Genomic DNA, 40,682 nt, shown 5'->3' with positions numbered 1-40,682 from the left:
ATATATTTGGCTGCCCAATTGATTTTTTATGCCTCAGTTTCTAACTGAGCCAGCTTTTCTTAGTCTAAACTCCAGTAAGATAAACCTCATGGGATCGATCGACTGAAGTTTGTCCCGATGGCGCGCTAGGAAATCCCTGTAGGGAAGATCGATCATCGGTGCGGTTGATAGCAGCTTGGTTCTGCCAAAGTTGATCGCCTCATATCCAAACGCCAAAAGTTATCTTTTACTTTTCATGAGCGCTGGTCGTTTATTCAGAAAAATTAATGGGCTGAAAAATCACAAATCCCAACTCATAATTTATCCGCTGGTGGCGAGAACGTACTAGAGCATAACATTGATTTCCAAAGATAGGGAAACCGCCCAGCAAATTTAAATCTTATGTCGGTGTATCCTTCAGATGTTAATAACTTGGTCAGCGTCTCTACTGAAAAAAATTTAATGTGACCGTTATCCCAAAGAACGGTAAAATGTTTATCTAGTTGGCCAGAAACCGCTAAAGCCAGATTTTTTAAATAGCCGTGATAGGGCGTGGAAATAATTAGTTTTCCTCCCGGATTGAGGCATTTTTTTGCAGTTCTTGCTAGTTCTTTAGGATAAAGCAAGTGTTCGATTACTTCAATAGCTAAGACAACATCAAATGACTTCAGAATATCGGTATCTGGGAGGTCGTAAATATCTGCTTGGATAAACTGACACTCGGGGAAACTTTGACTGGAGATGGCAATTCCGGGCGCAGAAGTGTCAACGCCGACAACTTCGCAGCCGTGCTCTGCGATAACGTGACTGAGGCTGCCATTGCCGCAGCCGAGATCCAAAACTCGGAGTTTTGTCTTGCTGGTCTGCTGAAGTGCCGCCAGCATTTCTAATAGGGGAGATATCAAATAAGCGTGATGATATCTCGGACGGTTGTTTGTGTAATAATACGTATAATTGCTAAAGTTTTTTTTCATCGATTAAGCTATGGAGATTATTGCCGAGACCGCGAATTTACGGAGCGTGGGTACACTGTTTGCGCCAAGGTTCCCTACATTAGGGTTGTCAAAGTCGATCGGCAGGTCGATCGTCTCATTCTTTTTGTTTGATCGGTGAATTTTGTCACCGAATCAACCGGAGGGCAAAAGAAATCTTTCACAGGGTGCAAAATCTTGCATCGCCCATCTCTGGCCCATCTCTCGAAGGCATTCGCAAAAAAAAGTCCGATCGAGCAAGAATTCTCTATGTACACTAGCCGGAAACGGAACTTTTTGCCTGTTAATTTGGGGCGAGTGCATCGATGCGATTCTAGCTTCAAGCAACTGCGGTATGTCCACCCGACGCTTTTTGCAGCCTGAAAAATTGGCCTAGGGGCGATCGGATGCCAGTCGCTCCGAGAATTGAGTAGGGAAGTGTGACCGAAATCACAGGCATTTGCCAAACAAATTGCTGATCATCTTTGGACCCACACACTTAGAATCGAGATTACTACAGTGGCTTCTATAATTGTGTTTAAATGTTGTTCTGAAGCTGTGTTGTCCAGTCAGCAGAGCACCCTAGACAGATTCATGCTTTCGGTCTGGTTTATTTCACTTTAATGGTCGCTGTTGGGTGTTGCACCTTAATTTAGATATTTCCTATGGTTAAGTTAGGTCAATCCTCCTTTCGCCGTATTTTACTGTCGCGGATTTTGTTGCTCAGCGTACCTGTTCTACTGGTGGGGGAGTATGTTACCTATCGCAAGGCACGCTCGACGCTTCTGGAAACTGCTCGTCAAAACTTGACAGAAAGTGCAGTCAGAAAAGCAGAAACTATTGAACAGTGGGCGAAATCGCTGAAGTCGAATCTGATCGGCGCTTCGGAAAGCTCGATGTTGCAGTCGGTAAATCCGAAGGATTATCAAAAGTTTATCGCCCAATTAGGGCAGCGGTTGCCAGCGCAGGTTGATTGCTTGCAATTGACTAATTTAAAGACAAATCAAGTGATAGCAAGCACTTGCGGGCCGCAGCCGATTCAGTCGCTGCCGGCAAAATTTTGGCCGCCCGTACAGCAGCAGCAAACGCTGCTGGACGACAAGAGCGTTTACATCAGCCTGTCCTTGCCTCAGCAGCGACAGGGGACAGCAAACGATCGGAAGGGGGCTTTGGGGGCTGAGGATTTTCCAGATGCGGGTAAAGGAGGCAGCGATAGCCAAGCGAGTTTGGTGTTGAGCGCTCCTGTTTACATTCGTCGGGGCAATACCCTGCAGTTGAGTTATGCTTTGAGTTTGCAGTCGGCATTGCCTGTGCAAACGAGCGCTCCCAAGGGTTCTTTAGCCGGCTATACGGTGGCGATCGACCAAGATGGGACGATTTTGGCGCACCCTAATATCAACCGCGTGGGCCGCAATATCGCCCAAGAGGCAGATGCCGATCGACTAAAAAGTATTGTCAAAAGGGCAATCGCAGGCGGAACTGCTTTTCTCCATCTATTTTCCTTTGAAAGAAATGGTGTAGAGTTGCTAGCAGGATACGCCGCTATCCCGAGTCCTTCAACTACACAGGAGAACAGCAAGTGGATTATTTTAGCTGTCTCTCGTTTAGATTACGCTCTGTCAGGTTTGGAAGAGATTCAGCAAGTTTTATTTAATTTAATTGTAGGCTTGGTTGCTGCTAGTATCATCGCGACTTTATATCTGTCTCGCGACTTGGCGCGTCCTGTGGAAAAACTGAGAGACTACGCGATGAAAGTAGATACGGAAGCGTCGCAGACAGTGCCCCAAGATTTCCAAATTAGGGAATTTAATCAACTATCAGAAGCACTCAACAGCATGGTGCAGCGCCTCAGATCCTGGGCCAGAGAATTGGAAGTCGCAACCAAAGAAGCGCAAGTTGCCAATCAATTAAAAAATGAATTTTTGGGGAATATTTCTCACGAATTGAGAACGCCGCTCAACGGGATTATTGGTTTTATTCAAATTGTGCGGGACGGCTACTGCGATGACCGAGATGAAGAAATGGAATTTTTACAGCGGGCTCACGACTCGTCCATGCAATTGCTCAATATCATTAATGATATTTTGGACATTGCTAAAATAGAATCCGGCACGTTCTCGATGATGTTAGAAGTAGTTGACATTACTCAGGTACTTGAAGACGCGATTGATTTGCAAGCGAGTCAAATAGAGGAAAAAGGCTTGAAGTTAAGTTTGCCAGCTCCTCACGATCCGATTATTGTTCATGCCGATCCAGAGAAGCTAAAACAGGTGTTTTTAAATGTTTTGAGCAATGCCGTTAAGTTTACAGAGTCGGGCAGCATTAATATATCGGTGCGGCTAGAATCTAGGACTAATTCTGGTAGTTTTAACGGCAGTGGTGAAAGTACGACGGGTCCTAGCGGTCAAAGCGATTGGGTGGTGGTGACAATTAAAGATACGGGAATTGGTATCGATCCCGAGCACCAGCAGAAATTGTTTCAACCTTTTGTGATGGCTGATGGTTCTACAACTCGCAGGTTTGGCGGTAACGGTTTGGGCTTGGCTATCTCGCGAAGGATAATGGAATCTATGATCGGAAGCATTACCCTGCACAGCGCGGGCGTGAATCAAGGTACTACGGTGATGATTTCTTTGCCTGTCAATCAGCAGTCAAGTTTTTATTTTCACAGCCCGGACTTAGTAACGGAAAAGGGAAATTTCAAAAGTTGAGGAGTGATTTTCCCAATCTAAAATCTAAAATCTAAAATCTAAAATCTAAAATGGTTTTAGGGGCTGTCCGCCGAGTTCGAGGGATTTGCTCAAAGTGCTGAGAATGCGGATTAATTCGACGGAGGCCGGGCCCGAAGAGGTAAGACAGGGGGTATTTGTTTGCACGCAGTTGAGGAAGCGATCGCACACTCGCCTCAGCGGTTCTACTTGTTCTAAACTCAACACTTCGCGGTGTCTGATGCCGGTTGGCTGTGGCGCGATCCTCTTCGTTGGCGTAGCCCCCGTAGGGGCGGGCTTCGCGATCGCACTTTCAAAACAGTTATTCTCTTCGCCTCCCCAATCTGGATTGCCGCGCTGCACAATCAGGGGAGTTTCTGGCGACATTTCATCAAAAATCAAGGTTCCCAAACTGCCAACAACTGTTAAGCGCCGTTGTTTGTCGGGATTTAGCCAGCACAGGTGAATAAATGCTTGAAATCCGTCGGGATAGGTGAGCGTTACCCAAACTAAATCTGCTAGTTTTTCTGCAGGATTAGTAGTCACCAGCGAAGGAGCAAATTGATTTTCAATTTCTGCTGCTTCTTGATTTATTCCTTCTTCCTTCTTCCTTCTTCCTTCTTCCTTCTTCCTTCTTCCTTCTTCCTTCGGAAAAACAGTACCCATCGCCCTTACTTCAATTGGCGTTTGTTCCAGCCAAGTATTGAAAATAGCGATATCGTGAACTGCCAAGTCCCAAAGGGCATCAACGTCATGGCGCACGGGTTCAAAATGGGTGCGCTGGGCGTAACCGTAGCGCAATTTTCCGAGTTGATGCTGTTGAATAATTCTTTGGCCTCGATCGACTGCTGGATGAAACAGATAAGTGTGGTCAACGAAGAGTTGCCGCTGCTGTTTTTCCGCTAATTGGCAGAGTTCTATGGCTTCAGTGAGGTTGAGGGCGAGGGGTTTTTCTGCTAAGACGTGGTAGCCTTGTTTCAGCGCTGCTGCTGCGAGGGTGTAGTGTGTGGAAGCTGGAGTAGCGATCGCCACAGCTTGCAGTCCCGGCAGGGCTTGCACTTGAGACCAATCGGTAGCTAGAATCACCGAGGCATCCAGATTGAATTTTTTTTGAACGACCGCCAATGAATCTCGATTCGGGTCTACCACCGCTAAAACTTGGCTGTTGGGATGTTCGAGAAAGTTGCGAATTAGGTTAACTCCCCAGCGACCTGCACCCAATACAGCTATTCCGATTTTCATTGATTATAATTGCAAAAATCGCAAAGTAATTATAGCATAATTTGTTATTATTATCTATGTTTTTACTCCAAAAAATCACTGTTGACTGTTGCTAGTAGTTATGTAGTAGTTATTGATTATTGGTTATTGGTAGCAGCTAACAAATAACCAATAACTGATAACACGAGTCAACAGTCAACAGTCAACTGACTATTAACTAATTTATTGAAAGCTACCTGAGCCGCTGCTTGTTCGGCGGCTTTGATCGATCGACCTTTTCCCTCTGCTACCAACTTTCCTTGAATGAGAACTTCTGCTGTAAAACGATCTTCCCCGCCCTGCACTGTCCCGGTTTCTTGGACGCTATATTTGGGCAAAGTTTTGTATTTGCCTTGAGTCAACTCTTGGAGAGCAGCTTTGTAGTTTTGGCGGGCAGGATCGCTGCGGATTTCCGCAGCTAGGCGTTGAAAGTGAGAATCTAGCCAAGGGCGAATTAATTCTAACGTCTGGGTACTCAAATAAAGCGCAGCCAGTACCGCTTCCAAAGCATCTGCCAGACGGGGTTCAGCCCCTGTTTTGTCCGAGGCGGCACTGCTGGAAACAATTAAATAGCGATCGAACCCGTAACTTTCAGCGATTTTAGCAAGAATGCGATCGCTCACCAAGATCGATCGAATAGCAGCAAATTCCCCCACTGTACAGTCTGGATAAATCTCAAACAACAATTCCGACGCAGCCAGCCGCACAACTGCATCCCCGACAAACTCTAGTTGCTCGTAATTGGCCTTAGCTGACGCACTCGCATGAGTCAAAGCTAAATCGAGGAGATGCCATTTTATCGAAGCATTCTTCGTCAGTCCCAATTTTTGAATTAATGTTTCAAGTTGCTTTTGGCGACCCGGATAAATCATACCATTTTAGATTTTAGATTTTAGATTTTATAATTAATTGCCAATGACGGATGACTATCCGGGCTTGGAGCTTGTCTAAAGTTGTATATTTTTTTGAAAAATGTCTCAAATTCATATCACTAAAAAGCTTTTTATTCAAAAACCCAATAGTCCTTGTGGTGCTTGTACTCCGCTCTGTTAAGGTGGTGAATAAGTGCCTCAAACGCTGGAAATATCTGCTTCGGGCGATCGATAAATCTTCTTTATTTGATAGATTATTAGCAATAAATAACATATCAAGAATAAAGCTCAACGCTTACGATAACGCAAACACCTTAATTACACCTTGACTAATCTGCCCCTAAGCACCTTACCAAAATTTGGGTGGGGAAAAAGTCGGACATAAGCCGGGTTCTGTTCTCTCAACTGCAAGCAGTTTTCGAGGGCAGTTATCTATCTGGGGCGCCTGTTACCAGACGCCTCAAGCGGTACCAAAAAACGGAACTGGTAAAAAACCAACCATAGTTCCTCCGACCTTGCTCCCAACTGGGGTTTACCGAGCCAGCACCTCTCGATGCTGCTGGTGCGCTCTTACCGCACCTTTGCACCCTTACCAAATTAGTTTTTGCTTCCCAGTCAAAAATCCTCAGTTACTTACTAATGACCAATGACTGCTGACTAATGACTAATTGGCGGTATCTTTCTGTGGCACTATCCTCACGATCGCTCGCACTGGGCGTTACCCAGCAAGTTTGGTTTTTCGGGAGCCCGGACTTTCCTCAGACAAGCTTTCGCTAATCCGCAACCGCCTGCGCCTACTTTTTCCCCAGATTTATTGTACGCGATCGTTCGTCAATCAATTTGGGATTTGAGATAGAAGATTTTAACTTGTCGCCCGCTTAATTTGGACATTTGTGTTTATTCAAACTCTTGTACGGTCGGCTCGAAAGCCCGCCCTACAATTAAATTACCATGCAAATCCCCTTAAATTCACTCACGGATGAATCAGGGGGCGGAAAAGTTGGGAATTACGAGCCAAGGATTTATGGCACCGATTCCACTAGGGGCAGGAAACCTTTTTACCTAACATAATTTTTAATTATTCAATCTTCAATCCCAAATCTAAAATCTTCAATTCAGTTACTTTAATGAGTCATCTTTGATGGTAGAAAAATTATCAAACCAGCCACGCCGCCAGAAGAAGTAAACTAAGCCAGAGGCGATCGCTAGCATAATTCCCCAACAAAGCGGATAGCCAAAATACCAATTTAGTTCCGGCATATTCCAGGGAGATTTCTCTGTATTGAAATTCATTCCGTATACTCCCGCAACAAAAGTTAGAGGAATAAAGATACTCGAAATCACCGTCAGCAATTTCATGATTTCATTCATTTTATTACCAACCGAAGACAAGTAAACATCCATCAAACCAGAAGACAACTCTCGATAGGTTTCGACCATATCCATCACCTGCACCGTGTGATCGTAACAGTCGCGCAGGTAAATTCGCACCTCGGGACTAATCAAATCACTGCTATCTCGAATTAAAACATTAATTGCATCCCGCTGCGGCCAAATGGCGCGGCGCAGAGTCAGCAATTCTCGCCTGATTTTATATATTTTTTCCAGGGTTTTGCGGGTGGGGTTTAGAACAACTTCATCCTCTAATTCTTCAATCCGCTCTCCATAAACTTCTAATACAGGGAAGAATCCATCTATAATCGAATCTAACAGAGTATAAGCCAGATAATCTGCTCCATGTTTGCGAATCATTCCTTGTCCTTTACGAATGCGATCGCGCACTGGTTCAAAACAATCATAGTCCGGTTCTTCCTGAACAGTTAACAGGTAATGCTTGCCCAAAATAAAACTTACTTGTTCTTTATGAAAAGTATCTGATTCTGGATGGAGCATCACCATCCAAGCAATGATTAAAATATGTTCTTCATAGTCTACTACTTTCGGTCGCTGGGGAACATTAACTACATCTTCCTGAGCCATTAGGTGTAAATTAAACACTTCGCCCATTTGTCGCCAAGTTTCTTTGTTTCCCAATCCCAACATATCAACCCAAGAAACCGATGCTGTATCTAAATACGCAGCAGCTTTTTGAGGATTTGCCAATTTTGCGCGAGTTGCGGCTGTTTCGCAATAGTCAATTAATACAATCTCCGGAGGCGGCGCATCGGGTTCTAAGTCGAGAGTTCCCGGCGGAGCCCCCGGATCGTCATAAAAATAGTCAACATAGGAATCATCATCATCATCTTCTTCTTTAATTTGTTTTGCAACGGCACTAGAAGTATGTATGCTTTTGTATACCATGCTAATATTCCTGACTTTAGAACCTTTAATTAGATTATCATTTTTCTGGTGCAACTACCAATTACCAATGACTAATTACCTCTGCCGAATGGGAATCTCGATCGCAAATTCAGTTCCCTCTCCCGGCGCGGAAATGCACTGTAGCGTCCCTCCGTGTCTTTCCACCACAATCTGATAGGAGATAGACAGTCCCAATCCCGTACCTTTGCCTACTGGTTTAGTAGTAAAAAACGGGTCAAATACTCGACATTTAACAGACTCTACCATGCCACACCCGTTATCGGAAATTACGATCGCCACCCCATTGTTCTCCAACACCTCAGTGCGAATCCGAATCCACGGCAATGTGTCGCAAGTTAAAGGTAAACTAGCAAAATCTTGGCCTTCCTCTTCCGAATAACTCCCCAGTTCCAACTTCCTATTCCTGACATCGGCTAAAGCATCAATAGCATTATTTAAAATATTCATAAACACTTGATTTAACTGTCCCACGTAGCACTGTATCGGCGGTAATTTTCCATATTCTTTAACTATTTGAATAGGACGATTCCTGCCATTTTCTTTGAGTTTGTGTTGCAAAATTAACAGAGCGCTGTCTATTCCCTCGTGAATATTAACACGCTTGAGATCGGATTCTTCCAGGCGGGAAAAATTACGCAAAGACAGAACTATTTGACGAATTCGCTCTGCTCCGGTTTGAATAGAAGTCAGCAGGTGCGGGAAATCCTCTTTCATGAATTCCAGTTCTATTTCTTCTGCCAAATCTTGGATAACAGCAACAGGTTCCGGGTAGTGTGCGTGGTACAAACTGCACAGTTCCAGCAAGTTTTTGGCATACTCACTAGCGTAAGTGATATTACCATAAATAAAACTGACAGGATTATTGATTTCGTGAGCAATTCCCGCCACTAACTGTCCCAAACCCGACATTTTTTCGGCTTGAATTAGTTGAGCTTGAGTCCTGCCTAATTGTTTCAATGTTTGCTCTAGCTGGCGATTTTTATGTTTTAATTCAGCTTCGGCTTGTTTGCGCTTGGTAATATTGCGCGCTAGAATAATAATTTGATCAGAATTAAACGGCAACAGTCGGGCTTCATAAGTTGTTTCTCCTTCCGCCATGGAAAGGGAATATTCTATATCGATTGAATTTCGTGTTTCGGAAACTTCAAAGATTGCTTGGGCAAATTGGCAGGCGACGTTGTGTGGCAATACGTCGGTCATTCGTTGACCCATAAAATGTTCGGGAGGTACGTATAAACTCGAAGAAGTTCCTGACAAATAATCCACGATTATACCGTCAGCATCTAGTCGAAAATACAAATCAGGCAAAGCGCGAAAAACTGCTTCTAACTCTAAAGTTTTTTGGCGCAATGCTTCCTCGGCGTAGTAGCGATCGCTAATATCAAAAATCACCCCGTCCAAATAGCAAACGTTCCCATCTGCGTCAAACACAGGAGAACCCTTATCCCACACCCATTTAACCGTGCCGTCTGATGCTAGCAAGCGGTATTCCAAGTTATAAGACTCTTTCTTTTCTATGCCTTGCCGAATAGTTGCTTCTACTTTTGCCAAATCTTCCGGGTAAATAATGCTAGCAAAAGTCCGGCATCTCCTGTCCAAAAGCCAAATAAAATCTGCCGCCGGGTAGCCGGTTAATAAGTAAACGGCATCGCTAATAAAATTAGTCGAAAAATCGCACTTCCAGCGATAAACCACTCCGGGAATATTAGCTACCAAAGACCTAAATCTTGATTCACTTCTACGCAAAGCTGCTTCCGATTCATGTCGTTCGGTAATATCGTGAGCGAAAGCTAGCACTGCAAATACATTACCTTCAGCGTCGCGCAGGGGAAGTTTTTGGGTATCAAAAATATGTACTGAACCGTCAGCAATAGTTGCCGGATCGCAGGGATTGTGGATGATTTCGCCGGCCAGTACAGCAAAGTCGTCTGTGCGGAAGCCTCGGAGATTTTTGGCGGAATTCCCAAACACTAGCTCTTCTGAAAATCCTAATTCTAAGTCGGATTTGCCAATTATTTCTTCGACTGTTTTGCCGATCGCCTGAGCGAAACTCCTGTTAGCCAAAATACACCGAAAATTTTTGTCTTTGGCAAAAATCCAGTCGCTAGTTTTGTCTATTACTGTACGCAGGAGTTGTTCGGAACGTTCGGTTTTTTCCAAAGACGCCTGCAGTTCTAGTTCTAGGCACTTGCGAGCAGTAATGTTTTCAAAAGCAACACCGACACAGTTGTTGGGTAATGGAAAAGCTTTAATAGAAAAAGCGCGAGTTATTCGGCCTCCTTCATCGCAGTCAATATCTTCAAGTTCTACGGCTTTCTGGGTGCGAATTACCGAAGCAAATGCTTGGGGAATGTTTTTCGATCGCAGGTGGGGAAAAATCTCGTCGATTGTCATTCCCAAAACATCAGCCATTTCTAATCCGGTAAATAGGGTAGCTGCAGGATTTGAGGCGATCGCCCTGAGGGTGCTGTCATCGTCTATGTTTTCTAAATGGTAGACGTACAAACCAATTTGCATATTCTCGACAATTTGGTCGTAGAGGCGCACGCTTTCGTCTACCTGCCTGCGTTCGGTAATATCTTCAGTAATCCCCAAAACGTACTGAGGACGGCCTGTGGCGTCGAGAATTGGCACTTTGCGGGTGTGCAGTATTCTCATACCTTTGTGGCGAGTTTGGATCGGCTCTTCGGCTATGTCTTTAACAGTAGATTGGTTATGATCGCCGGTTAATATTTCCCTATCTTGAGCAGTGAAAACATCAGCTTGTTCTTTGGGGTAAATATCGTAGTCATTTTTGCCGATCGCCTCTTGAGAGGTAACACCTGCGATCGTTTCTCCGGCTTTATTCCACAGCACAAATTTCAGCGAAGAAGCATCTTTAGCAAAAACTCCCACCGGCAGATTTTCTACTACGGAATTGAGGAAGCCTCTAGCTGATTTTAATTCAGCTTCTGCACGCTTGCGTTCGATGCCTAAAGCAATGACATCGGCAACCGATGCTAAAGTGTCCTGAAAGGGTTTTGTCAGGGGCTGGCGGCTGATAATTACCATGACTCCCACCAGCCGTTCTTCGACTATCAAAGGGTAGCCGGCGAAGGTCAGAATTTGCTTAGGAATTGGGCAATTTGTCGGCTTTTCACTGGTGTTTATAATTGCTACTTCGGAACTTTGCGCCTCTGTTGCTTTTGCGGATTCTTCCTCTGGGATTCCAAAATTGTTCAGTTCAAATCCGCAGTCAAATTCCGGTTTTTGCTGTTTGGCGATCGAGTTAACCTTACTTTCAATAAACCTAGCCCGATCGTCTGTGCGGCTGTATATTCCCGAGGCTGCTTGCAATTCCCAAACATTATGTTGAGAGTTGAAAGTCCAAATTTCAGCAGAAGCGACATCAAGATTCCGCACCATTGCCTCGCAGCAGGGAAGCAGGATATCTTGAGGGTGTTTGGTGAGGGCAATACCGACATCGGCTACCATTGCTGTGAGGCGAGAAGCTTGGGCTTTTTCTGCTTCCAACCGTTTGCGATCGGTGATATCTTCCACCAAAGAAAGCACGGTAAAAGTGTCGCTGCTGCGAATAATCGAGTTGAACCAGCGACACCAAATTACCTGTCCGCTTTTAGTATAGTTGCGGTTAATTGAAGTATTGCCGTTGCCAGTGGCTAGTTCAAGCTCGATCGCCCTTACAGCCTCTCTATCTTCCTCGCAAACCAAAGCCAAATCGCCGAACTGCTTGCCCATCATCTCATCGGATGTCCAGCCAAAGATTTCCTCGGCGCGTTTCGACCACTGAACGATCCGAAAATCTTCATCCCAGCCCACCATTGCCAGGGGACTGTTAGCTGCGTTCAACCACAGTAAATGGTTCGATCGGCGTAACTGTTGAGTTTTCTGCTGCTGCCAGCGGTAGTGCCTGGTGATATCTCTACCAACGCCGAAAACCCGCATCTGGTTGCTAGAGGCATCCACCGCTGGCGTGTAAGCCGTTTCGTAAATTTTAATCCCGCCGTCTGCCGCCGTCACCTCATGAATTGCCAGCCGTTTTTTCCCGGTTATAAATACTTGTTGCAGGCAAGAATCAATCTGCAAGATTATATTTTTTACCGCAGGATTATTAGGATATAATTTCAATAATTCCTGATTAGTTTTGTTGACTATTTCAGCAGGCTCTAATCCCATCCAAGCCGCAGCAATAGGATTGATCGATAAATAATTTTGCTGTCGATCGCACTCTAGGAAAGCATCAACAGAGTTAGAGAAAAAAGACTGAAACGAGTTGATAACTTCCTGCATGGGTATTTTTTCATGAGAAAAGCTTAGTATTATGAAAACCTCGTGTCTTTAGACTCATATGTTGCACCATTTTCAATAAGCTTTTATGAGCCGACAAGATGCCCACCCCACAAGAAATTAACTCTTTGTGGAACAGGGTGGAAAACCTGTTCTTGAGAATTGTGCAAGATGTGAGTAGAGTGAGCGAGGTAGCACGCATCAGGCAGTTTTCACCGCCTTGAATATTGATTATTCCTACAGGGGGCTACTTGGTCGCTTGGTACTTTTACGATCTATTTTTAACGGAACAATTACCGTTTCCAATATTTCACCCGCATCGCATAGCAGCTTGGGCTTACACCCATATTTTTGATAATCTAATCAGTTAAGACGATAGCTAGTCAACTCTCTCTTTTGATTAGGGCATAAAGCCCAACCTCTTCAGAGCGGGGTGGTGACTTGCTTAAGCTCTAAAATTTGCCTAAAGTTAGTTTAACCCACTCAAATCTTTTTGGGCACTGTACTGCTGCGTTACTGCTGCCTTTGCCGGTGCAATTTTTGGCGCTGTTCCCTATAATACAAAAATTTTAAATAAATAGTATATTTGGAAATATAGCTTAATTACAGCAGATGCTCTTTTTTTAAACCAGACCCAGCGGGTAAAAAAGTGAGATCGAGAGACGGGGAGACGCGGAGGTGGGTTAATCCACAACCTACGAGAAAAATGCTTAAGAAATGCCCGACAGCTTACCGATTCCCAATTCCCAATTCCCGATTCCCAATTCCCAATTCGGTAATCTGAAAGCGGTTTGGCAGTACGCCCAGCAAAGAACGCAAGCCGTGCAAAGCCATGTAACATAAAGATTGCGATATTTTTCTATGTAATATGGAACTATTAGATACCTTGATTGTGGGTGCGGGTATTAGCGGTTTGAGTTTGGCGCACGCACTTCACAAGGAAGCAACGAGTGCGCCGCCACTGAAGATTTTAGTCGCTGAGAGTCAGGGACGTGTGGGCGGGAACATCACCACTGTGACAGCCGAAGGGTTTCTCTGGGAGGAGGGCCCGAACAGTTTTTCGCCGACGCCAGAATTGATGAAGTTGGCTGTGGATGTGGGATTGAAGCAAGAGTTGATTTTGGCCGATCGCAAATTGCCTCGTTTTGTTTATTGGCAAAAAAAGCTGCAACCGGTGCCAATGACTCCACCGGCGATGATTCAGTCTCAGTTACTGAGTTTTCCGGGAAAACTGCGGGCGTTGTTCGGGGCCTTGGGGTTTGTCGCGCCGGCAATGGGTTCTCGACTTTCGCAGCAGGGTGACGAGGAAACTGTTTCTCAATTTTTCCGCCGTCATCTGGGGACGGAAGTGATGCAGCGGTTGGTGGAACCTTTTGTTTCTGGGGTTTATGCCGGCGATCCGCAACAACTTAGCGCGGCGGCGGCTTTTGGCCGGGTAGCAAAGATGGCTGATGTGGGTGGCGGGCTGGTGGCGGGGGCGCTGCTTTCTGCTAGGAAAAGACCGAAGAAATTGCCTGCAGACCCGAATGTTCCTAAGACTAGACCGGGGGAGTTGGGTTCGTTTAAACAGGGGTTGAAGGCTTTGCCAGAGGCGATCGCTGCTCAATTGGGCGATCGAGTGAAACTCAACTGGCATCTGACTCGCCTCGATCGTACAGAACGCGAAACTTACATTGCTGTATTCTCGACGCCCGACGGACAGCAGGAAGTTGAGGCGCGCACCGTGGTTTTGACAACGCCTGCTTACGTTACAGCCGATTTGTTGCAGTCTCTGCAACCGGAAGTTAGCAGCGCTTTACAAGCATTTACTTATCCTACGGTTGCCTGCGTTGTATTAGCATATCCGCACTCTGATGTCAAGGGTAAATTAGTAGGTTTTGGAAATTTAATTCCGAGGGGGCAGGGAATTCGCACTCTGGGGACGATTTGGACATCGAGTTTATTTGCCGATCGCACCCCTGCGGGCTGGCACACTCTCACCAGTTTCATCGGCGGGGCTACTGATTCGGAAATTGGCAATCTCGACTCAGAACAAATCGTTCGGGAGGTGCACCGAGATTTGTCTCGGATTTTGCTGAAACCAGATGTGCCACAGCCAAAAGTTTTAGCGGTGAAGCTGTGGAAGCGGGCGATTCCTCAGTACAATTTGGGGCATTTCGATCGCCTGCAACAAATCGATGAGGGCTTAAAATCTTTGCCTGGGGTATTTTTGTGCAGCAACTACATCGGCGGAGTGGCTTTGGGAGATTGCGTGCGAAGGGGTTTTGAGCGTGCACGAGAAGTGGGCGAGTATTTGCAGAACAAACAATCAGATACTCGATCTGAATGATTGTGTGGGGAGGACGGGTTTACCAATATCGAGTATGTTAATCCGAGATATTGGTGAACCCGCACCTACAGCCTTCTGCCTTCATATCCGCTGCCCAATGCCGAATGTTACTAGGTTGTGGGTTCAAACTTGTAACCCACCCCCCTAACGGTTTGAATCATCGAAATTTGAGTGGCATCTGGTTCAATTTTGCGGCGAATTTGACCTATATGGACATCCACCACGCGATCGGCTCCTACATACTCGTAGTCCCACACTTCATGCAGCAATTCCGATCGCCTCCACACGCGACCTGGTTTGCTGGCCAAACAGTACAGCAGGTCGAATTCTAAAGCAGTCAAAGCAACTATCTGACTGCCGAGAATTACCTCGCGGCGAACCGGATCTATTAGTAGCTCTCCAAAAGTAAGAGTTTGTTGTTCGGCGGGAGTAACAATGCGTTTGCGCTTCAAAATTGCTGCAACGCGAGCTCCAATCTCTACAAGACTAAAAGGTTTAGTAATGTAGTCGTCAGCACCTTCGGCAAACCCTTTCATTTTGTCAGCTTCATCGGTTCGGGCAGTCAGCATCAACACAAACACGCCCGTGCGTCTTTGCATTTCTTGACACAGTTTGTAACCAGTTGTATCAGGTAAATTTACATCTAGAACTACTAAGTCAGGATTGAGTTGCTCAAATAATTCCAGACCAGTCTGACCGTCTTCGCCAGACTCAACTTGATAACCTTGCTGGCTCAAAAAACGGTGAATTAAATTTCGGATTGCCGGGTCGTCATCAACCACAAGGATTTTTACAGGGGCCATGACCACAAGTTTGCTTGAAGAATTAGGCAAGAATATTCAGCCATAATAATAGAAAACTGGATACAAATCTCGAAAAAATTGAGCTTTTAATAGTTATAGCCCTATTTATAACCTACGCAAAATTTCAGGCAATAAATCTCCAGGAACTTTGGATAAGGCTAAATTTTGGCCTGGCAGCCCACATTCACTATAGAAAGCTCTAATCGTTTTGACAATATAGCTCAATGCTGTTTGCCGGGAATCAGCAGCTTGGGAGTTTGCCGGGGCTTGCAGGTTGAGTTTATCCCCATATGTTAACCCTTTGTCATTGAGATGTTGTCCCCATTCGACGCACACTTGCAACTGGTGGTGTAGTGCTGCTTCTAGATGGCTTGTCTGTGCGACTTTGTTAGTGGCGAAAGTTGGGTCGGTGGCTAGTTGATAGTGGGCTAGTCCGAGATTGTTGCGAGCGGCCAAGGCGTCAAAGGTGAGTTGGGTTCGATCGAGCTCTCCGGCGATATCCAGGGCGGCTTCGTAGGCGGTAATCGCCTGCTGCAATGATTCTGTCCGCGCCTGTTTCTGCTGAAACTGGTTCGCCAAATGCCAATAAGCGGTACCCAGATTATTGGAGGTGGCGGCTGCTGCTGCGGGTACTAATTCTCGGGTGCGGTATTTCAATGCTTCGCGGTAGGCGGAAATCGCCCTGACTAGCAGGGGTTCTGAGGGTTCGTGCTGGGCGAGGTTCCAGCAGGCGGTACCGAGGTTGTTTTGCACTCCGGCATAGTTGAGGGGTTCTCGTTCGGGACTGTAACAGGAGAGGGCGTGGGTGTAAGCTGCGATCGCCCTTTTGAGATATACGATCGGCTCACCCTCTTGGGCTAAATTCCAGTATGCTGTCGCCAAATTATTCTGAGCAGCAGCGTACTGCTGAGGCTCCACGGCGGGGTCTAGATCCAGCAGCGCTTGTTGGTAAGCTGCAACTGCGTGCTGCAAGTTCTCTGTCTTGTCTCGATAGCGGGCTAAATCGGCCGAGGCGATTCCCAAATTTTTGTTTAATCTAACGCGGGTTTGGGGTACGGTTTCGGTATCTGTTCGGTTCAAACCTTCAAGGTAGAGGGCGATGCTGCGTTCAAGGCAGGATACCGGATCGGAGGCGTTATGCTGCGTGCGATCGCGCGATAGCATCCAATAGAGAGTGCCGAGATCGTTAAGCAGATCGGAAATTGGCGGTAGGCTGTTGGACTCCTGGGCGTACTGAGTTAAATTTTGTGTCAATTGGGCAATCAGCCGCGCGCATTCTTCAGTTAGTGGTTGATTTTGCTGCGAGTTGCAGTCAACGTCGAGATATGCAATCACTTGTTCGATCGCGCGAATGGCGATTGTCAGGTTTTGCTCTGAAACGTCTCCGCCCAGAATGCGATCGCGGTAGTAATTTCCCAAACTGTGATAAGCCAAAGCCAATGCTTCGGAACAACACTGATGTTCTTGCAGCAGTTCGATGTATTGCAGAGTTTGCAGCGGCAGAAAATTCTCCTCTGATGAGGCATTATTTTCGGCGGCCACATCCTCAGAAGCGGCTGCTAGCACCAAATCTGCCAGTTCGACGGATTTAGAATCTGGCCCTGGGGACGGGGAATGGGAAATTGGGGATTGTTCGTCCTCTGTCAGTTGGACGGATTTAGAATCTGGCGCTGGGGACGGGGGATAGGAAATTGGGGATTGTTCGTCGGGAATTGGGGATTGTCCAGACAAAGAAGGTATTAAAAGTTGGTTGCCAAAGTCTCCGCTGTCCCGTAAGTTTCGCAAGTCTCCGGAGTGCCCGAAGTCCTCAAAGTGCCCCAAGTCTCCCTTAGCTGGAGTTGGTTCGCCTTCAAACTCAAATACTCCGGTTCGCCAGTGCCAAAATTCCGGGGCCGATTGCTCGATCGAACTTAGCCAGGGGCGCGACACCCACAGCAACAGAGTAGACTCGCACATTTGCAGGTTTGCTTCGATGTCTCTCAAATAGCTCAGGAACGACCACTGCACTGCTGCTGACTGCCTGGTCAGGTGTTCTGCCCCGAGAATTTGAAATCCCGGCAAAGGGCTGTAGCTGCCCCTGTTTTGTGGCGGTGGGTGTTGGGTCAGCCACGCGGCGATCGAACCCCAAGGATTTGGATCGCTCAAGTCGAGTTCCAAACTGACAAATCGGGGGTAGTTGATCGCGGAGCGAGGATCGGAACCTGCGCTCTCTGCAGCTAATTCTGTCTGCAAGCGGGCTGCCAGACAGTCCCGCAAGCACAAGTCGTCGCAGGCGGCAATAAAAATTTGACGGCGTAAATTGAGGTCGATCGCCTGTTTCAAGCGTTGATAGATCAGCTTGTTCGAGCTAGAAACTGTTTGGGAAGGAATAGACATCACGGTCAGCCGATGTTAGATTTTAGATTTTAGATTTTAGGTTTTAGATTGTAGATTGTAGATTTTAGAGTTGAGAGTTAAAATCTCGATCGTTCATAACTCACAACTAAGCCCCGAAGGCAGTCAATCGCACCCGTGATGACTAAAGGATTGTAGATTTTCAATTGGCAATTTTATGTGGGTGGCGAACCAGTGTGATTAAGTGGAACCCAAGTCCCTGAACCCAACAGCCGAGAGGAAAAAACCCAATTTCTGCTTGTCTTATTTAGCTTTCCAGCTCGCTCGGCACGCTTCAGGATTGTCGCAACTACCTGCTTTGTATTGAAACACAAAAACCATGTTTCCATTGGTTGGAAAACATGGTTTGCTGAAGGATTATTTAAAATTGCGATTTGAAGCAGCTTTGAGTCTCAGCCCAGCTTTTAGACGGAAGCAGCCACAAATACCAAACCAGCGACCAACATGGCTGCTGCAATTCCCATAATGATATAGTTCCGTTGCTGGTTCTTGTTGGGAGGTTCGGCGCCGTACACCTTCGGCTCTTTAGCAAAGTTGTTCAGGCGTCCATCGTCATCTTTGATGTAAGGCATCAGTCACAATCCTTAATATTTTTGATGCTTACAACTGTACCAAAAAAGCGCCCAGGAAAATTCTGCCATTTATTTGGAGGTGACAGTGCCTGTTTGGGGAGAAGAGGCGATCGCGTAATCTTTGACCGGCATTCTTCCTGCTAAGTACGCCATCCGCCCCGCTTCTGCTGCCATTCCCATTGCTTTGGCCATTGCGGGGGAATTTTGGGCATTGGCGATCGCCGAATTAATCAAAAGTGCATCGGCTCCCATTTCCATTGCTCGGGCAGCTTCGCTCGGCGTTCCGATCCCCGCATCGACTACCACCGGAACATTCACCGTGTCAATAATTATTTGAATGTTGGCCGCATTATTGATCCCTTGCCCGGAACCGATGGGCGAACCTAAAGGCATGACTGTCGCACAACCGACTTCTTCGAGGCGTTTTGCCAGCAAGGGATCGGCATTGATGTAGGGCAAAACGGCAAAACCTTCTTTAACTAATTGTTCTGCCGCTTCCAAAGTGCCGATCGGATCGGGCAGCAAATATTTAGCATCAGGAATCACTTCTAATTTGACAAAATTATTGTCTTCTTGCCCTAAAAGTTTCGCCATTTCCCTACCTAAACGAGCTACTCTAATAGCCTCATCGGCAGTTTGACAACCCGCAGTATTTGGCAGCATCCAAATTTTAGTCCAATCCAGAGCCTCTGCCAATCCTTCATGGCCGGGAGCATTTGTTTGCACTCGCCGCACAGCTACAGTCACAATTTCGCACCTGCTAGCGTTTACACTTTGCTGCATTTCTGCGATGCTGCGATATTTTCCCGTCCCCGTCATCAAGCGAGAATGAAAAGTTTTGCCGGCAATAACTAGAGGTTTATCTGAGAGAGTTAAGGGTGGCGCTATGTGTCCGTGTTTTGGGTCTCCAAAAATAGCATATTCTAGCCCCTTTTCCCATTCTTGTCTGCCTCCGAGCATATTTTCTAGCAGCCAACCTTCTTTATTGGTTAGTTCGTCCCGAGTTACTGCGTACAGGATCTCTCCAACAATAATCAATCTTGCATCCCGTGGCATATTATTTTTTATACCGCTATTTACAATTTCTTCAAATTCTTGAAAAACGCTGCCCATTTTCCCATTCCTCTCTAGTAATTTTTAGAACAGATTGGTTGTTGAAAACCAAAATGATAGTTTGTATGAGATGCTTAACATCCCAATATATGGCTTGCCTGATGCCTTCGTCTATCTCTCGAATGTCGTAAATTTCTATATTTACGTGAAAAATGACTGCATTTGCACTTTGATTTTTGGCTTTTCCAAACCCTTCTTGTACTCTATTTTTGAGATTACTCGACTGTTTTGTTAATTCCTTAAATTCGCAAATTTGACCGTCAACGTCAGCGTCTGGAGTTTTAGTTCCCGACGGTGCTTGTTCGCTTAAAAGTCTAACTCTCTTTCCCATTTTAGCCAAAACTTCAGCCACAAAATTTTCCGAATCATTAAGATTGTGGCCGGGGTGGACGAGCACAAATCCGCCAACTAGCTCGTCAAAATAATGCCGCCGATATTCTGGTTGTGCGTTTTCGTAGATGGCTCTGCTTGTCTCGATATATTCTGAATTCACCGTTATTATACTGTCAATGGACTCCGATCGGGTAGAGTTAAATCTATGAAAGCAACTGTTGAGCAACTGGCTAAAATTGGAATATTTGCCAGCTTAAACAAAACTGAATTAGAGCGATTGCAAGAACACACAGTAATTCGCACTTACCGACAGGGAGAAGTTGTGATGTATGAGGGCGATCGCATCCCCGAAAAATTATACACTCTTTTGAGCGGTTCTCTGCGGGTTGCAAAAACAGCGGCGGCGGGCAAAGAAACAATTCTCCGCACTTTATTTCAGGGAGATATTTTTGCCGCACCTGCTTTGCTAGGCAACGGCATTGCCCCCGCAACGGTGACAGCAGAAACGGATGTGGAAGTTCTTACCACAGAACGGGAAGTTTTGCTAGCAGCTATTCGGGAAAATCCTGAGATTGCCTTGCGAATATTGGCGGTGTTTAATCAGCGGTTGCAGCAACTGCACGATACAGTTCACGGGTTGGTGTCGGAAAGGGCGATCGTGCGGCTGGCCCGATTTATTCATTACTTTGGGATCGAGCAAGGTACGAAGATTGCGGATAATAGTGTATGTTTAGAAAAACGTTTTCCCTACTATCAAATTGCTCGCAGTATTGGAATTACCTACGAAGAATGCGTGCGGTTGTTTAAGAAACTCAAGCCGTTTGTATCCTACAGTCGAGGCGGTAAAATTATTGTATTGGACTGGAAAAAATTGGAGGATATCGCCTCTGGAGATGAAATAGATTAAATGTTAAAATCTCCATTCTTGTAAGGGCGGGTTTCACAAACAATATTTGACTGCCACTCACTATCTATATAAACCCGCCCCCCACAACCCGTGAATCGGGGCGGGTTTATCAGATTATTGATTTTCGGCAATTATGGTTGGTAAAATTCGCTCCTACAGAATAATGATGGCATTAATTAGGCTCAGAAAGTGTCAAGATAAATGCCAAATTTTGTTCAGCTTTCAAAGCGTGGATGGCGCGGGCGGGCAGAAAAACAAACACCCCCGGTTCCAAGACAATATCTTTGCCTTCTAGAGTCAAAATCCCCTTTCCTTCGATGACATTAACTGTGGCATTGCGCGGCGAAGAGTGTTCGGAAACCTCGCTACCAGCAGCCAGACAAAGTAAACTGTATTGACAATTATTGTCTTTGATTAAAACTTTGCTCGACACTCCGGCGGCGGGATATTCAATTGCGTCTCGGAGTTGAATAGCTGAAGATTGTAGCGGTAAAAGAGTAGTAGTCATAGTTTTTGACAATTAATTAATTTGGTCACAAGCCTCGAATTTATCAGTGGCTTCACTTTCTTCCATCGAAAATCGAAAATCGAAAATCGATTGACTGGGTTAAGATTGTTTTTTTGCAGAGATAACGATGTAGCCTAGATCCTGTTGGTAATGCTGGAAAACTCGACGCATTGCTAAGATACGATCGCGAATTTGCGATCGACTTAATATATTCCACAAAATCCGCACAGTACCCACAAACCCTTCATCTTGCAGCATTCGCGACAAATTTAGGAGGCCCATCGCCCCAGTTTGAGACTTCTCTACTTGCAAACCCGCGTTTTGGCAAACAGCAATCCAGCCAGACTCAGACAAAGGCGTTGAATTGACGCGAATCACTTCTGATAAAGCTTTGTGAATTTCAGCTTCTCGGTTTTTAACTAAAAGTTCGTGAGAGAGAAACTTGCCGCCTGGTTTTAAACGATCGCAAATTCCCGATACAATTTTAGCTTTCCCTGACGGCGACTGCATTGTCAGGATAGCTTCAGCCAAAACCCAATCAAACTGTTGGGAAATCCGATCTAAGTGAAAAATATCTCCTTCCACAATTTCCACTCGATCGCTCAAACCGGCTGCTGCAACATTAGCACGAGCGCGGGCCAGACTCTGGGGATTTTTCTCAACTCCCACTACTTTTACACCAAAACGTTCAGCAAGGGCGATCGAACTATATCCAAAACTAGCAGCCAACTCCAAAACAGTCTCCCCAGGCTGAAAATCCGCCCATTCAAATAACTGTTCCGTAGCAAATTTCCCCCCCGGCCTCAACATTTTCTTACCCGCCGCCGCCAGAACTTCATGTCCGGGTGCAGTCTTAAAATTGAGAGCAGTATTGGTCATTAAATTGACCTCCTATTTAACCTTACTCTCAGTTTGGCAAATTATCCCAAATCTTTCTATGATCTAGCTCATATTCAAAATATCGTATAGTGCGTCAGCCTCCTCAATTTTTACAGTTTTAGATTTTAGATTTTTAATTAACTCTACAAATTTTAGATTTACTCCACAGATGAATCTGGGAGGTTGAATAAGAGTCTAAAATTTGGGCGGCTCACGACAAGAGTCGGGGGCTTGTATCCCTGTGCAGGTGCAGTCAAAAGAATCAAAATCCCAGCCCGCAAGTTTTCGAGGATCTCCCGGAACTCTAAAGCAATTGTCGCGCCACTAATACCCCGCAGTTGCATCAAATCCCCCGCCTTGAATGACGGCATGGCGATGAATAACGCGATCGGCAATAATTGATTTATAATCAAGATATCTACTCCACCCTAAGAATACCGAATCATGCTTGCAGAAGCAAACGCGACACTTTGGCCTAGTCTAATTACTGTTTCAGCATTAATTCTCTACTTCGTTGTTACCATCAACGTCGGCAGAGCTAGATTCAAACACAAAGTTTCTCCCCCGCAGATGACAGGAAACCCAGACTTTGAGCGAGTGGTGCGAGTTCAGCAAAATACCTTAGAGCAAATGATTCTATTTTTGCCCTCGTTGTGGCTGTTCTCGCAATTTATCAGCCCAATTTTGGGCGCCGGTATCGGCGCAGTTTGGATAATTGGACGCATTTTGTTTGCTTGGGGTTACTATCAAGCTGCCGAAAAAAGAGCGGCAGGATTTGGCATTAGTACCTTAGCTACTTTAGCTTTGCTTGGTGGGTCTTTAACTGGCATAATTATGTCGCTGCTGAAGGTTTGAGCCTAGCTTGCGATCGACATAATTGTTTTTCTACTCGTTTCCAGGCTCTGCCTGGGAACCAGTTAAATGTAATAAATGTTAGGAGTAAATATGTCAGAAACCAACAAACCCGTCTTTGAAATTAACCAGAAACTTTTTCAGCAGCTTGTAGATTGGCAAGAAAAACTTGAACGAGAAGATGAATTAGCAAGCGAGTCAGAAGACGAGAAACCAATTGAGGTAAAAAATCCTCCCGACAGTGATGAACAGCATTCTCAAACACATAATTTATAGCTGGTGGCTAGCAGCATCTTTGGGATTTCCGGCTGCTGTCTCGGCTCAAGCGCTGACACCTAGCCAAATTCAGCAAGTTAATAGCGGTTTGTTTCGTTCTAACTCTCAAGGTTTCTTTCAGCAAGGCAATCGCCAACTGGAAAGGGAAGTCGCAACTTTGTTGCAAAAAAATGTCGATTCTGAAGGCAAGATTCTGGAAATTGATGAAAAATTGCGTTCTCAGCTTTGTAGGCAAGAATTTAAAATATCGTCGTCGCATTCTGATACAATAACTTCGGCTCAGCTTGTTGATTTTCAGACCAAATTAAAAGACATTTGCAGACAGAATTAAAATTAAAGTGAGGTCAATATTCAAAGTTTAGTGTTAATGGATAAAGAGGCAATGGCAAATTTAAAAACAGCCATGCTGGAAGCGGAAACAGTGGCTCAATTGGCTGCAATCATTATTGATTATACTCATGAGGAAATAATGATAGTTTTTCACGAGCTAGAATCGGAACAACAGGAGAGAGTTAAGACTGTTTGGAAGACTGTTACTTAAAGTAGATTGGTCAAAATCAGAGGTTTTAATTTTTAACCGCAGATGTAAGCCGATAGACACAGATTTAAGTTTATTACTGTTCGCTGTGTAGAAAATTCTTAATTTGTACACAGCGAACAATGACATATCTAAACTAGGGATTCGAGGCATAATTGACGGAAATGATCGCCTCGTTGCTCGAAGTTTTGGTATTGATCGAAGCTAGCACAGGCTGGGGAAAGCAGCACTACTTTTGCGTTGTTCTGTTTGCCTAATTCTGCGGCTCGCGGGATTGCTCGTTCCATTGTTTCGACTATTTCCCAAGCGTTGTAATTTGCTTGTTCGAGCCGATCGGCAAAAATACCTGCCGCATCCCCAATTAGCAACACCCCAGCAGCTTTCGCCTTGATTGTATCAATCCAAGCGCGATCGTCCCCTTCTTTGGCGTCGCCGCCCGCAATTAAAATCGCCGGTGCGCTCACAGAAGCCAACCCGACTTGGGCGGCGTCATAATTAGTAGCTTTGCTGTCGTTGATGAAATCTATGCCTTCCCAAGTGCAGATGTGTTCGAGGCGGTGCGAAACTCCGGGGAATTTAGCGATCGCCCGGGCGATCGCACTTTTATCTATCCCCGCCAAATTAGCTGCAGCCACCGCCATTAACAAATTCTGCAAATTGTGTTCTCCCACCATCCGCAAAGAATCAGCAGGTAAAATTTTCTCGCTTTGAGCTATTACCCAACCGTTTTCGATGTACGCTCCAAAAGTGCGATCGCCCAACAGTTCTTTTTCACCTTTGACACTCGTCCAACACGCATCCGGCCAAACCTCAACTCCTTGCTGCCGCAAACAAGGATCGTCACCGTTAATTACTTGCAATTCCGACTTTTTCAGCAAATGGGCTTTAATGTTGTAGTAATTTTCTAACGTTTTGTGGCGGCTGAGGTGATCCGGCGTCAAAGTCGTCAAAACTCCGATTCGCGGCGCTACAAATGGCGATGATTCTATCTGATAGCTGCTAATTTCTGCGATTACCCAATCCGGCTGTTTTTCAGCTAAAGCTAATTCGCACGCAGCATAGCCAATATTGCCGCAAGCGGGCGCGTAAAGCCCGGCCTCGGCAAAAATAGCAGCAATTAAAGCAGTAGTAGTAGTTTTGCCGTTAGTGCCGGTAATTCCCACCCAAGGAGATTTGAGGTAACGCCACGCGAGAGCCATTTCTCCGATTGTTTCAATCCCTAACTCTCTGGCGCGCACTAATGCTGGACTGTCCCAGGGAACGCCCGGACTTACTACTATTAATTCTATAGAATCGACAGGTTCAAAAGATTTACCTAACTCCACATGAATTCCTTCGCTAGCGAATTCCTGTTGCTGTTCAAGCAAATTTGGGGAAGATGAGCGATCGCTCAGCGTTACTTCCCATCCTTCGCGTTTTAGCAGTCTTGCGGCGGCAATTCCTGATTTTCCTAGTCCAATGATATGAGCTATCGGCATAAGCTGTGTGTGTGATGGAGCGAACTTCCCTGGTTTTATAAGTTTATATCTTAACCTTGAATTGGTTGTTGACTATTGGCCATTTAGCTTATTTTTTAAGAGAGCGATCGAACTCTGCTGAGACTCGCGCGGTTCCGCAATAATTCTAATAAGTTTACTACTTTTATTAGTAAGCTTTAATGTTATTTCGATCGAGATTTTAACAAGTACCTTTCTCAAGTTGGTTTGCCTGCACACCCTCTGTTTGCCCCAGCCCCACCAGGGGTTTTCAACCCCTGTCTAACAGCTAAAGTCAATTAAAACTGACTGAAAAGTCTGGTATGTATGGCTTAGAGTCCTCATAACGAGGACTTTCGCTTTCAGACGGGGGTTGAAACGAACGGCGGACTGCGGGCAAAGGTGGAATCTGCAGGCCCAGAATATTTGGGTGTTGTCAATTTTAACTTTTGACGATCGCCCCAAAGTCAGCCAACACCCGCGCGTGATTCCGCAGCAAACCCAGTAAATTCAACCGATTTTGCTTAATTTCCGGGTCAGAATCCATCACCAAAACGCTTGCTGGCCCGTCGAAAAAGTTGCTGACAGTCGGAGCAATTTCCGTCAAACTATCTACTAACTGCTGGTAATTCCGAGTTTGTTTGGATAACAGCGTTTGCGGCACTAACTGCACGACTGCATCGTAAAAAGCTTGTTCAGACGACTTTTGAAATAACTCCGGTTTAACAGCAGTTTTCGGTTCCAATTCTATTTTATCCAAATCACCTTGAGCCGCCAAACGAGTTGAACGGTTGACTGTTTCGTAAATTAGATCCAAAGTCTGGTTATTGCGGATTTGTTGTAAGAAAAGCGCTCTTTCCCGTGCGTCCAACATATCTCTCAATGCTCGTTCAGTATATTCTGGGTCGTTTTCTCCCAAAACGGCATTTACCAAATCGTAATCTACATTCTTTTCTTCTTGCAACAAAGTCCGAATTCTTTGTAAGAAAAACTCGTATAACTGTGATAGCAACTCCGCAGGTGTTTCTGGGCGTGCGGCAGTAAATTCGGCAACAACTTCTGCGAGCAACTGGTGCAAATTGATAGGCAACTGAGCCGCCCAAATAATGTTAATTATTGCATTAGCTGCGCGGCGCAAAGCGAAGGGATCGGATGAACCAGTCGGCAACATTCCCAAGCCGAAGATGCTGACTAAAGTATCTAATTTGTCGGCTATTCCGACAACTTGACCAGTCAGAGTTTGGGGCAAATTGTCGCCCGCACCTTTGGGCAAATAATGTTCAAAAATCGCTGTGGCTACTTCTTCGGATTCGCCACTTGCTAAGGCGTATTTCTGCCCCATGATTCCTTGCATTTCGGGAAGTTCGTAAACCATTTGGGTTACGAGGTCGGCTTTGCAAAGTAAGGCTGCTCTTGCTATATAAGCTTGTTCTTCGCCTGTGATTTGCAGTTGGTTGGTGATGAGGCTGGCAATCTTGCACAGCCGATCGACTTTTGCGCGTACAGTCCCCAAATCTTCCTGGAAAGTAACTGTTGCCAACTTTGGCAAATAATCCTCTAGAGGCTTTACCAAGTCTGCTTTATAGAAAAACTGACCGTCTGCCAATCTCGCCCGCACTACTCGCTCGTTACCGGCGGCAATAATCGCCGCTTTAGCCGGGTCGCCGTTGGAAATTGTAATAAAATAGGGCAGCAGTTCGGGAAAATCCGGGCTTTTGAGAATCGGAAAATAGCGCTGGTTTGTGACAATAATTGTGGTGATTACTTCCGGCGGCAATATCAAAAATTCTTCGTCAAATTTCCCGACAACTGCGTTCGGCCATTCTACTAAGTCTGTGACTTCTTCTAACAAGTCTTCCGTAATGTCGGCGTAACCGCTTTGTTTTGTTGCTGCGGCTTCTACTTGTGCTTTAATTTGATTTTTGCGCTGGGATCGATCGACCTCCACGCAAGCAGCCCGCAGACATTCGACATAATTCTCGGCTTGCGGAATCGAGACAGGCTGCGGATGTAACACCCGGTGTCCTTGGGAAATCCGATCGCTCGTGACCGTATCCGAACCGCTCACCAATGTAATTGGCAGTACAGTATCATCTAACAGTGCCACCATTGATCGAATCGGGCGCGGAAACTTCAAATCTCCGTCGGCCCACCGCATAAATCTTTTGCCTTCTAACTTGTTAATCCACTGCGGCACAAGTTCTGTCAAAATATCCGCGGTCATCCGCCCCGGAATCTTTTTGAGCACAAACACAAAATCGCCTTTATCGGTAGCGCGAACTTCCAAAGCATCAATTTCTACGCCCTGCTTTTTCGCAAAACCTTCGGCTGCTTTCGTCGGTTTGCCATCTTTAAAAGCCGAACTCGCGGGCGGCCCTTTTACCTCTTCTTCTCTATCTAATTGCTGAACTGGCAGCCCTTTCACGAGAACTGCCAAACGCCTCGGAGTAGCGTATACATTAATAGAGTCATTTGTCAAGGATTCTTCTGCCAGCGTTGCAGGTACAAGTTGCTGCCACTGCTGGGCGCTGCCTGCGACAAAAGATGCGGGCAATTCTTCTGTACCGAGTTCTAATAAAAAGTTAGGCATATCGCACCGTAATGGAATTTTGTTTAGGGTAATTTAAGGTAATTTATCCGATCGCGCGTTGGCGAAGCTTGCAGAAGAGGATCGTAGTATCTGAAAAATACTCAAAAATCCAGGATACCACGTAAAATCGGGGGTGAAAGACAATATTCTCGACAGCCCATGACCTTGGCGGAAAGACTAGGACAAGATTGGAAGTCTCGACTCGAACAAGATTGCCCGCAGGAGAGTTCTAGCACTCGCGAGAGTGTTGTCCGCTGGCTGTTGGGAGACAAGCCCGAAAGATTTGACACTCTTAGCCCAACTCAATTGTCTGTTGCCTCTGGGGCGATCGACTTTTTATATCGAATTTTGATTTCTCGGTATCTGGGAGTACCGCCAGAAAAAGCTTACCGCAACTTGATCGGGCGGCTCGGCGGCTTGGTTGTGCTCCGCCAAAAAATCCAAGCGTGGGTTTCGCTGAGTCGGGACAGACAGCGGAGTGCGGTGGAGGTACTGCAAGAAGTGATTCAGGAAATGCTCAATTCCGATCGCTACCTGCAGCAGCAAGTCGCCTGGATTGCCGAATGCACCTCAGACAGACGCCTGCGAAATGCTTTGCTGCTAGCGAGCACAGAAGAATACTGCTTGCGGCCGATCCGCAACCAGCCGCTGCTGGTGTACCGTTTTGTCAACTACCTGCGGCGTGCCCAGCGGGGCGGGTTGACGCAGGTGCCTGCAGGAGACTGGGTGCGGCTGGTGTCGGAACAGGTTCTACCCGACGATACAGACGAACCGCTCAGCCTGTTAGACGAACAGGCTATGTCCGAGTATCGAGAAAATCAAGCTTGGGAAGAGCAGCAAACTCAGCGGCAGATTGTCCAACAAGAATTTGAGAATTATTTAGCCGCTGAAGTCGATCCGCTGGCTTCCCGGTGGCTGCGGCTTTACCTGCAAGGCCGTTCCCAAGAGGCAATTGCCGAGGAGTTGAAGGTTCCGATCAAGCAAATTTACCGCTTGCGAGAAAAAGTTAGTTACCACGCGATTCGGGTTTTTGCGGTCAAACAAGCACCGGAATTAGTCGCCAACTGGCTGGAAACTTCGCTCCAAGAACACAGTTTGGGCTTGACTCCCGCTCAGTGGCAGCAATATTTACAAAACCTCACGCCGGTGCAGCGGCAGTTGCTAGAATCGTTGAAAGCAGGGAAAAGTGTAGAGACGATCGCATCTGAATTAAAGTTGAAAACCAATCAAGTCATCGGCGAGTGGAGCAAACTGTATTTAGCAGCTCAATCGCTCCGCAACGAGTAGATTGGTAATGGGTGGCGGGCAATTGCTAATTGTGAATTGGCGGTAGCATTTTTCGGAATCCGCGCTACAAATCAATTCCCCAAAAGCCACAGAGTGCTGCGAGTTTTCCCGTGGAAAACCGCGCCATTCCCCTTGTATCAATTCAGGTTAGATCGATCGGCATATCGTAGCGCTGCCGTGACGAGCCCGCTTTGAGACGATCGCCGCCCACTCTCTGAGGTAAGATACTAGCAGCACGATCGACTTTGAGGATTTTTTAACCAATCCTAAATTCAGCGGTTGCCCGTAAATCATCGGTTGTGGTGCATCTCTAATACTTGTGCATTAAAGACATAATTCTATTGTTGCCAGCCACGGGCATCAATCTCGGGCGATCGATGATAGTGGGTCTAGACTGCGCTAGTCATCATCTAGATCTCAATCTTTTGGTAGAATTTAAGGCTGCAATACAGAAGGGAGAAAATTCTGGGACTAAGGATTTTTCTTTAAAAAAAGCTTCCGGTTGTTAGGCTAATTCCTCCGTCAGGGAAGTTGCAGCGTTTAATTTTATCGCATCAGGTTGGTGCGTCGCGCTCGATCGCGCTTCCAACTACAAAGCAGCTAATGGTACATACATCTTCAACAGACTCGGCAGCTACAATGGACTCCGATCGAATATTTCACCTAATCGATACAGTTGTCCCCTTTGAAGCTTGCCTTTACTATCAAGTTTTGCCTTTATCTCTGGAAGGTAATCTGTTTAAATTGGGCGTAGTCGATGCCCAAGATGACTCCGCCTTGGACTACGTGCAGCGGATTTTAGCTTACATGAATTGCTCAGTCACAACAGAGCCAATTGCCTCGGAAACTCAGCGCTCGATGCTCTCAGCTTACTTGCTGCACGGGAACCAGCTCCGAGAACCGAGCCAGACAGAAACCGCACCAGCCCCAACACCCAAAAATCCCGCACCAGCAACTTCAGGCCCCAATGCAGCAACGATCCTGTCTGTGCCAGAAGCCTCGATGCCCGCTCCTGAGCGGTTTAAACCTGCTGGCGCTGAGGTTCCCCCAACACCGACACAGCTATCGGTTTTGAATGTCGAGGCTTTGCACTTGTCAAGCCAAGTGGAAGTTTTGGCAACTTTGCCCGCGCCCCAACTTCTACAAGAATTGCTCGGTAGAGTGCTGCGAGAGGGTATCGGCCGCCTGTTTTTTGAGCGGCATCAGTCCCAAGGTCGCATTCTTTGGAGTCAAGATGGCGTTTTGAAATCGATGCTCGAAGGTATCGATATCGTCCTTTTCCAAGAGGTCATCGACGAGTTGAAGCGGCTGACAGATATGCCTGTTTGCCCGGTGGAACAGCCCAAACAAGTCGAAGTTGAGCGCATATATCAAAACACTCATTTGCTGTTGCGCTTGCGGGTAATGACGGTGGGCGGCAAGGAAGAAGCCACCCTGCAAGTTTTGCGGGGGGCAGCTTTGAGGTTTTACCAGCAGCAGCAGTTGTCTACTTTGAGTCGGGACGCACTGCGGCTGGCCGAAGAATTGCAGCGGAAAGTGAATCAAATTCGCGATCGAACTCGGCTTTCTCCTGTGCCTTTAGAGGGGTTGCCCGCTTTGGAACAGGTGATTAGAAATGTTGACGACCAAATTGAAGCTTTACTGCACGAACACAATCCCGATCAGTCCTAATCAGCCATAGATCAATGTTTTGAAATTTTTTTAACTTACATCAAGTCCGGTCAAATAATAATAATAATTATGTTTGTAGTGAGGACTAAATTCCCAGCGAGTTTTATGATAACTCAAGTCTTCACTACAAACCAATTTGATGGCAGTTCTGCTAGGTGACAGAATATTATACCAGTTCCAAAAAAGAATGCAATTGTATGCTCGTGTTCTAAACCCTGGTAGTCATCAGTCATTGCCAATCTAAAATCTAAAATCTAAAATCTAAAATGGTATTAGCCGTGTTCGAAAACATCCTTGTACTGCAATAAATCCAAACTCACAAAAATCGGCAAACACTGAAAACATTGCTGTGCAATTTCCCAGCGTTCTTCTCGCTGCAACATAGCAGTCAACTTTTGTTTAGCGCTCAGCAAATAGCGGACATCGTTAGCAGCGTAGCTGAGTTGCTCGTCTGAAAGATGCTCAGAATTTCCCCAGTCAGAACTTTGAGAAGTTTTGTTGAGTTCTACTTTTTCCAATTCTTGGATTAAATCTTTAAGTCCGTGTTTGTTGGTGTAAGTTCTCGCCAGTTTGCTTGCAATTTTTGTGCAAAAAACAGGTGCAATGTCAATACTTAAATTGTAACGCATTGTTGCCATATCAAAGCGCGCAAAATGAAATACCTTCTCAATATTTTCAGCTTCCATTAGCTTTTTTAAATTCGGGGCCGCAGTCTGGCCTTTAGCAATCCGCACCGCCGCAACTTTACCTTGCGGATCGCACAACTGAACCAAACACAAGCGATCGCGCCACGGCATCAAACCCATTGTTTCCGTATCAACGGCGATCGCCTCTGCTGTCAAATAGTAAGATAAGAGAGAATCGGGAATATCACGATCGCACACTTGAAAATCTGCAAATTCCATTATTAGTAATTTTTGACTGTTGACTGTTGACTGTTAACTGTTGACTGTTGACTGCCCTCTTCTCTCTTCCCTCTTCCTTCTTCCTTCTTCCGACTTCCCTCGGACTGACATCCCTTACATCCGTCGAGCGAATCCGTTGCCGAACTTCCTTCTTCCTTCGGCTTACCGACTGAGAACAAAAAGCTGAGTAAAATAATACTCACCTTTGGCATTTTTGGCAATTCCAATACCTGTCACATTAAACTGACCTTCCATATTTTTGCGGTGGCCGTCACTTTTAATCCAACCCTCAACAGCATTGCGTACCGGGTCGCTGTAGCCAAAATTGTAAGCAAGATTTTCAGCTACACTTTTATAAGGAATCGTAATAGCTTTCGCCCGCCCCTCAAATCCATCGTGACTGAAACTTACTTTACCCTTAGCCATATCTTCGCTGTGAATTCTTGCTATCTGACTGATTCGCGGATCTATACTCAGCGGCGGCAACTTTTTAGATGCTCGGTATTGATTGATCTGTTGGTTGACCGCTTTTTCTAAGTCAGTAATAGCACTCGAAGCAACATTAGTATTCATGGGAGTTTGTGGCAGCGATCGCGTAGGAATGGAGGTGTCACACTTAGGCAGGATTGTCAACAATCCCAAGCACATCAAAATCAAACCTTTGGACATGAAATCAAACGAGAAATAAAGTTAATTGTTACCAATTCCTACAGAGCGATCGCCCCACATTCCGCTAACCTAGATATTCAGAACCTTCGCTACAGTGTTCACGTCTTTGTCGCCGCGTCCGGAACAGTTAAGCACAATGCGCGGATTGCCTGTTAGCTGCGGGCACAGAGTCTCTAAATAGGCGATCGCGTGAGCAGTTTCCAAAGCCGGAATAATCCCCTCCAACTGCGAAAGCCGCTGAAATGCTCCCAGTGCTTCTGCATCAGTTACGCTATAATATTCAGCTCTGCCCGCATCCTTCAAATAACTATGTTCCGGCCCCACACCCGGATAATCCAAACCCGCACTAATCGAATGTGGCTCAATCACTTGACCTTCATTATCTTGCAGCAAATAACTCATAGCCCCGTGCAGAACTCCCACACTTCCCTTAGTCAAAGTAGCAGCGTGTTTATCAGTTTCCACACCTTCGCCCGCCGCTTCAATACCGATCAATCTGACAGTTTCTTCCCCGACAAACTCGTGGAAAAGACCCATTGCATTAGAACCGCCGCCGACGCAAGCTAATAAAATATCTGGCAAACCACCCCACTTTTCTTGACATTGAGCGCGGGTTTCTTGACCGATTATCGCATGGAAATCGCGCACCATCATCGGGTAAGGATGGGGACCCGCTACGGAACCAAGAATGTAATGAGTTGTTTCGACATTTGTCACCCAGTCGCGAATTGCTTCAGAAGTCGCATCTTTCAGAGTTCCCGTACCCGCAGCCACCGGCCGCACTTCGGCTCCCATCAAGCGCATTCTAAACACATTTAAAGCCTGTCTTTCCATGTCATGAACGCCCATGTAGACAACGCATTCTATACCGAAACGAGCGCAAACTGTGGCAGTGGCAACGCCGTGTTGACCTGCACCAGTTTCAGCAATTACCCGCTTTTTGCCCATGCGTTTTGCCAGCAATGCTTGAGCTAAAGCATTGTTGATTTTGTGAGCTCCGGTGTGGTTTAAATCTTCGCGTTTGAGGTAAATTTGCGGGCCAGTTCCGTCTGCTTTAGCGTAGTGCTCGGTGAGGCGTTCCGCAAAATACAAAGGGCTGGGGCGGCCGACATAATCTTTGAGCAATTGTTGAAGTTGCTGTTGAAATTCCGGTTCGCTGCTGTATTTGTGGAAAGCAGCTTCTAGTTCAAATAACGCCGGCATCAGGGTTTCGGGGACGTATTTGCCGCCGAATTTGCCGAATCTGCCGAGGGAGTCGGGGCGTTGGGGGCTGGTTTCGGTGGTGAGAGGCAGGGGAGTGACAGTCATTTGATTTTAGATTTTAGATTTTAGATTTTTTAGATTCGCGGGTAAGCTATAGGCTTGGTGTCGATCGTACCAAATTGGTTGTGGACTTGAGGCGATCGAACAAATTTAATTATAATTCCTTGAACGCTTGACGGGCTAATACAATAAGTAGAAGATAGAGCGCATTCCGAGCGATCGCAACCATACCCCAATCCCCTAAAACTAGAAATACCAGTAAAAAAAGTTCAAGCATTTTAACCTATGGCAGCATCAAAACGCAAAGATTCTGACAGCAAAACAACCGAGGGCAAACGAATAGTTTACTCCGAATTTGGCAGCGTTGACAACTCGGCAGCCCTCCAACGGGGAGTTGCCGAAGTTCCCCCCAATCAACAAAACCTCAAAATCGAAGCATCCCGAAAAGGACGCGGTGGCAAAACAGTTACAGTCATCAGCGGCTTTCAGGAAAAACCCGAAACATTAGCAACTTTAGCCAAGCAGCTAAAAGCCCAATGCGGTACTGGCGGCACAGTCAAAGATAATGAAATCGAAATTCAAGGCGAACACAAGCAAAAGCTGCTAGAAATTATCACAAAGCTAGGCTACAAAGCTAAAATTAGTGGAGGGTAAATTAGTCAATAGCCATCAGTGTATGGGCGGGACGAGTTTATGATATACTTATTTTAAAACATAGATGCTTGGTAAAACCCGCCCCTACATCGCGCCAATTCTACGATCGCGAATCAGCCAGAAATGATATTACCAATTACCGCCAATTTTTAATGTACACTCGACCTTTAGCTCGTTTAATCGAACAATTGCAGCGCTTGCCCGGAGTCGGCCCAAAAACAGCCCAGCGTTTAGCTTTACATATTTTGAAGCGACCGGAAGAAGAAGTGCAAGCCCTAGCTAAATCTTTGATTGATGCCAAACAGCAAGTAGGTTTCTGTCAAGTATGCTTTCACTTATCTGCTGACCCTGTTTGCGAAATTTGCCGCAATACCAACCGCGACACTCATACCATTTGTGTAGTGTCAGAATCCCGCGACGTAATCGCTTTAGAAAAAACGCGGGAATATATGGGTAAATATCACGTTGTTGGTGGCGTTATCTCGCCGATGGATGGAATTGGCCCGGAACAATTGAACATTCAACCGTTAGTTCGGCGGGTCAGCCAGCAAAAGGTTAAGGAAGTAATTATTGCTATTAGTCCCAGCGTGGAAGGCGAAACTACTACTCTTTATATCGGTCACTTATTAAAACCTTTTACCCTAGTGACGCGCATAGCCTTTGGTTTGCCGATGGGGGGAGATTTGGAATATGCCGATGAGGTTACATTGGCTCGCGCTTTGGAAGGAAGGAGGGAGTTGGATTAGTTGAAAACGGGTGATGGCTGATTTAAAAATAAGAGAAACGAACGGCGAATACGCCAAGGAAACAAAGGAAGAGAAGAGAGGATGAAGACTTTACAATTGATGCGACGACAGCTATATCCTAAGCTTCTGCGATTGCTTCGCTGAGGCTCGTAATGACAAATTTGTAAGATATGAAACCCGCGTCGGCGGGTTTTGTCTGTGTAGCGACAGGTTGAAACCTGTCGGGTATTTGGTATTTGCTATTTGGTCTTGAGTTTCGTTGTTCCCTGTCGTCACTGCCGCGAAAGGGTAAACTGGACAAAGTTACCGAGAGTAGTAAAAAATCATGACAAAATTCGATCGACCTTTCACCTACCCCACAACCCGCAAAATCGACCAAACAGATGATTACCACGGCGTCCAAGTACCCGACCCTTACAGGTGGCTGGAAAATCCTGACTCAGAGGAAACCCAAGCTTGGGTGGAAGCCCAAAATGCAGTCACGTTCGGCTACCTCAACGAAATTCCGGCGCGGGAAAAAATCAAACAGCGCCTGACTCAACTTTGGGATTACGAGAAATACGGCATACCTTTCAAAGAAGGCGAGCGCTATTTCTACTACAAGAATGACGGCCTGCAAAATCAATCCGTACTCTATACTTTAACATCCCTCGACAGCGAACCCAAAGTATTAATTGACCCCAACACACTCTCCGAAGATGGAACCGTTGCTTTGGGTAGCGTAGCTATCAGCGAAGACGGCAAACATATGGCTTACGGTTTGTCAACCTCCGGCTCGGATTGGCAAGAATGGAAAGTCCGCGATATCGAAACAGGTGCAGATTTATCGGATCATTTAAAGTGGGTGAAATTCTCAGGTGCCTCTTGGACTCACGACGGTAAAGGCTTTTTTTACAGCCGCTACGACGAACCCAACGAAAAAACCAAACTCGAAGATGTTAACTATTACCAAAAACTGTTTTATCACAAGTTAGGAACAGCCCAATCTGAAGACGTATTAATCTACGATCGCCCCGACCAAAAAGAATGGGGATTTAGCGGCGGCGTCACTGAAGACGGCAAATATCTAATTATATCAGTTTGGCAGGGAACTGAAACAAAAAACCTGATTTTCTATAAAGACTTAACTGCCCCTGAATCGCCTGTTGTAGAACTGATTAACGAATTCGAGGCAGAGTACAGCTTCATCGACAATGACGGCCCTCTGTTCTGGTTTCAAACAGACTTAAATGCACCCTGCGGCCGGGTAATTGCGATCGACACCAACAATCCCCCTCCTTTATCCCTCGCTGGCGATGACAGTCAAGGGAAATTTACAGAAATTATCCCCGAAGCACCCGAAACCCTCCAAGGTATTGGCATCCTCAACAATCAATTTGTGGCTTCTTATCTGAAAGACGCTTACACCAAAATTAAAATCTTCAACTTAGACGGCTGTTTCGCGCGGGAAATAGCTTTGCCGGGAATCGGTTCGGCGGGAGGATTTGATGGCAAGCGGCACGATACCGAAACTTTTTATGCTTACACGAGTTTCACTACACCAAACACTATTTACCGCTACAACATGGTGACGGGCGAAAGCACAATTTACCGCCAGCCGAATGTAGATTTTAACCCCGACGATTACGAGACAAAGCAAGTATTTTATCCCAGCAAAGACGGCACGCAAGTACCGATGTTCATCACCCACAAAAAAGGCTTGCAGCTTGATGGCAATAATCCCACTTATCTTTACGGATACGGCGGTTTTGGCGTGTCGCTAACTCCGAGTTTTTCCATTAGCAATGTGGTGTGGTTGGATCTGGGGGGAGTTTATGCGATCGCCTGTTTGCGGGGCGGCGGCGAGTACGGCGAATCATGGCACCAAGCAGGGACAAAGTTGAACAAGCAAAACGTGTTTGACGACTTTATAGCTGCTGCTGAATGGTTGATCGAAAACAAATACACAAAACCTGCCAAATTGGCGATCGCAGGTGGAAGCAACGGCGGTTTATTAGTAGGGGCTTGCATGACTCAGCGACCGGAATTGTTCGGTGCGGCATTGCCCGCAGTCGGGGTTATGGATATGCTGCGCTTCCACAAGTTTACCATTGGTTGGGCCTGGACTTCGGAATACGGTTCTCCCGAAAATGCCGAGGAATTCCCGACAATTTACGGCTATTCTCCCCTGCACAACCTCAAACCGGGAACGGCTTATCCGGCGACAATGATTACAACTGCCGATCACGACGATCGCGTGGTTCCGGCCCACAGTTTCAAGTTTGCTTCTGCTTTGCAAGAAACCCACGCGGGAGAAAAACCCGTGTTAATTCGGATAGAAACTAAAGCGGGACACGGAGGCGGCAAGCCTACTGCTAAAGTGATTGAAGAATTGGCTGATGAATGGGCTTTTTTAGTGCGCGAACTCGATATTGACGCTTAGCAAGCCGCGTTAGGGTGTGCGATCGACGCAGTTTGATGATTTAGATAGAAAGACGGTGTAAAGGGCGATCGTTCTTTTTGTATTCAAGGGCGATCGTTCTTTTTTGTGACCGCAATCCTGCTATTAACATATATAATTTTCCACTTTGTTTTTATTAACTTTTGTAGCGTTGAGTGGCTATTATTACATTGCTGTGAGTTTACTGCACGCCAAATTCGTATAAATATAAGTATAAATCTCTAGAAGTTTGGTCCTCTCAACTTGCAACAGCGATCGCACCTCAAAGTCAAAATCTGCCAATTTTTAGGAAATTAATATTTTCAGTATATTTACGGTTCAAGCTGTCTGATCCAGCCTCGATATCACCAGACGAAGCAAAGCGCTATGAGGGGTCAGACCCCTTGTGCTGATAAATCCGTAAGTAATTTACCATATAACTAACCTTAGACCTGATATCATTTTTCCCAAAAATAGAGCATCTTGGCTAATACAAAGGCTGTCACCCCTTATTCATGTTAGAATTTCCAGCCATGGGCCGCATCAGGACATCCTAGGGCGATCGCAGCCAATCCTGTCTAATGATTGACTAAGATCATAAATAACAAATAGAGGTAACTATTATGTATCTTTAAAAAATAATTTTTAAAACTTTATAGTTGAAAGTTTATCGTCATCTATGAAAAGGGGTAGCTTAAATTTAGCAACCAAATTAACCAAAAATTAAAACCATCCCAACCAAATCTGTCAAATTTGTCAGGCGCGCCAACACGGAAATCTACCAATATGGAAACTAAAATCTTGAGACAAGCCAGCTATAAAGCAGAGACTGCTAGCCGAAAAAATCTAGCGATTGTGGATTCACAAGTAGAAAACTACCAAGAGTTTCTCAGGGGAGTGAAACGCGGTACAGAAGTAATCCTGCTCGATAGAACCCGGGATGGAATCGAACAAATTGCCGAAATAGCAGCCTCGCGGCACAGCCTCAACAGCATTCAAATAGTTGCTCACGGCGCATCAGCATCAGTAGAAATCGGCTCAACAGAACTCAATATTTACAATATAGAAACCTATGCCAGCCAATTGCAGCAGTGGGGTAAAGCTCTCAACGAAACAGGTAGTATTCTGCTGTTAAGTTGCAACACAGGTGCCGGAAAATTAGGTCTAAAATTCATACAAAAACTCAGCCAAATAACAGGAGCAAATGTTGCGGCTTCCAATAATTTAACTGGTAGTGCAGCACTAGGCGGCGACTGGAAATTAGAAATTGCCACAGGACAAATAAATACCGAAATAGCCTTTGAAAAAGAAGTCCTAGAAGGCTATGCATCAGTCCTGGCTACCTTAGCGGCTGAAGAATTTAAAAATTCAACAGTAATCGGGCCTTGGATATATGGAATTGGCAACCCCACTACAGCTAACCCAGGCTTAACCGCAGGTAGTACAGCCAACCCCAGCGGCGTTATTCCCGCTTTAGGGACTGGCGATACACCCGGAAGCGGTACTTTGAGATTAACCTCAAACGCCTTTGGACAAGCAGCTTTTGTCATCTACAACAACCCCATCTCCGCCACTGAGGGCCTGAGAGTTACCTTTGATTTCTTTGCCTATAACAGAGGCACTACCCCTTCTCCCGGTGATGGTTCTCTCCTTGGTGCCGATGGCATTAGTTTTTTCCTCATTGACGGAACAGCTACGCCAACAGAAGCCGGAGGCTATGGTGGCTCTCTTGGCTATGCTCAAAATACTAATTCAAATTCACCCGGTATTGTAGGAGGTTATTTAGGTGTCGGATTAGACGAATTTGGCAATTATTCTAGCGTTATTGCTGGAAAACAGGGTGGCATCTCGAACAATCCAAGTGATAGACGACCTGATGCAGTAGGACTTAGAGGCAGAGCAAGCACAATCCCAACCGAAAATTATAAATTTTTAGGTTCTAGTCTTTTAACTAACAGTTTGACTGGCGTTTCCATTGGCATAGACAATAAAGATACAAGCATTCGCGCTGAGGCTAAAAGAACCGTCCAAATTACATTATTCCCGACAAATAATTCACCAACATCTCCTAACCGTCTGACAGTAGCCTTCGACGTGAACAGGAACGGCACATTTGATGCGGGCGAAACACTGATCGACATACCAAATTTGGCAACCATAAACGGAGAAGTGCCACGTACTTTTAAATTTGGCTTTGCTGCTTCGACAGGGGGAAATACAAACATTCACGAAGTTAACAATGTCATCGTCGAAAGTATAAATCAACCTACACTCGTAGCCGACGTTTCTATTGTTAAAAAAGGCCCGATCTATGCCATACCCAATAGCACCATTACCTATACGATTACCTCCACAAATAACGGGCCTAACAGCGCCGAAAGCGTCCTGATTCAAGATCCGCTCCCAGAGGGCTTAACTTTCGTCAGCACTGACAACAACGGTAGTTTCAATCCCACAACGAGGACGGTCATCTGGCCGGCGATTCCGACTCTGGCTAACGGTGCTAGCGAAACCCGCACCATCACCGCAAGAGTTCCGGCAACAGGCGGTGCTGCCTTAACTAACACTGCCTATAGTACCTCCAGCACTTTTGATCCAAATCTAGCTAACAACAATAGTTCTCAACCCATCTCTCAAGTCTCAACTACAATTGTTGATGCTCTTGCCGACCTAGTTACCACCAAAAGCGGGACTGCGGCAGCAGCACCAGGTGAAAGAGTTACTTACACAATTTCGACAGTCAACAACGGCCCAAGCACAGCCGAAAACGTCACCATTACCGACACCATCCTTCCGAATTTAACAGGAGTCATCCCCTCCAACGGCGGTGTCTACGATCCGGCTACAGGTATAGTCACCTTCGCCGCAGGCAGCGTCACCAACACAGCCACCGTCACCAACACAGTCAGCTTCATCGCACCTGCATCCGGCAGCGTCAGCAACACCGCCCGAAGTACCTCAACTACGACTGACCCCACTCCCGCCAACAACCAAGCTACATTCACCACACCTCTGACACCTAGTGCCGACCTAGTTACCACCAAAAGCGGGACTGCGGCAGCAGCACCAGGTGAAAGAGTTACTTACACAATTTCGACAG

33 protein-coding genes and 1 other RNA gene are annotated in these 40,682 nt (G+C 46.0%); 14 read left to right on the top strand and 20 right to left on the bottom strand.

Going from position 1 to position 40,682, the window contains the following annotated elements; genetic code table 11:
• Nucleotides 1–293 precede the first annotated feature (293 nt).
• Nucleotides 294–953, bottom strand: a complete 660-nt coding sequence (locus QUA53_RS22795) for a class I SAM-dependent methyltransferase (RefSeq protein WP_333099927.1) — start codon at nt 951–953, stop codon at nt 294–296.
• 662 nt (nt 954–1,615) lie between these two features.
• Here QUA53_RS22795 and QUA53_RS22790 point away from each other — a divergent pair.
• Nucleotides 1,616–3,661: a sensor histidine kinase gene (locus QUA53_RS22790; protein WP_333099926.1), complete on the top strand. Its 2,046-nt coding sequence runs from the start codon at nt 1,616–1,618 to the stop codon at nt 3,659–3,661.
• Nucleotides 3,662–3,706: 45 nt separating this feature from the next.
• On the opposite strand, the gene QUA53_RS22785 is transcribed toward QUA53_RS22790, so the two are convergent.
• The 5 genes from QUA53_RS22785 to QUA53_RS22765 form a co-directional block, all read right to left on the bottom strand.
• The gene (locus QUA53_RS22785; RefSeq protein ID WP_333099925.1) at nt 3,707–4,900 is read right to left on the bottom strand and encodes a Gfo/Idh/MocA family oxidoreductase; all 1,194 of its coding nucleotides are present in this window, start codon (nt 4,898–4,900) and stop codon (nt 3,707–3,709) included.
• Nucleotides 4,901–5,067: 167 nt separating this feature from the next.
• Entirely contained in the window at nt 5,068–5,790 is a 723-nt protein-coding gene (gene rnc, locus QUA53_RS22780) for a ribonuclease III (protein ID WP_333099924.1), read from the bottom strand.
• A gap of 367 nt (nt 5,791–6,157) precedes the next feature.
• An RNA gene (gene rnpB, locus QUA53_RS22775) (RNase P RNA component class A) lies at nt 6,158–6,591 on the bottom strand.
• A gap of 318 nt (nt 6,592–6,909) precedes the next feature.
• On the bottom strand, nt 6,910–8,091 hold the full coding sequence (corA, locus tag QUA53_RS22770; protein ID WP_333099923.1) for a magnesium/cobalt transporter CorA: 1,182 nt from the start codon (nt 8,089–8,091) through the stop codon (nt 6,910–6,912).
• Nucleotides 8,092–8,166: 75 nt separating this feature from the next.
• A complete protein-coding gene (locus tag QUA53_RS22765; protein ID WP_333099922.1) occupies nt 8,167–12,402 on the bottom strand; it encodes a PAS domain S-box protein in 4,236 nt (1,411 codons plus the stop codon).
• A gap of 714 nt (nt 12,403–13,116) precedes the next feature.
• Here QUA53_RS22765 and QUA53_RS22760 point away from each other — a divergent pair.
• Nucleotides 13,117–13,242 (top strand): hypothetical protein, encoded by a 126-nt coding sequence (locus QUA53_RS22760; RefSeq protein ID WP_333076828.1) that lies wholly within the window; start codon nt 13,117–13,119, stop codon nt 13,240–13,242.
• 25 nt (nt 13,243–13,267) lie between these two features.
• On the top strand, nt 13,268–14,728 hold the full coding sequence (gene hemG, locus QUA53_RS22755; RefSeq protein ID WP_333099921.1) for a protoporphyrinogen oxidase: 1,461 nt from the start codon (nt 13,268–13,270) through the stop codon (nt 14,726–14,728).
• A 110-nt stretch (nt 14,729–14,838) separates the two neighbouring features.
• Here the strand turns inward: hemG and QUA53_RS22750 are convergent, their stop codons facing one another.
• The 5 genes from QUA53_RS22750 to QUA53_RS22730 all read right to left on the bottom strand — a co-directional run bounded on the left by QUA53_RS22750 (nt 14,839) and on the right by QUA53_RS22730 (nt 20,103).
• Nucleotides 14,839–15,531 (bottom strand): response regulator transcription factor, encoded by a 693-nt coding sequence (locus QUA53_RS22750; protein WP_333036365.1) that lies wholly within the window; start codon nt 15,529–15,531, stop codon nt 14,839–14,841.
• Between the two features lie 105 nt (nt 15,532–15,636).
• Nucleotides 15,637–17,907: a hypothetical protein gene (locus QUA53_RS22745; RefSeq protein ID WP_333099920.1), complete on the bottom strand. Its 2,271-nt coding sequence runs from the start codon at nt 17,905–17,907 to the stop codon at nt 15,637–15,639.
• 422 nt (nt 17,908–18,329) lie between these two features.
• Complete coding sequence (gene psb34 / locus QUA53_RS22740) at nt 18,330–18,497, bottom strand: photosystem II assembly protein Psb34 (protein WP_333046874.1); 168 nt, start codon at nt 18,495–18,497, stop codon at nt 18,330–18,332.
• 69 nt (nt 18,498–18,566) lie between these two features.
• On the bottom strand, nt 18,567–19,610 hold the full coding sequence (locus tag QUA53_RS22735; RefSeq protein WP_333099919.1) for a thiazole synthase: 1,044 nt from the start codon (nt 19,608–19,610) through the stop codon (nt 18,567–18,569).
• Nucleotides 19,585–20,103, bottom strand: a complete 519-nt coding sequence (locus tag QUA53_RS22730; protein ID WP_333099918.1) for a CdiA C-terminal domain-containing protein — start codon at nt 20,101–20,103, stop codon at nt 19,585–19,587. The genes QUA53_RS22735 and QUA53_RS22730 overlap by 26 nt, the downstream gene beginning before the upstream one ends.
• A gap of 45 nt (nt 20,104–20,148) precedes the next feature.
• On the opposite strand from QUA53_RS22730, the gene QUA53_RS22725 reads away from it, so the two are divergent.
• Nucleotides 20,149–20,850: a Crp/Fnr family transcriptional regulator gene (locus QUA53_RS22725; protein ID WP_333099917.1), complete on the top strand. Its 702-nt coding sequence runs from the start codon at nt 20,149–20,151 to the stop codon at nt 20,848–20,850.
• Nucleotides 20,851–21,022: 172 nt separating this feature from the next.
• On the opposite strand, the gene QUA53_RS22720 is transcribed toward QUA53_RS22725, so the two are convergent.
• From QUA53_RS22720 to QUA53_RS22710, 3 genes are all read right to left on the bottom strand, one after another.
• Nucleotides 21,023–21,358 (bottom strand): cupin domain-containing protein, encoded by a 336-nt coding sequence (locus QUA53_RS22720; protein ID WP_333099916.1) that lies wholly within the window; start codon nt 21,356–21,358, stop codon nt 21,023–21,025.
• A gap of 99 nt (nt 21,359–21,457) precedes the next feature.
• Complete coding sequence (locus tag QUA53_RS22715; RefSeq protein ID WP_333099915.1) at nt 21,458–22,237, bottom strand: methyltransferase domain-containing protein; 780 nt, start codon at nt 22,235–22,237, stop codon at nt 21,458–21,460.
• A 158-nt stretch (nt 22,238–22,395) separates the two neighbouring features.
• Nucleotides 22,396–22,650: a hypothetical protein gene (locus tag QUA53_RS22710; RefSeq protein ID WP_333099914.1), complete on the bottom strand. Its 255-nt coding sequence runs from the start codon at nt 22,648–22,650 to the stop codon at nt 22,396–22,398.
• A gap of 31 nt (nt 22,651–22,681) precedes the next feature.
• On the opposite strand from QUA53_RS22710, the gene QUA53_RS22705 reads away from it, so the two are divergent.
• From QUA53_RS22705 to QUA53_RS22690, 4 genes are all read left to right on the top strand, one after another.
• The gene (locus QUA53_RS22705) at nt 22,682–23,092 is read left to right on the top strand and encodes an MAPEG family protein (protein WP_333099912.1); all 411 of its coding nucleotides are present in this window, start codon (nt 22,682–22,684) and stop codon (nt 23,090–23,092) included.
• A gap of 90 nt (nt 23,093–23,182) precedes the next feature.
• The gene (locus tag QUA53_RS22700; RefSeq protein WP_333099911.1) at nt 23,183–23,365 is read left to right on the top strand and encodes a hypothetical protein; all 183 of its coding nucleotides are present in this window, start codon (nt 23,183–23,185) and stop codon (nt 23,363–23,365) included.
• Nucleotides 23,334–23,696, top strand: a complete 363-nt coding sequence (locus QUA53_RS22695) for a hypothetical protein (protein ID WP_333099928.1) — start codon at nt 23,334–23,336, stop codon at nt 23,694–23,696. The genes QUA53_RS22700 and QUA53_RS22695 overlap by 32 nt, the downstream gene beginning before the upstream one ends.
• A gap of 51 nt (nt 23,697–23,747) precedes the next feature.
• Nucleotides 23,748–23,906 carry a hypothetical protein gene (locus QUA53_RS22690; RefSeq protein ID WP_333099910.1) on the top strand — a complete coding sequence of 53 codons (159 nt, stop codon included), beginning with the start codon at nt 23,748–23,750 and terminating at the stop codon, nt 23,904–23,906.
• A 128-nt stretch (nt 23,907–24,034) separates the two neighbouring features.
• Here the strand turns inward: QUA53_RS22690 and murD are convergent, their stop codons facing one another.
• Both murD and glyS read right to left on the bottom strand, forming a co-directional pair.
• Entirely contained in the window at nt 24,035–25,381 is a 1,347-nt protein-coding gene (murD, locus tag QUA53_RS22685; protein WP_333099909.1) for a UDP-N-acetylmuramoyl-L-alanine--D-glutamate ligase, read from the bottom strand.
• A gap of 439 nt (nt 25,382–25,820) precedes the next feature.
• Nucleotides 25,821–27,968 carry a glycine--tRNA ligase subunit beta gene (glyS, locus tag QUA53_RS22680; RefSeq protein ID WP_333099908.1) on the bottom strand — a complete coding sequence of 716 codons (2,148 nt, stop codon included), beginning with the start codon at nt 27,966–27,968 and terminating at the stop codon, nt 25,821–25,823.
• Nucleotides 27,969–28,127: 159 nt separating this feature from the next.
• Between glyS and QUA53_RS22675 the strand changes: the two genes are divergently transcribed.
• Nucleotides 28,128–29,255 (top strand): HetZ-related protein 2, encoded by a 1,128-nt coding sequence (locus QUA53_RS22675; RefSeq protein WP_333099907.1) that lies wholly within the window; start codon nt 28,128–28,130, stop codon nt 29,253–29,255.
• Between the two features lie 147 nt (nt 29,256–29,402).
• Here the strand turns inward: QUA53_RS22675 and QUA53_RS22670 are convergent, their stop codons facing one another.
• Entirely contained in the window at nt 29,403–29,549 is a 147-nt protein-coding gene (locus QUA53_RS22670) for a hypothetical protein (protein WP_333099906.1), read from the bottom strand.
• Between the two features lie 309 nt (nt 29,550–29,858).
• Here QUA53_RS22670 and QUA53_RS22665 point away from each other — a divergent pair, with 309 nt between their 5' ends.
• Nucleotides 29,859–30,926 (top strand): hypothetical protein, encoded by a 1,068-nt coding sequence (locus tag QUA53_RS22665; protein WP_333099905.1) that lies wholly within the window; start codon nt 29,859–29,861, stop codon nt 30,924–30,926.
• Between the two features lie 272 nt (nt 30,927–31,198).
• Here QUA53_RS22665 and QUA53_RS22660 read toward each other — a convergent pair whose 3' ends face one another.
• The 3 genes from QUA53_RS22660 to trpB all read right to left on the bottom strand — a co-directional run bounded on the left by QUA53_RS22660 (nt 31,199) and on the right by trpB (nt 33,808).
• The gene (locus tag QUA53_RS22660) at nt 31,199–31,831 is read right to left on the bottom strand and encodes a ribonuclease H-like domain-containing protein (protein WP_333099904.1); all 633 of its coding nucleotides are present in this window, start codon (nt 31,829–31,831) and stop codon (nt 31,199–31,201) included.
• A gap of 162 nt (nt 31,832–31,993) precedes the next feature.
• Entirely contained in the window at nt 31,994–32,500 is a 507-nt protein-coding gene (locus QUA53_RS22655) for a CAP domain-containing protein (protein ID WP_333099903.1), read from the bottom strand.
• A gap of 69 nt (nt 32,501–32,569) precedes the next feature.
• Nucleotides 32,570–33,808, bottom strand: a complete 1,239-nt coding sequence (gene trpB, locus QUA53_RS22650; protein WP_333099902.1) for a tryptophan synthase subunit beta — start codon at nt 33,806–33,808, stop codon at nt 32,570–32,572.
• Between the two features lie 240 nt (nt 33,809–34,048).
• Between trpB and QUA53_RS22645 the strand changes: the two genes are divergently transcribed.
• The 4 genes from QUA53_RS22645 to QUA53_RS22630 all read left to right on the top strand — a co-directional run.
• Nucleotides 34,049–34,417, top strand: a complete 369-nt coding sequence (locus QUA53_RS22645) for a translation initiation factor (RefSeq protein WP_333069865.1) — start codon at nt 34,049–34,051, stop codon at nt 34,415–34,417.
• Nucleotides 34,418–34,569: 152 nt separating this feature from the next.
• On the top strand, nt 34,570–35,163 hold the full coding sequence (gene recR, locus QUA53_RS22640; protein WP_333036394.1) for a recombination mediator RecR: 594 nt from the start codon (nt 34,570–34,572) through the stop codon (nt 35,161–35,163).
• Nucleotides 35,164–35,488: 325 nt separating this feature from the next.
• Nucleotides 35,489–37,585 (top strand): prolyl oligopeptidase family serine peptidase, encoded by a 2,097-nt coding sequence (locus tag QUA53_RS22635; protein WP_333099901.1) that lies wholly within the window; start codon nt 35,489–35,491, stop codon nt 37,583–37,585.
• Between the two features lie 783 nt (nt 37,586–38,368).
• The coding region (locus QUA53_RS22630; RefSeq protein WP_333249102.1) for a DUF4347 domain-containing protein at nt 38,369–40,682 on the top strand (2,314 nt) is incomplete at its 3' end.

The sequence above is a fragment of the Microcoleus sp. Pol12B3 genome (assembly GCF_036701355.1).
Lineage (GTDB): Bacteria > Cyanobacteriota > Cyanobacteriia > Cyanobacteriales > Microcoleaceae > Microcoleus.
This window is presented reverse-complemented; position numbering and strand designations above follow the sequence as displayed.

What these genes read in the sequence shown, in the direction of transcription:
- QUA53_RS22795 (WP_333099927.1), bottom strand. Translation starts at nt 953, where the DNA reads ATGAAAAAAAACTTTAGCAATTATACGTATTATTACACAAACAACCGT.
- QUA53_RS22790 (WP_333099926.1), top strand. Translation starts at nt 1,616, where the DNA reads ATGGTTAAGTTAGGTCAATCCTCCTTTCGCCGTATTTTACTGTCGCGG.
- QUA53_RS22785 (WP_333099925.1), bottom strand. Translation starts at nt 4,900, where the DNA reads ATGAAAATCGGAATAGCTGTATTGGGTGCAGGTCGCTGGGGAGTTAAC.
- rnc (WP_333099924.1), bottom strand. Translation starts at nt 5,790, where the DNA reads ATGATTTATCCGGGTCGCCAAAAGCAACTTGAAACATTAATTCAAAAA.
- corA (WP_333099923.1), bottom strand. Translation starts at nt 8,091, where the DNA reads ATGGTATACAAAAGCATACATACTTCTAGTGCCGTTGCAAAACAAATT.
- QUA53_RS22765 (WP_333099922.1), bottom strand. Translation starts at nt 12,402, where the DNA reads ATGCAGGAAGTTATCAACTCGTTTCAGTCTTTTTTCTCTAACTCTGTT.
- QUA53_RS22760 (WP_333076828.1), top strand. Translation starts at nt 13,117, where the DNA reads ATGCCCGACAGCTTACCGATTCCCAATTCCCAATTCCCGATTCCCAAT.
- hemG (WP_333099921.1), top strand. Translation starts at nt 13,268, where the DNA reads ATGGAACTATTAGATACCTTGATTGTGGGTGCGGGTATTAGCGGTTTG.
- QUA53_RS22750 (WP_333036365.1), bottom strand. Translation starts at nt 15,531, where the DNA reads ATGGCCCCTGTAAAAATCCTTGTGGTTGATGACGACCCGGCAATCCGA.
- QUA53_RS22745 (WP_333099920.1), bottom strand. Translation starts at nt 17,907, where the DNA reads ATGTCTATTCCTTCCCAAACAGTTTCTAGCTCGAACAAGCTGATCTAT.
- psb34 (WP_333046874.1), bottom strand. Translation starts at nt 18,497, where the DNA reads ATGCCTTACATCAAAGATGACGATGGACGCCTGAACAACTTTGCTAAA.
- QUA53_RS22735 (WP_333099919.1), bottom strand. Translation starts at nt 19,610, where the DNA reads ATGGGCAGCGTTTTTCAAGAATTTGAAGAAATTGTAAATAGCGGTATA.
- QUA53_RS22725 (WP_333099917.1), top strand. Translation starts at nt 20,149, where the DNA reads ATGAAAGCAACTGTTGAGCAACTGGCTAAAATTGGAATATTTGCCAGC.
- QUA53_RS22720 (WP_333099916.1), bottom strand. Translation starts at nt 21,358, where the DNA reads ATGACTACTACTCTTTTACCGCTACAATCTTCAGCTATTCAACTCCGA.
- QUA53_RS22715 (WP_333099915.1), bottom strand. Translation starts at nt 22,237, where the DNA reads ATGACCAATACTGCTCTCAATTTTAAGACTGCACCCGGACATGAAGTT.
- QUA53_RS22705 (WP_333099912.1), top strand. Translation starts at nt 22,682, where the DNA reads ATGCTTGCAGAAGCAAACGCGACACTTTGGCCTAGTCTAATTACTGTT.
- QUA53_RS22700 (WP_333099911.1), top strand. Translation starts at nt 23,183, where the DNA reads ATGTCAGAAACCAACAAACCCGTCTTTGAAATTAACCAGAAACTTTTT.
- QUA53_RS22695 (WP_333099928.1), top strand. Translation starts at nt 23,334, where the DNA reads ATGAACAGCATTCTCAAACACATAATTTATAGCTGGTGGCTAGCAGCA.
- QUA53_RS22690 (WP_333099910.1), top strand. Translation starts at nt 23,748, where the DNA reads ATGGCAAATTTAAAAACAGCCATGCTGGAAGCGGAAACAGTGGCTCAA.
- murD (WP_333099909.1), bottom strand. Translation starts at nt 25,381, where the DNA reads ATGCCGATAGCTCATATCATTGGACTAGGAAAATCAGGAATTGCCGCC.
- glyS (WP_333099908.1), bottom strand. Translation starts at nt 27,968, where the DNA reads ATGCCTAACTTTTTATTAGAACTCGGTACAGAAGAATTGCCCGCATCT.
- QUA53_RS22675 (WP_333099907.1), top strand. Translation starts at nt 28,128, where the DNA reads ATGACCTTGGCGGAAAGACTAGGACAAGATTGGAAGTCTCGACTCGAA.
- QUA53_RS22670 (WP_333099906.1), bottom strand. Translation starts at nt 29,549, where the DNA reads ATGATTTACGGGCAACCGCTGAATTTAGGATTGGTTAAAAAATCCTCA.
- QUA53_RS22665 (WP_333099905.1), top strand. Translation starts at nt 29,859, where the DNA reads ATGGTACATACATCTTCAACAGACTCGGCAGCTACAATGGACTCCGAT.
- QUA53_RS22660 (WP_333099904.1), bottom strand. Translation starts at nt 31,831, where the DNA reads ATGGAATTTGCAGATTTTCAAGTGTGCGATCGTGATATTCCCGATTCT.
- QUA53_RS22655 (WP_333099903.1), bottom strand. Translation starts at nt 32,500, where the DNA reads ATGTCCAAAGGTTTGATTTTGATGTGCTTGGGATTGTTGACAATCCTG.
- trpB (WP_333099902.1), bottom strand. Translation starts at nt 33,808, where the DNA reads ATGACTGTCACTCCCCTGCCTCTCACCACCGAAACCAGCCCCCAACGC.
- QUA53_RS22645 (WP_333069865.1), top strand. Translation starts at nt 34,049, where the DNA reads ATGGCAGCATCAAAACGCAAAGATTCTGACAGCAAAACAACCGAGGGC.
- recR (WP_333036394.1), top strand. Translation starts at nt 34,570, where the DNA reads ATGTACACTCGACCTTTAGCTCGTTTAATCGAACAATTGCAGCGCTTG.
- QUA53_RS22635 (WP_333099901.1), top strand. Translation starts at nt 35,489, where the DNA reads ATGACAAAATTCGATCGACCTTTCACCTACCCCACAACCCGCAAAATC.